At 57.4% G+C, this 56985-nt stretch carries 54 protein-coding genes and 1 tRNA gene (2 of these 55 only partly in view); 24 read left to right on the plus strand and 31 right to left on the minus strand.

What is annotated here, in order from left to right; genetic code table 11:
• The 5 genes from AC2FJ6_RS11485 to AC2FJ6_RS11505 all read right to left on the minus strand — a co-directional run.
• A protein-coding gene (locus tag AC2FJ6_RS11485) for a recombinase family protein (protein WP_496669248.1) crosses the window boundary here: on the minus strand, window positions 1-1503 show its 5' portion. Its footprint begins 111 nt before the window's first position; only the first 1503 of its 1614 coding nucleotides appear in the window; the start codon lies at window positions 1501-1503; its stop codon lies beyond the left edge, outside the window.
• Between the two features lie 274 nt (window positions 1504-1777).
• A complete protein-coding gene (locus AC2FJ6_RS11490) occupies window positions 1778-2212 on the minus strand; it encodes a hypothetical protein (protein ID WP_170773917.1) in 435 nt (144 codons plus the stop codon).
• A complete protein-coding gene (locus tag AC2FJ6_RS11495) occupies window positions 2205-2744 on the minus strand; it encodes a hypothetical protein (RefSeq protein ID WP_170620593.1) in 540 nt (179 codons plus the stop codon). Before AC2FJ6_RS11495 ends, AC2FJ6_RS11490 begins: the two co-directional genes overlap by 8 nt.
• Window positions 2745-3554: 810 nt before the next feature.
• Window positions 3555-4358 (minus strand): hypothetical protein, encoded by an 804-nt coding sequence (locus tag AC2FJ6_RS11500; protein WP_170773915.1) that lies wholly within the window; start codon window positions 4356-4358, stop codon window positions 3555-3557.
• Window positions 4359-4515: 157 nt separating this feature from the next.
• A complete protein-coding gene (locus tag AC2FJ6_RS11505) occupies window positions 4516-5739 on the minus strand; it encodes a MobA/MobL family protein (protein ID WP_170774161.1) in 1224 nt (407 codons plus the stop codon).
• Between the two features lie 217 nt (window positions 5740-5956).
• Here AC2FJ6_RS11505 and AC2FJ6_RS11510 point away from each other — a divergent pair, with 217 nt between their 5' ends.
• On the plus strand, window positions 5957-6184 hold the full coding sequence (locus tag AC2FJ6_RS11510; RefSeq protein WP_170773913.1) for a hypothetical protein: 228 nt from the start codon (window positions 5957-5959) through the stop codon (window positions 6182-6184).
• Window positions 6185-6287: 103 nt separating this feature from the next.
• Here the strand turns inward: AC2FJ6_RS11510 and AC2FJ6_RS11515 are convergent, their stop codons facing one another.
• From AC2FJ6_RS11515 to AC2FJ6_RS11570, 12 genes are all read right to left on the minus strand, one after another.
• Complete coding sequence (locus AC2FJ6_RS11515) at window positions 6288-8069, minus strand: thiamine pyrophosphate-binding protein (protein WP_170773911.1); 1782 nt, start codon at window positions 8067-8069, stop codon at window positions 6288-6290.
• On the minus strand, window positions 8069-9478 hold the full coding sequence (locus tag AC2FJ6_RS11520; RefSeq protein WP_496669082.1) for an aldehyde dehydrogenase family protein: 1410 nt from the start codon (window positions 9476-9478) through the stop codon (window positions 8069-8071). Before AC2FJ6_RS11520 ends, AC2FJ6_RS11515 begins: the two co-directional genes overlap by 1 nt.
• Entirely contained in the window at window positions 9459-10373 is a 915-nt protein-coding gene (locus tag AC2FJ6_RS11525; protein WP_170773907.1) for a sugar phosphate isomerase/epimerase family protein, read from the minus strand. Before AC2FJ6_RS11525 ends, AC2FJ6_RS11520 begins: the two co-directional genes overlap by 20 nt.
• A gap of 154 nt (window positions 10374-10527) precedes the next feature.
• On the minus strand, window positions 10528-11718 hold the full coding sequence (locus AC2FJ6_RS11530; RefSeq protein ID WP_170773905.1) for a Gfo/Idh/MocA family protein: 1191 nt from the start codon (window positions 11716-11718) through the stop codon (window positions 10528-10530).
• Entirely contained in the window at window positions 11711-12385 is a 675-nt protein-coding gene (locus tag AC2FJ6_RS11535; protein ID WP_170773903.1) for a hypothetical protein, read from the minus strand. The genes AC2FJ6_RS11530 and AC2FJ6_RS11535 overlap by 8 nt, the downstream gene beginning before the upstream one ends.
• Entirely contained in the window at window positions 12375-13562 is a 1188-nt protein-coding gene (locus tag AC2FJ6_RS11540) for a Gfo/Idh/MocA family protein (RefSeq protein WP_237217483.1), read from the minus strand. The genes AC2FJ6_RS11535 and AC2FJ6_RS11540 overlap by 11 nt, the downstream gene beginning before the upstream one ends.
• Window positions 13552-14379 (minus strand): citryl-CoA lyase, encoded by an 828-nt coding sequence (locus tag AC2FJ6_RS11545; protein WP_170773899.1) that lies wholly within the window; start codon window positions 14377-14379, stop codon window positions 13552-13554. Before AC2FJ6_RS11545 ends, AC2FJ6_RS11540 begins: the two co-directional genes overlap by 11 nt.
• A complete protein-coding gene (locus AC2FJ6_RS11550) occupies window positions 14376-16268 on the minus strand; it encodes a bifunctional sugar phosphate isomerase/epimerase/4-hydroxyphenylpyruvate dioxygenase family protein (RefSeq protein WP_170773897.1) in 1893 nt (630 codons plus the stop codon). Before AC2FJ6_RS11550 ends, AC2FJ6_RS11545 begins: the two co-directional genes overlap by 4 nt.
• Window positions 16268-17563 carry a TRAP transporter large permease gene (locus AC2FJ6_RS11555; RefSeq protein WP_170328647.1) on the minus strand — a complete coding sequence of 432 codons (1296 nt, stop codon included), beginning with the start codon at window positions 17561-17563 and terminating at the stop codon, window positions 16268-16270. The genes AC2FJ6_RS11550 and AC2FJ6_RS11555 overlap by 1 nt, the downstream gene beginning before the upstream one ends.
• A complete protein-coding gene (locus tag AC2FJ6_RS11560) occupies window positions 17560-18135 on the minus strand; it encodes a TRAP transporter small permease (protein ID WP_170604457.1) in 576 nt (191 codons plus the stop codon). The genes AC2FJ6_RS11555 and AC2FJ6_RS11560 overlap by 4 nt, the downstream gene beginning before the upstream one ends.
• 30 nt (window positions 18136-18165) lie before the next feature.
• Complete coding sequence (dctP, locus tag AC2FJ6_RS11565) at window positions 18166-19176, minus strand: TRAP transporter substrate-binding protein DctP (protein WP_170773895.1); 1011 nt, start codon at window positions 19174-19176, stop codon at window positions 18166-18168.
• Between the two features lie 101 nt (window positions 19177-19277).
• Entirely contained in the window at window positions 19278-20360 is a 1083-nt protein-coding gene (locus tag AC2FJ6_RS11570; RefSeq protein WP_170773893.1) for a Gfo/Idh/MocA family protein, read from the minus strand.
• Between the two features lie 208 nt (window positions 20361-20568).
• On the opposite strand from AC2FJ6_RS11570, the gene AC2FJ6_RS11575 reads away from it, so the two are divergent.
• Entirely contained in the window at window positions 20569-21222 is a 654-nt protein-coding gene (locus AC2FJ6_RS11575) for a GntR family transcriptional regulator (protein WP_170353340.1), read from the plus strand.
• A 748-nt stretch (window positions 21223-21970) separates the two neighbouring features.
• On the opposite strand, the gene AC2FJ6_RS11580 is transcribed toward AC2FJ6_RS11575, so the two are convergent.
• The 5 genes from AC2FJ6_RS11580 to AC2FJ6_RS11600 form a co-directional block, all read right to left on the minus strand.
• Entirely contained in the window at window positions 21971-22870 is a 900-nt protein-coding gene (locus AC2FJ6_RS11580) for a bile acid:sodium symporter family protein (protein WP_480859900.1), read from the minus strand.
• An 80-nt stretch (window positions 22871-22950) separates the two neighbouring features.
• Window positions 22951-24873: an acyl-CoA synthetase gene (locus AC2FJ6_RS11585; protein ID WP_496669084.1), complete on the minus strand. Its 1923-nt coding sequence runs from the start codon at window positions 24871-24873 to the stop codon at window positions 22951-22953.
• 48 nt (window positions 24874-24921) lie between these two features.
• The gene (locus AC2FJ6_RS11590) at window positions 24922-26544 is read right to left on the minus strand and encodes a GMC family oxidoreductase (protein WP_496669086.1); all 1623 of its coding nucleotides are present in this window, start codon (window positions 26542-26544) and stop codon (window positions 24922-24924) included.
• 124 nt (window positions 26545-26668) lie between these two features.
• A complete protein-coding gene (locus AC2FJ6_RS11595; RefSeq protein WP_496669088.1) occupies window positions 26669-27613 on the minus strand; it encodes an alpha/beta hydrolase in 945 nt (314 codons plus the stop codon).
• An 80-nt stretch (window positions 27614-27693) separates the two neighbouring features.
• Window positions 27694-28410, minus strand: a complete 717-nt coding sequence (locus AC2FJ6_RS11600) for a sterol desaturase family protein (RefSeq protein ID WP_170786853.1) — start codon at window positions 28408-28410, stop codon at window positions 27694-27696.
• Between the two features lie 108 nt (window positions 28411-28518).
• Between AC2FJ6_RS11600 and AC2FJ6_RS11605 the strand changes: the two genes are divergently transcribed.
• A complete protein-coding gene (locus tag AC2FJ6_RS11605; protein WP_496669090.1) occupies window positions 28519-29457 on the plus strand; it encodes a LysR substrate-binding domain-containing protein in 939 nt (312 codons plus the stop codon).
• An 11-nt stretch (window positions 29458-29468) separates the two neighbouring features.
• Here AC2FJ6_RS11605 and AC2FJ6_RS11610 read toward each other — a convergent pair whose 3' ends face one another.
• Complete coding sequence (locus AC2FJ6_RS11610) at window positions 29469-30512, minus strand: AraC family transcriptional regulator (protein ID WP_496669092.1); 1044 nt, start codon at window positions 30510-30512, stop codon at window positions 29469-29471.
• Window positions 30513-30614: 102 nt separating this feature from the next.
• Here AC2FJ6_RS11610 and AC2FJ6_RS11615 point away from each other — a divergent pair, with 102 nt between their 5' ends.
• From AC2FJ6_RS11615 to speB, 19 genes are all read left to right on the plus strand, one after another.
• Window positions 30615-31064 (plus strand): hypothetical protein, encoded by a 450-nt coding sequence (locus AC2FJ6_RS11615; RefSeq protein ID WP_170786859.1) that lies wholly within the window; start codon window positions 30615-30617, stop codon window positions 31062-31064.
• A 13-nt stretch (window positions 31065-31077) separates the two neighbouring features.
• Window positions 31078-31506: a hypothetical protein gene (locus tag AC2FJ6_RS11620; protein ID WP_496669094.1), complete on the plus strand. Its 429-nt coding sequence runs from the start codon at window positions 31078-31080 to the stop codon at window positions 31504-31506.
• 18 nt (window positions 31507-31524) lie between these two features.
• Window positions 31525-32988, plus strand: a complete 1464-nt coding sequence (locus tag AC2FJ6_RS11625) for a coniferyl aldehyde dehydrogenase (protein WP_496669096.1) — start codon at window positions 31525-31527, stop codon at window positions 32986-32988.
• Between the two features lie 54 nt (window positions 32989-33042).
• Window positions 33043-34272, plus strand: coding sequence for an NADH:flavin oxidoreductase/NADH oxidase family protein (locus AC2FJ6_RS11630; protein ID WP_496669098.1), 1230 nt, complete (start codon window positions 33043-33045; stop codon window positions 34270-34272).
• A 36-nt stretch (window positions 34273-34308) separates the two neighbouring features.
• Complete coding sequence (locus tag AC2FJ6_RS11635) at window positions 34309-34773, plus strand: GFA family protein (protein WP_170790750.1); 465 nt, start codon at window positions 34309-34311, stop codon at window positions 34771-34773.
• Window positions 34774-34802: 29 nt separating this feature from the next.
• Window positions 34803-35540: an SDR family oxidoreductase gene (locus AC2FJ6_RS11640; protein ID WP_496669100.1), complete on the plus strand. Its 738-nt coding sequence runs from the start codon at window positions 34803-34805 to the stop codon at window positions 35538-35540.
• A 12-nt stretch (window positions 35541-35552) separates the two neighbouring features.
• A complete protein-coding gene (locus AC2FJ6_RS11645) occupies window positions 35553-36167 on the plus strand; it encodes a 2-hydroxychromene-2-carboxylate isomerase (protein WP_496669102.1) in 615 nt (204 codons plus the stop codon).
• Between the two features lie 159 nt (window positions 36168-36326).
• Entirely contained in the window at window positions 36327-36908 is a 582-nt protein-coding gene (locus AC2FJ6_RS11650; RefSeq protein ID WP_496669104.1) for an antibiotic biosynthesis monooxygenase, read from the plus strand.
• Window positions 36909-37031: 123 nt separating this feature from the next.
• Complete coding sequence (locus tag AC2FJ6_RS11655) at window positions 37032-37487, plus strand: acyl-CoA thioesterase (protein ID WP_170786875.1); 456 nt, start codon at window positions 37032-37034, stop codon at window positions 37485-37487.
• 487 nt (window positions 37488-37974) lie between these two features.
• Window positions 37975-39246, plus strand: coding sequence for an imelysin family protein (locus AC2FJ6_RS11660; RefSeq protein ID WP_496669106.1), 1272 nt, complete (start codon window positions 37975-37977; stop codon window positions 39244-39246).
• Between the two features lie 130 nt (window positions 39247-39376).
• On the plus strand, window positions 39377-39670 hold the full coding sequence (locus tag AC2FJ6_RS11665; protein WP_170773887.1) for a (2Fe-2S)-binding protein: 294 nt from the start codon (window positions 39377-39379) through the stop codon (window positions 39668-39670).
• Window positions 39618-40103 carry a bacterioferritin gene (gene bfr / locus AC2FJ6_RS11670; protein WP_170773884.1) on the plus strand — a complete coding sequence of 162 codons (486 nt, stop codon included), beginning with the start codon at window positions 39618-39620 and terminating at the stop codon, window positions 40101-40103. Before AC2FJ6_RS11665 ends, bfr begins: the two co-directional genes overlap by 53 nt.
• Window positions 40075-41604: a di-heme oxidoreductase family protein gene (locus AC2FJ6_RS11675; protein ID WP_170773882.1), complete on the plus strand. Its 1530-nt coding sequence runs from the start codon at window positions 40075-40077 to the stop codon at window positions 41602-41604. Before bfr ends, AC2FJ6_RS11675 begins: the two co-directional genes overlap by 29 nt.
• A complete protein-coding gene (locus AC2FJ6_RS11680; protein WP_170773880.1) occupies window positions 41604-42614 on the plus strand; it encodes an imelysin family protein in 1011 nt (336 codons plus the stop codon). Before AC2FJ6_RS11675 ends, AC2FJ6_RS11680 begins: the two co-directional genes overlap by 1 nt.
• A gap of 2 nt (window positions 42615-42616) precedes the next feature.
• The gene (locus tag AC2FJ6_RS11685) at window positions 42617-43699 is read left to right on the plus strand and encodes a DUF1513 domain-containing protein (protein ID WP_170773878.1); all 1083 of its coding nucleotides are present in this window, start codon (window positions 42617-42619) and stop codon (window positions 43697-43699) included.
• Between the two features lie 99 nt (window positions 43700-43798).
• Window positions 43799-45688, plus strand: coding sequence for a biosynthetic arginine decarboxylase (speA, locus tag AC2FJ6_RS11690; RefSeq protein WP_170773876.1), 1890 nt, complete (start codon window positions 43799-43801; stop codon window positions 45686-45688).
• Between the two features lie 14 nt (window positions 45689-45702).
• Window positions 45703-46914 (plus strand): saccharopine dehydrogenase family protein, encoded by a 1212-nt coding sequence (locus AC2FJ6_RS11695; protein ID WP_496669108.1) that lies wholly within the window; start codon window positions 45703-45705, stop codon window positions 46912-46914.
• 118 nt (window positions 46915-47032) lie between these two features.
• A complete protein-coding gene (gene nspC, locus AC2FJ6_RS11700) occupies window positions 47033-48202 on the plus strand; it encodes a carboxynorspermidine decarboxylase (RefSeq protein ID WP_170773872.1) in 1170 nt (389 codons plus the stop codon).
• On the plus strand, window positions 48199-49041 hold the full coding sequence (gene speB / locus AC2FJ6_RS11705) for an agmatinase (RefSeq protein ID WP_170773870.1): 843 nt from the start codon (window positions 48199-48201) through the stop codon (window positions 49039-49041). The genes nspC and speB overlap by 4 nt, the downstream gene beginning before the upstream one ends.
• On the opposite strand, the gene AC2FJ6_RS11710 is transcribed toward speB, so the two are convergent.
• Window positions 49038-49628 carry an HD domain-containing protein gene (locus AC2FJ6_RS11710; RefSeq protein WP_170773868.1) on the minus strand — a complete coding sequence of 197 codons (591 nt, stop codon included), beginning with the start codon at window positions 49626-49628 and terminating at the stop codon, window positions 49038-49040. The two genes, speB and AC2FJ6_RS11710, sit on opposite strands and share 4 nt — an antisense overlap.
• Before the next feature lie 102 nt (window positions 49629-49730).
• Between AC2FJ6_RS11710 and AC2FJ6_RS11715 the strand changes: the two genes are divergently transcribed.
• A complete protein-coding gene (locus AC2FJ6_RS11715) occupies window positions 49731-50558 on the plus strand; it encodes a LysR family transcriptional regulator (RefSeq protein ID WP_496669110.1) in 828 nt (275 codons plus the stop codon).
• Here the strand turns inward: AC2FJ6_RS11715 and lptF are convergent.
• A complete protein-coding gene (gene lptF, locus AC2FJ6_RS11720; RefSeq protein WP_170773864.1) occupies window positions 50555-51694 on the minus strand; it encodes an LPS export ABC transporter permease LptF in 1140 nt (379 codons plus the stop codon). The two genes, AC2FJ6_RS11715 and lptF, sit on opposite strands and share 4 nt — an antisense overlap.
• 118 nt (window positions 51695-51812) lie before the next feature.
• Window positions 51813-51888, minus strand: a tRNA-Trp gene (locus tag AC2FJ6_RS11725).
• 143 nt (window positions 51889-52031) lie between these two features.
• Here AC2FJ6_RS11725 and AC2FJ6_RS11730 point away from each other — a divergent pair.
• Window positions 52032-52736 carry a lysophospholipid acyltransferase family protein gene (locus AC2FJ6_RS11730; RefSeq protein ID WP_170773862.1) on the plus strand — a complete coding sequence of 235 codons (705 nt, stop codon included), beginning with the start codon at window positions 52032-52034 and terminating at the stop codon, window positions 52734-52736.
• Here the strand turns inward: AC2FJ6_RS11730 and AC2FJ6_RS11735 are convergent.
• From AC2FJ6_RS11735 to AC2FJ6_RS11755, 5 genes are all read right to left on the minus strand, one after another.
• Complete coding sequence (locus AC2FJ6_RS11735) at window positions 52733-52978, minus strand: MoaD/ThiS family protein (RefSeq protein WP_170353360.1); 246 nt, start codon at window positions 52976-52978, stop codon at window positions 52733-52735. The two genes, AC2FJ6_RS11730 and AC2FJ6_RS11735, sit on opposite strands and share 4 nt — an antisense overlap.
• A complete protein-coding gene (locus AC2FJ6_RS11740; protein WP_170773860.1) occupies window positions 52971-55226 on the minus strand; it encodes a xanthine dehydrogenase family protein molybdopterin-binding subunit in 2256 nt (751 codons plus the stop codon). The genes AC2FJ6_RS11735 and AC2FJ6_RS11740 overlap by 8 nt, the downstream gene beginning before the upstream one ends.
• Window positions 55226-55705, minus strand: a complete 480-nt coding sequence (locus AC2FJ6_RS11745; protein WP_170353362.1) for a (2Fe-2S)-binding protein — start codon at window positions 55703-55705, stop codon at window positions 55226-55228. Before AC2FJ6_RS11745 ends, AC2FJ6_RS11740 begins: the two co-directional genes overlap by 1 nt.
• Window positions 55702-56568 (minus strand): FAD binding domain-containing protein, encoded by an 867-nt coding sequence (locus AC2FJ6_RS11750; RefSeq protein ID WP_170773858.1) that lies wholly within the window; start codon window positions 56566-56568, stop codon window positions 55702-55704. Before AC2FJ6_RS11750 ends, AC2FJ6_RS11745 begins: the two co-directional genes overlap by 4 nt.
• Before the next feature lie 129 nt (window positions 56569-56697).
• Window positions 56698-56985: the final stretch of a reductive dehalogenase gene (locus AC2FJ6_RS11755; RefSeq protein ID WP_170773856.1), read on the minus strand. The gene runs 2925 nt beyond the window's last position; the window shows 288 of its 3213 coding nt (coding positions 2926-3213); its start codon lies off the right edge, out of view; it ends in the stop codon at window positions 56698-56700.

Raw genomic sequence — 56985 nt, forward strand, 5'->3', positions numbered from 1 at the left:
CACGCCGTCTTTCTCGGTTGGAGACACAACGATCTCCGAAATCAAGCCGCGCACCGCGTCACGCGCTTTTGGGTTCGGATTGCCGTCATGTGCCTGCATGGAAGAGATCATTTCATCCAGTGCAGTGACATACCTGGATGCTGTCGCTGGATTGAATTCGAGCGCCTTCTCCTTCTCGTCAAAGCTGGCCAATACGTCCGTGACAACCGAAACGCGTTGTTTGGCCTCAGTCAACTTTGCCTCTCCTTCAACTCCTTCAAGAATTCCCATCTCGAAAAGTTCAATACGGCGCGATAACAGCTTGTTAGCTTCTGCTACCGCGCGTTCGAGCTTCTTCCTGTCCGGTTTGTCCGCTGCGTTGAGTTTGCGACTTTCTTCATTGTAGGTGCGGATGAACTCATCGATGTAGGTTGGCTCAGACAACTCCTTTCGCAGTTCGGTCAGCAGAGCGCTCTCGATCTTGTCGAGGCGAACCTTCCCGTTATTGTTGCAGGAGCCACTCTCTTTGGCCGTTGAGCAACGGATGCGGATGGTATTGCCGTTTCTGTCTTGAATCGACATGCCGCCACCGCAGCACCCGCATTTGATCAGCCCCGAGAACGGGCGCACAGGGTTTCGGGTCGATTTTCCCGATCGCTTGGCCGCAGACTGCGTGGCCAAACGCCGCTGAACTGCGTCCCAAAGTTCCTCTTCGACAATACGAAGGTGCGGAACTTCCGCAATTTTCCAGTCCTTGACCGGCTTTTCACGGCTGACCCTTTTGCCTGTTGTCGGGTTTCGTACCATTTTGACGCGATCCCAAACGAGTATGCCAGCATAAAGGGAATTTCTGAGAATACCGTAGCCGCGCTTGCCGTTTCCACTCAGCGTTGACGCGTTCCACTTCGTCCCACGAGGCGGCAACTCACCGCGAGCGTTGAGATCATGAGCAATATCTCGCGGGGAAGCTCCTTCTGCGTAGGCCTTATAGATTTGGCAAATAACTTCCGCTTCGTGTGCCTTGACCTGGAGCTCCCCGGGTTTTCCCGCAATAGGTGAGTAACCATAAGCCTTACCGCCGGCACTCAAACCTTTGGCTATGTTGCCTGACATTCCGCGATGCACTTTTTCACGCAGATCTTTGAGGAAAACCGTACCGACGAAGCCGCGAAGGCCAATCTGGAGTTCTGACTGTACCCCCTCGCTGGCTGAAATGATTTCGACGCCAGCGTAGCTAAGCAGTTTATGCACCGTGTGAAGATCACCTGCGTCCCGGCTGATCCGATCAACACACTCCACGACCAGTGCATCAATTTCCCCCGCACTCGCCGCTTCGAGAAGATTAGCAAAACCAACTCGCCCAATCAGAGTCTCAGAGGTTTTGGCCCTGTCTTCGAATGTCCGGACCTCCCTATAGCCTTCACTTGTCAGGTAGCGTCGGCAGAGCTCCACCTGATCTTCAATGGAGCGCTCCGACTGGAGCGTGGTCGAATAGCGGGCGTAGATCGCAGCGCGGCGTTGCATTCTCTCGAGTTCCTCGCGTCTTGTTGTGCTGCCGCCCGGGCCAATTCCCGGACGAGCTCAAGCAAACCAACATCTGGCGTCGGGTTTTGCTTTGCTGCTGGGGACTTGGTGATCTCTTCACAAATCGAAAAATCGGTTTGGATCGGTTTTTGAACTGTCATGGTGCTCGCCTTATGTTTCAACGAGCGTGAGATCGGTCTCCTTTGGAAAATTTAGAAACGCAGTTTAATCCGAACGGTTCGGAGAGCGAGAAACGCTCTCCGAAGGCTGCAGGCTAAGTCTGCGTTTCAGCGATCACTCGACGTGTTATTCGGTCGGCTCGACGCAGGTTCTGGATGAGTTGAAGACATCTTTGAAGCGCCACCAAAGGTTCAACGGTCCGGTTCAATTCGGCTGCTCGATTTGTCAGCCGCTTGTTGATCCAAGCACCGCCCGGGCAATGCTCGTCTGCAATCACCTCGCTCACCCATCCGGCTTCTATCTCAGCCAAGACAGGTTGGAGCAGGGATTCGAGATCATTGAGATCGCGATCACCGAACATTTCACCCGCACGGAGGCGTGAGCCAAAACGATAAGCAATGCGCGCGCCAGTGGGCTCCAGATTGTCGATTAGCGTGTCGAGTGCCTTCGACGCTGAGGGCACCATGTTGAGCGCATCGAGGATCGCTGCCTCGATGGGCAATAGCTGCTGTGCGATGCTATCATACATAGCGCACCTCCCGCGTATCCGGCCGTCCCTTGCGCCGCGTTTCAACCGTGACGGCGCGTATCTTTCGACCCGAGCCTCTGCTGCCGAACCTACGGGAGCGCCGGATATCGCGTTCTGCATGTATTCGTGCGCGAACGCGATGAAGTCGATCCAGCGCTGCGTCGGCGAGTTCACCCAATACGGGCGTTCCATCGGAGTTTCTGTCGAAGCCGCTGTTGTTGACAGATACGGAAACACGTCGAGCCGCATTGAAGCGTGTTGGCGCCCTCAAAGAAGCCTGTTCCCGCTCCTCTTCCGAACGCACATCGACGCAATAGGCCTGCTTGCGTGGACAGGGGTTCGTCGTACCGTAAGCCAGAACCGCAAAGCGCTCACCGGCCATTTCCTCGACATCAATAACCAGCGACGGCCGAACTTTTGGATCATCCTCTCCCATCGTTTCATGGGGGAAGCGAAACGCGACGACATCGCCAACTTTCAAACGGGATTTCCAGTTCTCGGAGGGCAGCGCGATTTCAGTTTGAAGTGTCATGAGACATCCTTCATCGAAGTTGAAAAGAGCCGCGTCTTCCACCGTGTTTGGGCTGGTTCCCACTTTCGGCTGCGCGACATCCGGACTGCGCAGTCGAAGGTGGGAGGCCTGCCCTTTCCGCCGTTTCGGTCCTTGCCCGTGCGCTTTCGTCTGGTCTGTTGCAGCTTTCCGATCTGTTGCCAGCGTGTTCGAAGTGTTTCCAATGGGTCGGTTGACGAGTGTTTCTGACCGCTGTGCCTCTGTTGCAGCGCCACAGAGTTCTCTGTGTCCAGAATGGTTCCCCTGTAGTGGGCATGGACCTGTCCGATCCGGAGCTTCGGGCAGCTCTGGGAGTGTTCCTGCCTTCTTGCGCGCGTAATACTGAGATCTACCCAGGCCATAGCTCGTCCAAGGCTTGTTTCTCGTCGCGCTGTTTTCCATTAGGTACTGGTCTCGAGGGACACTCCCCTGCGAAGAACGTCGCTGTCGCTCTCGTTCCGCCTTTCTGCGGCGGCGTTCTTCGGTTGGCATGACCTGGCGCATACTCAATCTGCGCGCCATGTCGGCTGATACGCCGAGACGCTCCGCGACGGTCGCGCCCCGGTAACAGTATCTCTCGCTTTCGCGTGCATTGTCGGATACTGGCAGCTTTGACTTCGCAAGAGCCTGCTTGATGATTGCGTTCGTTTCGTTCTGGCATAGCCCGGGCGTTGCCATGGCTGCCGCTCGTTGAATGTGACCTTCGATGCCTTTGGTGTCTGACTGATGGGTCAGGCAGGTGGCATAGAAGTGCAGCCAAGTGTTTCGGTGCCCCACCGGGATCACCCCATCTTAGTAAATCCGGTAAGCCTCGAGATCTTTCAGGATCTGTTCAAATCGCTCAGCTTGGGTCAATCCCCGCGGCATTGTCTGACTACCCGGCTCCCGATCCTGACGCTGCTTGCGGCGCTCCGTAAGCTCGGAACGGGTGGGCCGCCCGACGGCGGCAAAAATCTGATCGGCAAGGACATCGAAATCCTGGCGTTGGCAATTCCCACCAGACACCCGAACGACCCGGCCCGATTTCTCGTTTCGAGTGCCGGGAATGCGAAAGACGCGAGATGGGTCGTTGCAAGTACGATCCGAACCAAAGGGAGCAAACAGATCCATCAATGCCCGGATTGCCGCCTGCCAGCGGGATAGTGCAGCAGGTGGCATCGAATGGATCAACCAGATTGCGGCCAGTCCTCGTCCCGTCCGCAAATAGAATGATGGCTCAGAGACACCGCGCATCAGAAGATGGTCTGCGACGGCTGCCTGAACGTCTTCTTCACCCTCAGCGCGCCAGCTGGGATCCTTGTGATAGTCCAGATCGACATAAAGCGAATTCAGGCTGACCAATCCTGAATTGCAGCGTGTGCCCTTAAACCGGTTCAGCGAGATAAACGATGTCCGATCCAGCAGCGCATGAAGACACGCTACAATCCCATCCGGACAACGTGTAAATTGTTGGCTTGGCTTCTCGGAATTCTTGATCAGAACGGCAGGATTCCCAATCACTCCTTGCGGATGGAGGAGTTGAACGTATTCCTCTGGCGAAACGGTGTGGATATCATCTGAATGCGGGGCAAAGTCGCGCGGATCGGTGTGCTTCATCCGCGGGAATTGGCTCTGCGGTTGTTGGCACAGAAAAATCCAAGCAAAGAAAGGCAAGGCCCGGGTGACGCCCCATGCCCGTCAACCGATCAACGGCTCGAGTCCAAACATTGTAGATCGCATCAAGTGTTGCGCCCTGCAAAAACTGGCATCGGTGTCATCGCGTACGCTGACGCGGCTTGCGTGTTCTTACACGCGGTATGTTGGAAACCCGATCATTCCGCTGGAGCTGAGGTGGGCGATACGCCTCAAGGTCGACATCAGAGGAGAATTCCTCATCGAGGATATCTGATGGATCGGCGTCTATGCCTTCTGTCGCCCATCGCACCGCTTGCTGGTATGTTGTCTCAGTTCTGAGACATTCTATTTGCGACGAAGCTTCCAGCGCTGCTTTCACTTCGCGCTCGGATCTCGCCTCCAGCATTCGACGTTTCTCATCGCTGGCCGTTTTCTTGCGGGCAGCCTCTCTCACCCGCGCGATACGCTCCGCTTCGAGGTCGTCTCTCTGACGCTCCAGGGCGCGCAGCTGCAACCACGAGTGCCAGAGTGTTGAATTGTGTTCTTGGACAGCCTGGCGCCGCACTCCGGCAACTGTGTCGTCGTTTCCGCTTTCTTGCAGTCTGCGGCGCGACCTGGCGGATCTGCGTGGCCCGACATGATCTTGTCTTGCCAGGCCTTGCGGTGCATCGCCTGTCTCGACCATCTCGGCATACGAACGAAGATCAACCCGCGCGTGGGAGCCAATCTTGCGCAGGGCCGCGTTGGTCCGCTTTTCCCATTCTCCGCGGATACGCTTGATTTCTCCGGGGCCTGAGGTTCTGTCGTCAAGAACACGCGTTTTCTCACCAAAATCGCCAGTGATCCTATCAACCTTCCGCGTCGTCATCAGGATGTGGGCGTGGAAATTCAGGTTGGTCTTCGATGGATTGAAGAGCCTCTGCACGTAGTCTTCTCGCGTCAGTTCGAGTTTGCCCGCGCTGTGCCGTTTCTCTTCCACAGGGCACAAGAAACGCGGCGCGTGAATGTCGGCTTGAACGGCAACGCCGTATTTATCGCGAAGCCAGAGGCAGAAGCTGCGGACAAGCCGGACCTGCTCGGGAAGCGGTAGCTCGCGCGGCAGGGATGGGCGCAGTTCGCGGATGACTCTTGCATTCGTTCGGCGTTCCGAACGCTCGGCAGCGTTCCAGAGCTCCTCGGCGTTTCCTGTCCAGTTGATCAATTCATGAGACAGGAGGCCACCCTTTCTGCCCGGCGAAAACCGTCGTCCAACCCGCGCATCCCGGAAGGTGGTGCGCGCGGTGTAAGCGGCGGATTTGACGGCGGAGCGACCGTCGGCACGAGAATGCAGGATGACTTCGAGTCTGCTGGCGGGGTGTATCATGTAAAGGACATCGGGCCCCAACCCGATCTCCGCACAAAAAAGCCCGCGGCAGGCGCGCAGGCAAACCCCAAGTTTGCGTAACTGCGCGCATTGCCCAACGGGCATGCGGACGGCCGCTCACAAGCGGCCTGGCGAAGCCACATTTTCGCGCCCGAGTGGCGATGCCGGGATCCGGGCCGCATTTCCTGTTCGACCACTTCAAGTAAGGGAGGACGAAATGGCGGATCTGGATCAACAAATCGAGCAGGCGCGCGTGAGGCTCAGAGACCTTCAGGCCCGGGCGAGCAAACAACGGCGTCGCGATGAAACGCGCAAAAAGATTATCTATGGCGCTGCTGTTTTGAAGCTTCTCGAGGAAATTGAGAGAGACAAAGCTGATCGGTTGCTCAAGCTTCTGCACGAACGTATCTCACGCGACTCAGATCGAGAGCTGTTAAGGCTGTAAACCCAGTTAGATCTTCTTAAGGCACTGCACGCTCTCAGAAGGTTTGGCTGACTTGGGCCTATTGAAAGAAAAAAACTGGCGCGGCTTACCGCGCTCAGTATCGTCAGGTCGCGACGTGAGAAACATCCTTGTCCGGCGAATAAATGTCCAGGATGTTCCAATGACCGGTCGTTGGTGTCGGGTTGTTGATCATTGGCACATCCAGCACGGTTGGTTTGCCGCTGGCGATTGCCGCTTCCAATGCAGGCAACAACTCGTCAGCAGCGCTGAGTCTGTGCCCTTCCGCGCCGTAGGCTCGTGCTATGTCGGCATAGCCCGGTCCGTTTGCGGGTGCGGCGGCTGATCCGGGGAACGTCGTTCCATAGGTCAGACCGTAGTGCGCTTTTTGAAGGCCGGCGATAGTTCCGAAGGCGTTGTTGTTCATAACCAGCCAGATGATGCCCAGATCGAGTTCGACGGCAGTCGCGAGCATCGACGGGTTTTGACCGAAGCCACCATCGCCCACCAGACTGAGGACAATGCGATCAGGTGCCGCCAGTTTCGCGCCGATCGCGCCCGGAGGACCGAAACCCATCGTCGCGAACCCGCCGGGGGTCAGGATTGAACCCGGCGTCAAAATGTCGAACTGTTGCCCGACACCGTTCTTGTTCCACCCAACGTCCGTTGTGATGATGGCATCCTCGGGCAGTGCCTTGCGGGTATCTGCCAGAATACGCTCGGGCATCATTGGAAAGGCCGATGAAGTCGCCATTTCCTCGTTGCGCGCTTTGAAGTCCGTCCGGAAGCCAGCGATTTTCTGCTCCAGCGTGGGGCGCTTGAAGCCGTCCGGATACATCTCGCGGGCGACCCGGTTGAGGACGCACAAAGCGGCCTTGGCGTCAGCAAAGACTCCGATCTCGGTGGGATAGTTCCGACCGATCTCCTGCGGCTCAATGTCGATATGAATGACCTTCGATCCGGGAATGTTGAACGTGTAGCCAGGGTACCAACTTGAACAATCAGCCTCTTTGAACCGTGTTCCCACTGCAAAGATGTAGTCCGCATTCAAGCAGGACTGGTTAACCAATTCGGTGCCCCAAAACCCGGTCATTCCCAGCACAAGCGGGTGGTCGTCACGCAATGCACCCTTGCCCATCAAGGAGTGCGCGACGGGCAGGCCCATATGGTCAACAAATTCTCGCAACTCCTCGCTGGCCTGTGCCAGAAGAATACCACCTCCGACATAAGCGACTGGGTTTTCGGCCTTCGCAAGTGCCTCGACAATCTCACGCGCGGTTTCGTCGTCGATCGATGGTTTCTTGAGCGCGCTCGTGTTACCGAGAATACGATCAAAGCTGTCCGACGGGATGACTTCCGAGAAGATGTCCATCGGCACATTGACCAACACGGGGCCAGGCTGACCGCTTTCCGCGAGGTGAAACGCCTTCTCCAGAATCTCGGCCATCAGGTCGGCGCGATCCACGCGCCAAGCGCGCTTCACGAAGGGTCGGTAAATCTCCCATTGGGCTGCGTCTGCATGCAGGTTCACTTCCTGATGCGGATGTTTACCGTAGTAATGCGTGGGAATGTCACCCGCGATCACGACCATCGGGATACAGTCCAGTGCGGCGTTGGCGACCCCAGTGGCGCAATTGGTCAGCCCCGGGGAGAGATGGGACAGCACCACCGAGGCCTTGCCCGTCACGCGGGCATATGCATCCGCCGCGTGGCTGGCGATTTGTTCGTGTCGTACTGTGACGAAATCGATGGGACTTTTCGCCAGCGCAGCCAGAACCGCAATGTTCGTGTGCCCGCACAGGCCGAAAACGTGCTTGACCTCACGGCGTTCGAGAAAGTCAACGATATGTTCGGCAACGGTTTTGCCGTCCAGTTTCGCTCCGTCCATCACGCGACCTCCTGTCCGTAGAACTCACCGAACAAGTCCGGCTCCGAGGGTCGATCCTCAGGGATCGGACGACTGACCCAGGTGTAGTTCATCATGTGTTTCATGGTGACGTTTTCGTTGGTTATGTTGCCGCCCCAGATGCCGCAGCCCAGGCTGCTGGTCATAGGCATGCCATTGGTCCAGGCACCCGCATTGGCCTTGGATTGCGGTTGCCGCACCATCATGCGGCTGACCGGAGCCAGACGAGCCAACCGGTCGATGTGATCGTCATTGTGGCTGTAGATGCCGCAGGAATGGCCCTTACCTCCGGTGTTGTAGATCTGGCTAACCGTTTCCAGCGCGTCATCGAATGTGTCGAAGTGATATAGCGCCATCAACGTGGTCAGTTTTTCCTTGGAGAACTTGTGCTGCGGCCCGATTTGCCCCTGATTTTCAACCATCAGAAACTTGCGATCTTCGGGGATGCTAAAACCGGCGACCTTGGCCGTTTGCTGCGGCGGACAGGCGATGGTCGGAAACGTACGGTTTCCCTTTTCGTCCCACATGGCCGCTTCGAGCATAGCCTTCTCTTCATCCGAACACAGGTAACCGCCCTCGGCTTGAAGCGCCTTGACCATATCGTCGTAAACTGAGCGCTGGATGATGATGTTGCCGTCGGCCGAGCAGCCCGACCCAAAGTCGGAGGTCTTTGAAATGCGAGTGTTCTGTGCGGCGATGTCCAGATCGGCGGTTTCATCGATGACGATGGACGAATTGCCCGCGCCAACGCCATAGGCCGGGCGCCCAGAACTATAGGCCGCTTTGACCATCGGCTTGCCACCCGTTGCCAGAGTCAGGTCACAAATCTCCATGAGGTGCTGTGTTAACGGGATCGATGGTTTGCGGATCGACTGGAATAGGTCTTCGGGGGCACCGGCGGCACGGCAGGCTGCGCGCATGACTTCGACCATCTCAAAGGTGGTATGGGCGGTTCGCGGGTGCGGGCTGAAGATGACCGCATTCCGGGCGTTCGCGGCGGACACGCCGGTCACCGGTGGCGTCATCGCAGGGTTGGTCATGGGAATCAAGGATGCGATCACACCAGCAGGTTTGGCGTATTTCACGAGCCCCTTTTCTTCGTCGACTTCGACGATCCCCGTCGAGGGCGAGCGCAGAACATCACGCAGCACCATGTGAATCTTAAATCGCTTCGCAGGGCGCCCTTCGCGATCTCCGATACCGCTTTCGTCTACGCCTTGCTGGGCCAGACGCGTGAAGGTCTTCTCGTTCCCAGCATACCACGCAATTGCCTGAGACAGGCGGTCCAGCCTGTCCTGATCCCAATCCTCGATCTCGGCCATAGCAGCGCGGGCGCGTGCCAGCATATCGGCCGCCATGTTGCGGTCGTTTTCAGTGAGCTCTTTGCCCATGATGATCCTCTTGGTGTTTTAGAATTGCAGCATCGGGCACACGACGCTGTGACCGCGCCTCGCCGAATGTTCGCTTGGCGTGGCTGAGACAGCGACGCGCGTGTTCTTCATATCCCAACTCGGCAACGCGGCTTTGGTTGGGTAATTCAATGGAGTAGTCGACGGGCGGCATCCGTTCGATGATGCCGGTGAAGTCAATCCAGCCTTCGCCGGGATAGAGCCGCGCATCACGGGCCAGTTGGATCATGCCCTCTCGCGTATCGGCGATCCCGGGTAGGCAATCGGAGATATGCAGGAAGTGAAACAACTCCGAGGGGACGTGCAGAAGCTCTCCGAGATCAACGCGACTGAGGTGCAAATAAAGCGTATCGACCAGAATACCGCCATTCGGTTGATCAGAGGCGCGGACAATATCCAGGGCCTCATCCAGAGTGCGCAAGCGAGAGAAGCTTGGGAATTCCAAGTCCACTGTTAGCCCGTAGGGCGCCGCCAGTTCGCAGGTTTCAGAATAGACGTCGATCAGGAAGTCACGATCATCGCGGGTATTGGTCCACGCGCTCATGATCATGCGTTTAGCACCCAATTCCCCACCGATCTCAAGAGAAGGTTCAAAACTGCGCGGATCGACATCTTCCGTGATGCGCGCAAGTTCGACATCGAGGACTTTCAAGCCAGTGGTAGAGAGAGCAGTTTTGGTGGCTTGCACCTGTGCCTTGTCGATTGGAGATTGAGTGAATTCACCGGGCACATGCATCGGAATGAATCGGGGGCTGACGGCATCGTAACCGGCCCGCGCGGCGATATAGACCAACTCGGGCGGCGTACAGCCAATCAGCGTCAGATGCGCCAAGGAATACAGAGAGGGGCTTGCGCCAGCCTCTTCGGGTTTCACCATGAACGGCAGCTCCACGTGTCTGCGAATCTCAAATTCATCACACGTAGTAAAAAATATCTGATATTTTTTAAAATATCAACTTTAAATACTGAGCAGGAAATGAAAGCGCCCGGGCAACTGCCCGGGCGTGTTTTTCATTCTTGTTGGCAGCGCCTTAGAGAGTAACCCAGTCGCCTCCGGACTGGTGAGAGCGCACAGTGGCATCTATGAATCGGACGCCGTCTGCGCCTTGATTGACGCTGGGATATGTCAGCCAATCGGTCGGAACGGAAACGCCATCCCGGCGCGCGGCTACGGCCATGGCAAATTCCGTATAGAGGTTGGCCCAAGCTTCGATAATCCCTTCGGGGAAGCCGCGCGCGGTACGGATCAGACGTTCTGCGCCGGGGCCGATACCATGCCCGTGACCTCGGCTGATGATACGATCCGGCTCGCCGAACCGATTGAACTTCAGCTGCTCCGAATTCTCCAAATCCCACTCGAGGCCTCCTTCGCTCCCGAATATGCGCAACCGCAACCCACCCCGATTTCCGGGGGCAAGGCGTGTTGCCATCAAGGTTCCGGGTACTTCATTTTGGTAACGGGTGAACATGAACACCGTGTCTTCCAAAGGCTTTGGCGCGCCGCAGACATGAAACTCGGCCCGTAGGTCGGTTAAGGGCAGGCCCGAGACAAAACTGGCCAGATGCGCGGCATGGGTGCCGATATCGCCGACGCAACTGGTCGGGCCAGAAATCTTTGGGTCCAGCCGCCATTTGACATGGGGCGCATCAGCCACATCATCGGGCGTCATCCAGTCTTGCATGAACTCGACGTGGATTTGGTTGATTTTACCGATGCCGCCTTCCGCTACGATTTGTTTGGCCTGACGGATGACCGGAAAGCACGACATCGCATATCCGACGGCAAAGACCTGTCCCGTGCGCGTGGCGATCCCCTTAAGCCCCTCGGCCTCGGCAACTTCGTTGGTCAGGGGCTTGTCGCACAGCACGTCAATGCCCGCCTCAAGAAAGGCTTTGGCCGCTTCGAAATGAACGTGGTTCGGGGTCGTGATCATGACGGCATCTACGCCATCCGGGTGCGCCGCCTCGGCCTGCGCCATCTCATTGAATGACGCATAGCACCGGTCGGCCGGCAGGAACCACTCGGCCCCGCGCGCCTTGCTTCGCATGGCGTCAGAACTGAGCGCTCCTGCGACGACCTCCCACCGGTCGGTCATCCGCGCGGCCGTTGCCTGCGTGACAGAGATACGTCCGCCGCCAACAACACCCAGCCGCAAACGGCGAGACAATCGGGGGAAAGGTCCGTCAAAGTTCAGGTCTTCGGAAAACAGTCTCTCAGCCATTCTGAATCTCCATTTCCGGGACCCGTACGCCTTCCGGCAGCATTTCCACCGCCATGAAAATGCTGGGGGTAATCGTCTCGTACTGATGCCAGGGATAGTTGCCTTCGGCGTCATACATCGGTTTGTGCGTCGTGCCGGGGGCCATGAATTCTTCGAGGTAAAGGGATTCAACATCCCGCTCACGGCATTGCTGCATTTTCCCAAAGCCTACGATTTGTGTATGCACTTCGCGAAACCCCGGTACCGGGCAGAACGGATGATCCTTGTGCAATCCGACATTCAGCGGCACCGAGCCGGAATGGTACATGGTCAGCCCAACGTTACCCACAAAGACCTTTGGCGACATGTAGTGGCTGACACCGCGTAAACGCTCCTCTTGGCGAACATCAAAAGCAGATGGCCATGTATCTTTCACCCATGCGAACAACTCGTTGTCATCGGCATGGGCGTCGAAATCGAGGACAATGACTGCACGTTCCACGCCGCTAAGCGTGCTGTCTTGCACGATCACAGAGGAAAGCGGTGCAATGGTCTGATCCTCGACAGAGAGATTTCGCCCCCCAAGGTTAAGGACGATGGCGCGACCCTCGATAGAAATTCTGCGCTCGTCAGTTATGTGCTGGACGCGAAAGAATGGCTGAGCAAAGTCGAGTGTCTCAATCGGCATGAACCAATTCCTTCCTCTCATCGTTAAGGAAATCGACCGGCAAAGGCTCCGGAGCCGCGCAACGGCTTTCTATCGTCTGATAGGCGCCAAATTTTGGTGCCCGTTCGATCGCGTCCATGACCTCGAAAACGTGGTAGGCGAGCGCTCCACTTGCACGGGGTTGGCGTCCTTCTTGCGCCGCCAGAGCCAGATCCAAAAGGCCGAGACCACGGCTGTCCTCATTGAACCCGTGTTTGTTGACGACCACCTGCCAGCCTTCGCGACCGGATGGGCGCGGCTGATGAGACCAGCGCGAGGTCTCCCGCGTTTTCAGCCAGACATCCCCCTGAAAGATGTTGGCACCATGTACCGGGTCAGGGTCTGGGATGCTGATGGTGCCTTTTTCACCGTAGATCTCGAACCGCGGCGTTTCGCTATCCCAGACGTCAAAGCTCATGGTCATCGACCCTATAGCCCCGGAAGAGAACTGCAGTAGGCTTAGGGAATGCGTGTCGACCTCGACATCCATCCATTCACCGTTGCGAGGGCCGTTTTCGATCATCCTTTTGTCGAACGTGCGCCGAGCCATTCCGGCGACCCGGTCAACCGGACCAACGCAGCAAACCATGGCGGTCAGGTAATATGGCCCAAGGTCCAGCAAGGGCCCGCCACCGGCCTGGTAGTAGAAATCCGGGTTGGGATGGTGGCGTTCCGTCCCGTGGGTACCGACATGGGCAAAAACCCCTGTCGGTTTGCCAATGGCACCCTCATCGATCAAGCGCCGAACGGTTTGCCAACGACCGCCCAGAAATGTGTCGGGTGCGCAACCGACCAGTAGCCCCTTTTCAGAGGCCATGTGCAGAATCGTCTTACCATCCGTTCGATCCATAACCAGCGGCTTCTCGGAATAGACGTGCTTGCCCGCCTCCAACGCACGCAGGCTGATTTCGGCATGCGCCGCCGGAATTGTCAGATTCAGAACGCAGTCAATCGTCGGATCGTCAAACACCCCATCTGGCGCACAGGCCTTGGCGATACCGTATTGATCTGCCTTGGTGCGGCTTTCCGAAGGGTCAAGGCTTGCGCAAGCCACGACCTCAACGTTTGAGAATTTGGATAGTGTTTTTAGATAAATATCGCTGATACGACCACAGCCGATAAGGCCGACCCGGAAGGATTTCGATGTCTCACGTTTCATCATTCCTGTCTTCGTAGAGGGGTAAGTAATTAGGGGGAATCGGCCCTTTGTTGCGGCCACCCTGGTTCATCTGTTCCCAAGCGTGGGCGAGTATTCCGACCGAGCGGGACAGGCAGAACAGCCCTCGCGACAAGGGCGCAGGAAAGCCAAGTTCGCAGAAGATCACAGCTGTCGCGCCGTCAATATTCATGGCAATTGGCCGACCGCCTCGTTGACGACCGAGTTCGGCTTGAACCTCTTCTCCGATATCGGCAAACCGGCCAGAAACTGTGCCTTCTGCCGCCGCATCTCGAACAAGTTGCATCAATCGGGGTGCGCGTGGATCGACAGGTTTGTGAAACCTGTGACCAAAGCCCGAGACGATCTTGCCATAGGTCTCGCGCCAGCTGTCCAGACCGTCCTTCACTGCGTCATTCAACGATGCTCCGCAATCCATGCCAGCTGCGATATCATAGTACAGCTCTGCACACTGCTCTCCTGCCCCGCCGTGCACGTCGCCCAGCATGTTCACCGCAGTCGCCATCGCGTTATTGAGACCTACCCCGCAGGTGGCGGCCATACGCGCAGCCGCGATTGAGGGAGCCTGTGGGCCGTGATCCACGCCTGCGACCAAAGCGGCTTCGAACAGGCGCGCTTGCGCGTCGCTGGGTAGATCGCCCCGCACCATAAGCCAGATCATCTGCGGGAAAGATACGTTTCCGATCAGTTCCTCTATGGCGTTGCCACGAAAAGAGATCTGTCCAGGTTTCATGTCGATGATGGAGGTACGCCACCATTGGCGAACGGCGCGCTCATCGTCTGTCGTCTGCGCGGTCATTGCGTCTGCACCTCTTTCACCGGCTGGGTTTTGCTTTGCGCGGCAAGGCGAATGGGTGCATTGCGCGCGCCATAACCGGCATAGCCCATACGGCGTTCAACAATTTCGAAGAAGAAGCCGTTAAAGATGGGGCGGCTGTATATCTGAAAATACTCAGCACCCGCCGCCCGATCGTAGAGAATACTCCCCCTGCGCAATTGGGCGACCAAATCGTCATCCAATCCGAATGTCGCTTGCAGATCAGCGTAGTAGTTCTCCGGGATGGACAGGCTGGGAAAGCCAGACTTGAGCAACTGGGCTGAAGTTTCAAAAATATCATCCGACTGGAAGGCAATGTGCTGAACACCAGCCCCAAAGCCATCTTCAAGGAATGACGCCGCCAGTGTTCGACGCCCAACTGCCCCATTCAGGTTTAAGCGCACTTCGCCTTCGGGACTTTCGATAGCCTGGCTTTGCACGACACCAGACGGGTCGGCGACGTTCACGATAGGGGATTTTGCCATCTCGAAAGTCGAAATGTAGTAGAGTAGCCAGCTTTGCATCTCATCGTGACGCATCGTCTGGGCCAGATGGTCGATACGACGCAGACCGGCAGGTTGGGTGGCTTTGGTTTTCGCAACCGGCTCGAACTCAATGTCCCATACCCGATGGAGATCGGATTTCTCATCGATGAAATGAACGACGTTGCCACCAACGCCCCGAATGGCCGGGATATCCAGTTCCCCTGTTCCCACCGGTTGTGAGAAATTCGGCGCGCCCAACGCGGTCGCCCGCTGAACCGTCTGATCCGCATCTTTGACACGCAACCCCATGTCACAAACGGAGGGGCCGTGACCCAGGAACGCCGAATGGGCAAATCCTTCCTTTTCGGTATTCACAACGATGTTTATCGCGCCCTGCCGCCACAGCTCGACGGACTTGGATACGTGTTTTCGCTCCATTCGAAAACACATTGCTGACAACATATCTGCCAGCTGCGCGCCGCTTGTTTCGTCGGCTGTAAATTCGACAAATTCGAAGCCTGACGCATAGACGCGTTCCGGCAGGTCCGGGATGCCGAAATCGGTTCCCGGCTCGGTCCGGGATACCTCATCCAGGAGGTTCACCAGCGACCTGTAGCTGTCTCGGGCCAGTGTTCGGCCACCGGGTTGAGGAGCTGCTTCGTTGACGCGTGCAACCGACCAAGGCCCTTTGTATCCGGCGCGAGACAACACGCGAACGAAGCCCGCAAGGTTCAGCGACCCAAGCCCCGGCAGAAGCCCAAAGTGCCGCTTGAGCCGACGTATATCCATCTCAAGCCGGGGTGCATCGGACAGTTGCACATGGAACAGCCGCTCTCCGGGAATGTCCCGAAGGCGGGCTGGTTTGGATCCGTCGGCAAGCGAGAAGAAGGAATTCAAAGCCAACCCCAGATTAGGGCTGTCGACAGCATCAACGACGCCTAACGCCTGTTCATCCGAGTGAATAAGATCCGACCATGGCAAGCCCATATAGGCCAGACGCATCCCCATTTCTTTAGCGATTTGGGCCGCCTCGCCAAGATCTGCGATTACCTGTTCTTCGGTCGCAGCGACATCGACCTCGAAAGCAGACCCGATAAGCAGCAATTCCGTTCCCAGCTCGCTCATCAGGTCGAGTTTGCGCTTCAGTCGATCAAAGGCGCGCTCACGTCCGGCTTCGGGCTGGCCTTCAAGATTATGGAAGGGTTGTAACAGGCATATCTTCAGGCCGAGGTCCGATGCAATCTTGCGGACTTGCGATGGCGGTCCGTCAAAAGCGGTCAAATCCGGTTCGTGTAATTCGACACCCCCGAATCCCGCGTCAGCGATAGCACTCAGCTTTTCAGCCAGATCACCGGGGATCGACGTTGTCGAAACCGACAGGCACATTATCCCTGATATCCAAACATACGCGGCAACCACAGGACCAGATCCGGCATCAGCATCATTATCACCAAGGCGAAGATGAGAACCGCGAGGAAGGCCCAGATTTCGGAGATGATTTCGCGCAGCGGAATGTCCGTCACGGCGTTGATCACAAAGAGTAGAATGCCATAGGGCGGCGTGATCAAACCGATCATTGAGTTCACGACGACCAGCACTCCGAAATGCACCAGATCAATCCCGAGCGCTTCGCAGGTTGGAATAAACAGGGGCACGATCACCAGGATGATCGTTGTTGCGTCTAACACGCATCCCAGCGCGAGGATCAGCAGGTTTACGAGGATCAGGAATACAATCGGGCTAACATCCGAACCCTCCAGCAGTGCCGAGATCGACTGTGGAATCTGTTCCTGAATGACGATGAAGTTCAGAATGAACGCGCCACCAATGACGACCCCGACGGCGGCGGAGGAGCGCGCGCTGTCGACGAACACTTGATAAAGGCCACGGAAGGTCAGCGCGCGGTAGAACAACGCTGCCAGTAGCAGAGCGTAGAATGCAGCAACTGCGGCGGCTTCGGTCGGAGTGGTGACGCCGCCATATATACCGTACAGCAGGATTGCGGGCATCAGCAGTGCCGGAAACGCGTTGGCGGTTTTAGCCGGCAATTCGCGCAGAGGAACAGGTTCTTCCAATGCAAAGTTCCGCTTTCCGGCCAGGTAATAGTTCATTGCCATGAGGACGACGCCCATGATCAGGCCCGGCAGAATACCGGCTAAGAACAGAGATCCGATGGAGGCCTTGGAAACGAGCGCGTACAAAACCATTGGGATCGAGGGCGGAATGATCGGGCCAATCGTCGCCGACGCCGCGGTAATAGCAGCAGCATAACCTCGGCTGTAGCGGCCATCCTTGGTCATCATCTCAATGATGATCTTGCCGATCCCCGCAGCATCCGCGACAGCCGAGCCGGACATACCGGAAAAGATCAGGGACGCTACCACGTTGACGTGCCCGAGGCCGCCCTTGAAACGACCGACAGCGGCTACGCAGAAGTTCAGCAAGCGGTCGGTGATCGACCCCGCGTTCATGATATTGGCGGCGACGATGAACAAAGGCACGGCAAGCAGGATCGTGCTTTTGTAGAAGCCTTGCAGGATTTTCTCGCCCGCGAGTGCGACGTCCAATCCGGCCGTGCCCAGATAAACCAATGAGGCCAAAAGGATGGAATAGCCGATAGGTGTCCCGATGCCTGCCAGAAGAAAGAGCGCGAGCAGGCAGGAAAGAAGTTCAAAGCTCATTTGCCTGCTTCCTCGTCGTCTTCACCGTCGACACGGGGATGATCGTCAACCACGTTGTACCCAACGACCAGTTCCAGCTCGGTTTTTGGTGGGCCATTTCGCAGGATGTCAAAGAACAACCACCCATACCGCGCAGCTACGACCAGCATGAACACCGCGTAGATTGAGAACACGGTGCGCAGTGGTATCTTCTCACCCGAGAACGGATTGCGCACAGTCGAGGTTTTGCGGATTTTCATCCAGTCGATGTAGTCCCACGTCGGCAGGAAACTGTAGAGCATCCCGACTACAATCGCCGCGGCCGCCAGCATCGCAAAGACCTGACGAACGCGCATCGGCACCGAAAGGTAGATGATGTCGAACTTCACGTGATCTCTCTCGCGCACGATGAACGCGCAGCTAAAAAAGATCACCCAGACCCAGAGGATGCCGATCAGTTCAAGCGTCCAACCGGCGGGGGTAAAGAAATACCGCAAGAGAATTTGCAGAAGGAAGATTAGGAAGATTGCCGCCAGCATCCCGCCGGCAATCGCTTCGGTCAGTCGGGAGAACCCCTTTGTGAAGCCTTTCATTGTGGTTCTCCCTCCCTTGTGTAGATGGGCTTAGTTGCCCAGAGCGTTGATCTGCTCGAGAACACCGTCCGGCCATGATCCGGCGAATTCGCTTTCGAGATACATCGACTGCACCTGATCACGGAACGCCGCGAGGTCGGGCTCGTAGACCTCCATGCCCTGCTCCTTGAGGAAGCTGACAAGGTCCTCTTCTTTCTGAAGCTGCTTCTGGCGACCGGATTCAGCCGCTGCATCCGCAGCTTCCTGAACCTTGGCTTGCTGTTCCGGTGTCAGCCCGTCCCAAACCTCTTTGCCGATGGCGATATAGTTCAGGTCGACCAGATGCGATGTCAGGATGATCTGATTGGTCACTTCGTAGAATTTGGCATCAACCACAGTCGGCAATGGGTTATCCTGACCGTCAACGGCACCGGTCGACAGCGCGGTATAGACTTCGGAGAAGGCCATTGGTGTCGGGGCGGCACCCAGCGCTTTGCCAAGGAACTGCCACGCATCCGTGCCCGGCATCCGCAGGTTCACACCTTCCAAATCTGCTGGCGTCGTGACCGTCAATTCATCCTTGGGCTGGCGCAGGTTCACCTGGCGACGGCCCAGATACATGACCGACAACAGTTTGACGCCCAGCTCCTCTTCGGCCTTTTGTTTGAACGCGTCCATCAAGGGATCGTTGAAGACGGCAACCTGATGCGCGGCGTCCTGATGGACATAGCCGGCGGTAAAGATCGAAAACTCGGGGAAGAACTGTGCCAGTTCCTGCGCCGAGGTGATCGACATTTCCAGGTTGCCCCGGCTGATGGCGTCCAGCTCGGTGCCTTGGGCGAAGATCGTGCCATTATAGCTGGGCTCATAGCTTGCGAAATCAGCGACCATAGGCGCGAAAACCTCGGCCATAGCGACCGAGCGCTGGTCGGTCTCCGATCCTGATGTTGCGAGGCGAAGTTGCACTTTGTCTTCCGCCAGCACACCACTTGTTGCGCTAAACAGAACACCGGTTGCAACCAGGGCTGATACAGCAGCCCGGCGGGTAAGTTTGGTAATCACTTTGCTCCTCCCTGAGACATCATGATGCTTCTTCTTTGCGATTCAGAGTTTTGACCTATTTTTGTCGTTTTGCAAGATTTTTTATAAAATATCAGATATTTTTATGCAGCCGTCATATCTACCTTTGGTGTTTTTTGTAGGTTTTTGATCCTGACCGCCTCACCTGTTCTGCAGGAATTCTGAATAGCTTCAATAACTTGAAGCGTTCTGAAACCTTCCCATCCAGACACAATCGGCTCTGCTTTGTGCAAAGCTACTTCAACAAAATGCCTAAGCTGATCGACCAGAGGATCAGACGCACCCTTCTTCAGCGCGGTTGATGAGATAGGCGTCCACCAGTCCCTTTGCTCACTCTGGTAACTCCACAATCGAAGATCAGGAACGGACAACGAACCATGAGATCCACCTATCATGTAGCTACTCTCAGTGGTTGAAGGATAGATTGGATATTCCTGAGACGTCATCTCCCAGCTCCATGGAGCTACGATGCTGTCGGACACACTTATCGTCCCTATCGCCCCGCTTTCGAACGTCAACAGAGCACCGGCAACATCTTCGTTGTCGTATCCCCGCTGCGATGCAGCCGACTGAGCCTGTACGGTCATGACTTCTCCGGCCAGGTACCGCAGCAGATCCACATCGTGGACAAGATTGACCGAGATGGGCCCTGCACCGGGTTTCTTTCTCCAGGGCGCAGCATCAAAATACTCGTCAGGCTTATAGAACCAGCAATTCGCATGGACAGCGCGCACATCTCCAATCTGCCCATCGACAATGGCTTCCTTAGCCGACCGGATCAGAGGATTGTGCCGACGATGATGTCCGACCATCAGAGGCACATTGGCCTTCTCCGCTGCTTGAACAAGCTCAAGTGCAGCGGTGGCTTCTACGGCGATCGGTTTTTCGACAAGAACGGGACAGCCATGTCGAACACAGGTTAGGCCTTGATCAACATGAAGCGTAGTGGGCGTCGCAAGCACAGCTCCGTCCGGCGTCTGGTTTGCAAACATTTCCTCCAACGTCTCGTAACACGCGACCCCGTGCTCAACGGCGTAGGCACGACCTCCGTCACTGGGGTCGACCACCGCTACAAGATCAACATGGCGCAACGCTCGGATAGCGTCCGCATGGCGGCGCCCAACAAGACCAATGCCGACAATGGCAATGCGAAAGTTCTTAGACACTTTGCTTCCTTCCGGAGGGTCCGGAAAATCCCGAAACCGATGATAGCGATCGAGCTGCTTTGCCCAACTTGGCCACGACCGTATTGGGGTTTTCGCGATTCCGCAATAATGTATGATATTTTTATTTTTACCATATATCAGTTTGGATTGTTGATGTCTCCGAAAAATGCTAAGTGAACGAGGAAACTGATAATATCGGGTGAAACGCATGGCGAAACAGCCGTCTACGATAGGTGCAAGCACCTATCAGCGCATCAAGCGGGATATCATCTTCGGGGAGCTGCAACCCGGCTCCAAACTGAAGCTGGACGCCTTGAAGGAACGCTACTCGGCAAGCCTTTCGACACTTCGTGAAACGCTGAACAGGCTCGCCAGCGACGGATTTGTCGAAGCTCCCGAGCAACGGGGTTTCCTGGTCACACCAGTTTCACGAGAAGACCTGACCGAGATTTCAGAGCTACGGGTCCTGTTGGAATGCCACGCGTTGGAATTGTCCATTGCGAATGGCGACACGGATTGGGAAGGCAACCTCGTTGCCGCACACCACAAACTGCACCTGATGGAACAGCAGCTTCTCAAGGGCGACGAGTCGGAGAAAGAAACCTGGAAACGATATGATTGGGAGTTTCACCAAGCGATGATCGCGGCCTGCAACTCCAAAAACCTTCTGTCTCTGCACTCCATCATCTACGACAAGTACTTGCGGTATCAGATGCTTGTACTGACTTATCGCGGCGAAGAGGCGGTCAAGGAGCACAAGGGCATGTTCGATGCCGCGCTGGCCAGAGACGCCGACACGGCGAAGAGGCTGTTGGAAGATCACATTCGAAATGGCCTCCAGCATACCTTGGAGGCTATGTAAGACGTTCCCCTTGCCGCAATAGCGACAGCCTTCAACGCAGAGCACCCCGGTGAAGGCCAATTTCTTTTGATCGCATTCGCCAGTCAGGGCACCGCTACGACAATTGACCTTTCGGCTTACCCCTTGAAGGTCACGGCACCCATATTTTACAGAGTGTTAATGTGTGGGGTTTGTGTCCAAGACGGACCTCCGCTACCACACCCCCCACTCTAGATTCTCTGTTTGGAATGAAGGCGCTTACACGCCAATGACAGCATCGATGATGTTGGCGAACTGGACCGCGTTTCTTTTCTCTGTGACCAGGACCCGCGAAACCATTGCGTCAGGCGGAACGCGTTCTGTATTTCGCAGCGAGCGCTTTTTTGGCGTTAACCGCGATTTGTTTGCCAGTCATGTCCTTGCACCTTGCGAGTTCATTGGCGCGGTCGGCGGGCACCTGCTAGGCTAGACCAGTGATCGTGCCCACCGACTCGCGTTCGACACAGCAGCAATCAATTCAGCCAACCCTACATGGTGCAATCCGCCCTGAATGACGGGACGTCCGCTGCCTAACATTTCAGTGTTTGCTGTTCTCATATCAGAACTCCCGGGCACCTCAGCCTGGCAATTACTTCTCGATCCAAGCCGCAGAAAACACTCGTTGAAAGCTCGCCCATTGGAAAGGCAGCGTCAAAAAAAACCTGCCCAAAAAGGGCAGGTTTTCGTGATCAGAATTTGCGTGTGCATACTCTGATATTTGGTCAGAGGCTTACTCTGCAGCCACGCTTTGACGTACATCTCCGCGACTTCTCCAGCGGAAGTAGAACATGAACGGCAAAACTACGAGGTACATTGTGATCGAATACAGCGCGGATGGCAGCGCCATCGGCACGTCACTCAGCGATGTGCTGGTGCCGGTGATCACAATCGCCAGCGTAATGCCCAAGGGCGAGTTCTGAACGCTGGTTTCAATGCCAACCGTTTTGCCTTCGGTCTTGCTGAGGCCAAGGATTTTACCAAAGGCCAGACCAAGCAACATCAGCACCAGCGGCAGCGTCATTGTCGAATAGCCCAGCGTCGGCATGTAGGTGATGATCAGCTCGCGGTTGGCTGCGAACAGCGCCAGAATTAGAACGGCCCAAAAGATGACGGCGACGTTCTGCAGAGGGTTTTCAAGGCGACGGGCCAAACCGTTGAAGAAGTGGCGCACGACAATACCGGTCAGAACAGGCAGCGTTGTCACCAGGAAGGTAAAGATCGCGATCTCGAAGAACGAGAAGTCAGGCGCGCTTTCCCCCATGAAATACAGCACCGACCAGGTGGCCAGCGGCGGTACGGTAAGGAAGGCCATAACGCTGGTGACAGCGGTCATCGACACCGACAGGGCCAGATCGCCGCGTGAAAGCTTGGTGATCACGTTGCTGCTGACGCCGCCGGGGCAGAAGCTGAGCAACATCAGACCAGCGGCCATGACAGGCGGCAGGCTGAACGCCATGATGACGCAAAACGCCGCGATTGGCAGCAGGACGATTTGTGAAATGGCACCGATGGCGAAGGCGGTGCGGCGACGGAACACACGGCGGAAGTCGTCGATCTCAAGACCAAGCCCCAGTGAGAACATGATGAAAGCCTGCGCCGCAGGCACCACCACGTTGATTGCGAAATCCATTGTTTTCCTCCCTCTTTAGGAAAACGGGCCCGCCTGTTTCGCCTCCCACGACGCTAAAACGGACCCGTTGGGTGAGTGGTTTACATGTCCACGGTGAAAGTGAACTGCCCCAAAGCGTGACGCATGGCGTCTTCACCGCTGGAAAGGGCCAGTTTTGCAACAATGCCGCGGCTCGAATCCTGCACCACCTCAAGTGATCCGATTTCGGCTGCGTGTTGACCCGCCAGTTCACGGATGGTGCGTTCGATTTCCATCATGTTCAGCGTGACCTTGTGGATTTTACCAACAGCAGTCACTGGCAGGGCGTCGAGGCTGATAAAGTCTTTCGGCACCGCCGCACGTTCCGAGACATGCTCTTGCGCAAAGGCGGCAAGATCGGACACATCCACATCGATACCCGCGGACTTCTGGAAGTACATCACTGGAACCTCTCCCACCTTGGCGTCGGGACGGCCGATTACGGCAGCCATGGCCACTGCAGGGTGCTTGTGCATCGTCTCTTCGACGATCTTGGGGTCGATATTGTGGCCGCCGCGGATGATCAGCTCTTTCTTGCGGCCGGTCATCCAGAAATACCCTTCGGCATCGCAGCGGGCCAGATCGCCGGTGTTGAACCAACGTTTGCCGTCCTGCTCCAGCCAGATGCCTTTGTTCTGGCTTTCGATCAGATAGCCGTCAAACACGTTCGGTCCGGTGATAAAGATCACCCCGGCCTCATCCACATCGGCCCAGCGAACGAATTCGTCATTGTCGTTCAGGATGCCGATCTGCATGTCCTGATAAGGGAAGCGCAGACCGATCGAGCCGATACGCGGATTGTCCGTGATGATCGGGTTCATGGACGAGGCCAGAACGCCCTCGGTCATGCCATAGGCTTCAATGATCTTGACGCCGGTTTCATTGACGAAGGTGTTGAACAATTCGACCGGCATCGGTGCGGCACCACAGGCCCCAAAGCGCAACGAACTGAGGTCTTTGTCCTTATGTGGCACTTGCAGCAGAGCGCCATAGATGGTCGGCACGCCAGAATAGGAGCTGATGCCGTAATGTTCGACCATGTCCCAGAACCCGGCGATCACACCATCGCCGCGATAGCCTGAGGGAGAGGCCAGAACGACGTGGCCGCCATGCATCCAGGGCAACAGACCTGTCACCAGCATAGCGTTTGTGTGAAACAGCGGCAAACCACACAGCGCAGCGGTGCCGGGGCCAACATTCTCGGCACCAACGTACAGGCTGGGGCACCACGAGTTATAAACCTCGCCGAAATGGGTCCGGCGCACGATCTTGGGCAGGCCGGTGGTGCCACCGGTACACAGCATGGTCGAGGTGTCATCGGGTCCGGGTCCTTCGAAATCCAGACCATCGGCATTTTCACCTGCGATCTCGTCCAGCAGACGGGTCAGGGTGACATCGTCGCGGCCTTCGATGGTGGCCGAGACGGGCGGCAGCGGCAGTATATCGGGCCACACGCCATCGCCTTTCATATAGGTGGCGAAGTTGACCAGCAGGATATGCTCCAGCGAGGGCACATCCTTGGCCGCAGCGCTGGCTTTTTCCCAGATATCGACGCCCAGTGTTTGCTCCAGCGTGATCAGAATCTTGACGCCCGCGCCTTTCAGCAGATCGGCCATCTGATCGGCTTCCATCAACGGGTTGATTGCCAGAATGCCACCAGCCGCACTGCCACCCCAGATGGCGAAATGCGTCTCGGGCATGTTGGGCAGGATAAAGGCCGCCACATCGTCACGACCCAAACCCATCCGACGCAGCGCGTTGGCGGTTTGAGTGATACGCGCCAGCAGCTGCCCGTGGGTCAGCGTATAGGGCGTGCGCATCGCGGCCGCGCTCAGGAAAAAACTGAGCGCAGGCGCGTCAGGGTTGATGGCCGCCCCTTTTTGCAGCGCCTCATAGGTGGTCTGCGGCAGAGTGCGATCCTGCAGAGGTGTCTGTTCGAACGCCAGAATCTCATCCATGTTTTTCAGAACAACGTTGGTGCTCATCTTCTTTCCTCTTGTTCCTGCGCACCGCGATCGGCGCGCAGTTTTGCGTTAGCTTGCAGCCTTAATCATGTCGGCGGCTTTTTCGGCGATCATCATGGTTGGCGCATTGGTATTGCCCGAGATCAGGTTCGGCATGATCGACGCATCGACTACGCGCAGCCCCTCAAGCCCACGTACCCGCAGCTGCGGATCAACCACGGCCATGTCATCGGTGCCCATTTTGCAGGTGCCAACCGGGTGATAGATCGTGTCTGCGCGCGATCGGATGTGCTGTTCCCAATCCGCGTCTGTCTTTGCGTTTTCGGTGCCGAACATCTCTTTCTTGCGGTATTTCGCCAGCGCCGGAGTCTCAAGAATCTCGCGCGTCAGTTTCGCGCCTTTGATCATCGTTTCGAGATCACGGTCATCGGCCAAAAAGGCCGGATCAATGGCGGGCATGGCGAAAGGATCGGCGCTGTTCAGCGTGACCGAGCCCCGGCTTTCGGGGCGCAGTTTGCAGACATGGCAGCTGAAGCCGTAGCCATAGTGCAGCTTGCGCGAGTGATCATCGACCAGCGCAATTGTGAAATGAAGCTGCACGTCGGGGCGATCCAGATCAGGCGAGGTTTTCAGAAAAGCCGCGCCTTCTGCAAAGCAGGTGGCTGCCATCGACACGCCGGTTTTGCGCCAGCGGTTTATGTGACCCATCAGCTTCATGCCGCCCAAAAGGCCAATGCCGAAATTGTCGGTATCAGCCGATTTGTAGGCCAGCGTGAAGTCCATGTGATCCTGCAGGTTTTTGCCCACACCGGGAAGGTTGTGTCGCACCTCGATCCCGTGCTTTTCAAGATCTGCCGGGTCACCAATGCCGGACAGTTGCAGCAACTGAGGTGTCTTCAGCGCACCGCTGCACAGCAAGACCTCGCGCGTGGCTTTGACCTCGATATCGCGGCCCTTGCCATTTTCCTTGTAAACCACACCTGTCGCGCGTTTGCCGTCAAAGGTCAGACCTTTGGCATGCGCCTTGGTGATCACAGTCAGGTTCGGCCTGTCCATGCTCGGGAACAGATAGGCCGCCGCGGCCGAGCACCGCTCGCCATTCTTGGCTTTGTCGTGGAACTGCGTGACCTGATAATAGCCAACGCCCTCATTGTCGCCGGTGTTGAAGTCCTCGCGCTCGCGAATCTGCAATTGCTTAGCGGCTTCGATAAAGTCCCGCGTCACCGGACGGGACTCTTTCTGGTCCGAAACCTGCAGCGGACCAGCCCCACCATGCATATCGTCGCCGCCACGCTCGTTATTTTCTGATCGTTTGAAATAGGGAAGAACACTGTCCCAATCCCAGCCTTCGCAGCCCAGATTCGCCCATTCGTCATAATCCTCGCGCTGACCGCGCACGTACAACATGGCGTTGATCGCGCTGGACCCGCCCAGAACCTTACCGCGCGGCTGATACCCCTTACGGCCATTCAGCCCCGGCTGCTCGACGGTTTCAAAAGTCCAGTTGTTGATCTTGAATGGCTTACCCGGAAGCATGGCCACAACAGCGGCCGGCATGCGAACCAATATGCTGTCTCCGTTGCCGCCGCCCGCCTCAAGCAGGCACACACTTACATTCGGATCTTCCGACAGACGGTTGGCCAGCACACACCCTGCTGATCCTCCACCAACAATCACGTAGTCAAACTGCATCGCATTCCTCCCTGTCACCAAAATGGCCAAAGGGCTCGCTTCGCAATAGCGTCGCATCGGTCAAATGTTTGACACTTTCGGCCAAAGACGCGCCCTGACGAACAATCGACGTTTGATTTGCTGGCTATTCCGAGCAGTAGCTATCCACCATGCGAGCGAATTCAGTGGAAACCCAATCGTTGAGTTCGAGAGCTTGGGGCGTTTGCGGAGCGCTGTCTTCCATGGCGTGAAAAACACCGTGGAATGTGCGGAAAGTTACGCTGCAAGCCGCTCGCTTCATGCGATCGGCCATCTCCTCGGCTTCGGCCTGCAAGATGTCCAGATCACCCACGTAACCAAGGCTAGGTGGCAGACCGGACACATCTTTGGCGCGCGCCGGAACAGCGTAGGGCGAGATATCGTACCGCTTCTGCGTTCGTAGTTCTCGTAGCAACAAATGCCAGGCGAGCACCCCGTGTTCGCGCGTCCATGTGATCTTGTTCTTTGGCAGCTTTGTCCAGTTGGATGCGCGGTCATCGATCATTGGATAAAAAGGCATCATGAACGCGATCTTTGCGTCTCCGGAATCCCGCGCGCGCAATGCCGTCGACAGAACCAGCCCACCGCCCGAACTGTTCCCGGCCAGGATGAGGTTGCCCGCATCGCCGCCCAATTGCTTGGCATGATCACGCACCCAGAGCAGCGTATCATAGCAATCGTCATGCCCTGCTGGGTAGGGTGCCTCAATCGATAGCCGGAATGCTGGTGCTACGATGATGCAGGGGCGCGACGCCATCAGGCGTTGAAATAGTGCATGATGGCGTTCCGGCCAGCCTGTCGCGTATCCACCACCATGGAAGAACACCACAATGGGCAGCGGACCCTTGCAATTGGTGGGCTTGTAGATACGTACACGAACTTCACCGGTTCCATCCCGGCGCGGAATCATGACCGTTTCGTTGACCGCGTTTTCAAGCTGTTTTTCCGCTGCTTTCTTTCTGCCGCGGGCTGAGATTTTGAGCCCCGTTGGACTTTTGATGAGCCACATGGCCACCCGTTGACCAAAAGGGCGCGGGTCTGATTTAGGCATAGGAGATCCTGAATTTTCAAACGCTCAGCAATACTTAGGCGACGGGCAATTCCCCGCCGCCTTAAACTGCGACTGCTCGGTTACTGAGGCTGCGGGTTCGCACCACTATCCGATGGTTTCTGCTGGTCATTTGCGTCGAAATAGAGCGTGCCGAAAATCCAATCGAACAAAGGCAGAGTGATGTTGAAGTTGCCCTCAACCATCACGTCGCGATTGTGATGCACAGTGTGAAACAAACGCAGGTACGTCCAGCCGGGGATAAGTCGGAAAATGCGTTCGGTGACCGAACCACGCTGCAGGTGGTAGCTAAAATGCAGGACTTCATACAGCAGATAGCAAGAGGTCATCGTGATGAAGAACAGATAGCCGTAGTTACCCCCAAAGAGGAAGTAGGACACCAGACCTCCGGGGATTGAAATTGCCACCGTGGTCAGAACGAGCAGATAGATCGGGAAGATCACGACGCGCCAATCCAGGACCATCTGATATTCCATGTCCGTATCCACGAAAAAGGTGTGATGGTCGCCTGTGTGACGCTGATAAAACAGCTTGAAAAGCTTTGTTTTGTGATGCCCCCAATAGTTATGAGATGCCCACTCACCCAGATTATAGGCGACATAGGTCGCGACAACGAACCAAAGTTGGTAGAGCTTAAAATCCACTAGTTTGGTCGTACCCCACCAGATCAAAGATCCTGCGCCGATCACAACGACAGACAGGTGCAGCAGACCGCTGTAGTTTGGGCTTACGCCTGCGCGGTACTTGGCTCGAAACTTCTCTCTTGCTTCATCATTCATAACTGGGTCCTCCCTAACCAAAAGTTGCCAGTCAGAATATGCAGATTTGATATAGCTTCTAATTTATATTACTTAAGGATATTATCACTCTGGGAAATAACTAAGCTAATGCTAAGAAATCACGACCTGAATCTGCTTCCAGTCTTCGATATTTTGATGCGAGAACAGCACCTGTCCAAGGCAGCAGAGCGTCTGAACATGAGTCAACCTGCTGTCAGCAACGCGCTCAAACGACTGAGACAGGGATTCGATGACGAGTTGTTTGTACGCACCGGTCGAGGTCTAAAGCCGACGCAACGCGCACTTGATCTGCATGCCAAGGTTGCCCCTGCTCTCGTACAGATCAGAAGCAGTTTCGAAGACCAGGAGTTTTCTGCAGAGACGTTTTCCCGAACCATCGATGTCTCGGTGAATCATGCAGTCGAACACATCTGGGGGCCCGTATTGATGAGGGAAGCCCGAAAGCAGGCGCCAAATCTAAAGTGGAGGGTACATCCAGATTACCTGGATGAAATTCCTGTGCGTCTCAAGGATGGAAGATTGGGATACGCGGTTGACTACACGCCTATGCCGGAAGACCACTTTGACTCGCTGCTGATATTGCGTGAGTCGCTTACGCTTATCAGTGCCGCCGATCATCCATGCGCAAAAACAGGAGTTACGCTGGAAGAGTTTCAAACACTGGCACATGTTTCGCTGGTGCGAAGGTTTGGTATTGTTCGCAGCCAGAACAGTCGACGAACTACCCCTTTGGAGTTTTTGTTGGGAAACTCGCTTCCGGCTCGCAATATCGCTCTGCAAATGTCGAGTTTTGTTTCCATCCCTGAAGTCGTTGCCGCAACCGACCTTATTGCTGTAGTCCCCACCCGTTTGGCCCGACCCTTGGTCGACGCCGGTTCGCTGGTTTCGCACAACCTTCCGTTCGACTATCCAGAAATCGAGGTGCGCCTATACTGGCACAAAAGCCGAAACACTGATCCGGGTCACGGGTGGCTTGTAGACTTACTGGCGCGATCAGCGGCAACGCTTGCCGAAACCAACAATTGACGTTGCCACTGTTAGCACGTCAGTTTGTTGTCTCCATATCGGGATGAATGTTTCAAACTGCCGGGCGAGTAGCCGTATTTTTTGGTAAAGGCTCTTACGAAGCTGGATGGCTCCGAATAGCCGGTTCTCCAAGCGACGGTTGATACATCCAGGCCGGCCGTGCTCAGCAACTCATGCCCAATTGCCAGTTTCGCCTCTGTCTGGATCTTTCTGAAACTTGTCCCCTCCTTGGCAAGACGACGGCGCAGCGTGCGTTCGCTTGTCCCCAGCTTTGAAGCGATTGAAACGATTGTTGGATCGTTGTTGATTTCCAACAAAGTGGCTTCGCGGACTTGCGCCGTCATTTCTGGAATATCGGAGTTTTCCAGGTTTAGTAGGCTTCGGCATTGCCTCAGGCAATTCTCCATCGTTGCTGGGTTGTGCTGCGGCAAGGGCATATCAAGAAGCTTTTGGGGGAGGATGATCGAGTTTCTCTGACAGTTCAGCGTGACGCTGATTCCGAGTTCAGTTTTTATTGCGGACGCGACCGCCGGATTATCCAGCGTGGTTTCAAAGACCACGCGCGACATAGAAAACCTGGGCAGAAACTGCGAGGTGAAGTTGCTAACAACCGTCAGGTGCCTTTCCAGCACAAAACTCTCGACTGCCTTTGGCAGACCGCTGATATCCAAATTTAGGGCAGGTGGATCTTCGAGCTCGTTTAGACGCAATCGGGCGATCACGAATGACAGGTTCGCGAAATCTATAGCCGTTTTTAGTCCAGCACGAAGAGTTGGGCTGCTCAAAATAGCATATCCCCAAATGCCAAAGACTTCGGGTCTGTAGCGGCGACCAATTTCAATTCCCATTCCAGGGCGGTCAGGCGCGTACTTGATGAAATTTTCTATCGCCGCAACTTCTTGCCCAAGCGTCACAGTCGCCTCGTTCTGGTAGAGATCGAAAGTGACCAGCCCGGTATCCTCCAGGCATTGTTCGGGAGTCACACCATATTTTGCTGCTTCCTCGCACAGGATGCGGATGCTGCCCGGTGATCGTTTCAGGGACGCGTTTTGCATGATTTGAACCTAAACACTGTGGCCGATAATGTCAAAAAGATGTCCGCTGTCATCATCGAAAATTGATCCCCAAAAACCGAAATTACCGGGCAGGAGGATGTTATGCGATCACTCATTGCCATTCAGGAAGGTCAGATCTCACTCGAGCAGATCAAAGCGCTCGAGGAAGTCGTGCGCAAGCTTTATGTCGAGCACGTATGCGACGACAAACTGACGATCATCTGGAACGTCGCTGCCAAACAGCACACGATCACAGATCGCCGTTGGTCACGCTCGTCGACTGTCTCGATGGAAGTGCCGGACGGGTTTGAAACGCAACGCCGCGAAGCCTTCATGCTGGAGGTCGATAGATGCTGGCGCAAAATCACCGGTCAGCACCCGGATCAGGTGTCTGTGGGTGCATTCGACCAGTCCCGTTATGGCGACATTCTGAAAGGCAACCTGACACGCTTGTCGCCTTGGGGGCGCTTTACCTATCTGTTCAAGCTGTTTTCGCGCGCGATGATCTCAAAAATGCGCCACGGCGTGCTGATCACGCAGTTCAATCAATAGGAGAGGAATTGATATGCCGCTCTATACTCTTGCATCCAAGAAACCTTTCCCCGAGCAGATCCGATTTGACATCGCGCAGGTCATCACCGATGTGCATTGCGGCCTAACTGGCGCGCCGTCCGAGTTCGTGAACGTCGTTTTCATGACCGGCTACAGCATGCGACGCGGAACTGTTTTGGGCGTGAACGGCAACGTCCGCATGGGCGGAGACCGGACCGCTGGTCTCTATGAAAAACTGAACGAGCAGATGCACACGCGTATCTCCGAGGCGGCCCAGCTGGAAAAAAGCAAGGTGCTGGTCACGCTGATCGGCATCGAAGCTAACTGGGTGGTCGAAGGCGGTATGGTTCTGCCCTTCCCGGGCGACGAAGCCGACTGGCTTGAGCGCAAGAACGCCACCCATGCCGCAATGGGGATCGGCCCCGTAACTGATTACATTTAAATCCAGGAGGGTTTAACAATGTCCGCACCGCACCTGACACCCGTTAAATCGGAAACGCCTGATCTCGAGGCTCTGCTTCTGGCTCAGAAAAAGGCCTATCTGGCCGATCCCATGCCCGACCGGGCGGCTCGGGTGCGGCGTCTGGACAAGCTGCACAACGCGCTGATCGACAACAAGGCGCGCATCATCGCGGCGGTCAGCAAGGATTTCTCGAACCGCTCGGCGGCTGAAACCGAACTGGCCGAGATCATGCCGCTGCTGGACGGTATCGCCTTTTACCGCAAGCGCCTGCGCAAGTTCATGAAACCGCAGCGCCGCCACACGCCGCTGACCCTGATGCCTGCCAGCATTCAGGTGCAATATCAGCCCGTGGGCGTGGTTGGCATCGTGGTGCCGTGGAACTTCCCGATCTTCCTGGCCCTGTCGCCGCTGGTAGGCGCCCTGGCCGCGGGCAACCGCGCGATGCTGAAATCGTCGGAATTCGCACCGGCCTCGGGCGATCTGCTGAAAGAAATCATCGCCGATATCTTCTCTGAGGACGAAGTAACCGTTGTCACCGGTGGTGTCGAGGTCGCGACTGAGTTCACCAAGTTGCCGTTCGACCATCTGGTGTTCACCGGTTCGACTCAGGTCGGCAAGATCGTGATGAAGGCCGCTGCCGACAACTTGACGCCGGTTACGCTGGAGCTGGGTGGCAAATCGCCGGTCATCATCCACAAGGACTTCCCGATTGATGAAGCCGCCAGCCGGATTGCATTCGGCAAAGGCATCAATGCCGGCCAGGTCTGCGTGTCGCCCGATTACATCCTGTGCCCGCGCGACACGGTGAACGCCTTTTGCACAGCCTTTGCGGATTCGATGAGCAAAGCCTACCCGACCCTGCGCGACAATCAGGACTATACGGCGATCATCACCGACCGTCAGAAAACCCGCCTTGAAGGCTATCTGAAAGACGCCGAGGCAAAAGGTGCCGAGCTGATCACCATCAACCCCAAGGGTGAGCATTTCAACGACACCCGCAAGATGCCGATGACGCTGATACTGGGCGCTACCGACGAGATGCTGGTGCTGCGCGAAGAGATATTTGGCCCAATCCTGCCGGTGATCCCCTACGACTCGATCGACGAGGCTGTGGCCTACGTCAACGATCGCCCGCGTCCACTGGCCTTCTACTACTTTGATTGGGACAAGGGCCGCGCCAACGACATTCTGGCCCGCACCCATGCGGGTGGTGCCTGCATCAACGACACCATGTCTCATGTGATGGCCGATGACATCCCGTTCGGCGGCATCGGTCCGTCGGGCATGGGTCACTATCACGGTGAAGAAGGCTTCCGCAATTTCTCGAAGGCCAAAGGCGTGGTCCGCAAGGGCCGCATCAATGCCACCGCATTTGTTGCCCCGCCCTGGGACAACTTCATGTTCAACAGCCTGAAAAAGCTTCAGGCGATGCGCTTCCGGCGCCGCAATATTCAGGAGTAAAGACCAATGGTTGCTGCTCAGAAAATCGAAACGACGAATCAAGGAAACACAGAAATGGCAACGCTTGGGGATTCCCTGACGCTGAAATCGGGAACGGTTCTGCGCAACCGGATCTGCAAAGCTTCGATGAACGAAGCTCTGGCCACTCCGGACGGTAAAGTCACACCTGCTCACGTCTCGCTGTACGAGGCATGGGCCCATAGCGGCGCGAGCCTGCTGATCACCGGCAACATGATGGTTGACGGCAAGCACATGAACGAACCGCTGGTCGTGGATGCGCTGCTGGACAGCAACATGGACCTGCTGCGCAAATGGGCGGCCACCGGCAAGGCGACCAACACCCATATCTGGCCGCAGCTGAACCACCCGGGCAAGCAGTCGCCCAAAATGGTCAACGACGCACCGGTTGCACCTTCGGTCGTGCCAATCCCGAATGAGATGTTCGCCCCCCCGCGCGAGCTGTCCGATTCCGAGATCGAGGACATCATCGACCGGTTCGCCGAAGCCGCCGCCCGTCTGGAAGAGGCAGGTTTCACCGGCGTTCAGCTGCACGGCGCGCATGGCTATCTGATCGGCCAGTTCCTGTCGCCGCATCACAACCGCCGCGAAGACAAATGGGGCGGCAGTTTTGACAACCGCTTCCGCTTTGTCGAAGAGGTCTACAAACGCGTCCGCGCTCGTACCGGCCCCGGTTTCAACGTTGGCATCAAGATCAACTCGTCCGACTTCCAAAAGGGCGGTTTCACCGAGGAAGACTCGATCGAAGTGGCCAAGCGTCTGGACGGTCTGGGCATCGACCTGATCGAAATCTCGGGAGGCAGTTGGGAAAACCCCGTCAACCGCAAGGGCAAGCAGGAAGTCAAAAAGGAGAGCACCCTCAAGCGCGAGGCATATTTCCTGGAATATGCCGAAAAGGTCAAAAACCAGATATCGACCCCTCTGGTCGTGACCGGCGGTTTCCGCTCGTCCGAGGGCATGAGCGAAGCTCTGGCAACCGGCGCTCTGGATATGGCCGGTGTGGCCCGTCCCTTCGCCGTCGATCCCAAGTTCGGCACTCATGTTCTGCAGAACCCCAAGCACGTATCGCATGTTGCGCCCATCCGTTCGGGTCTGAAGAAGATCGACGCAATGGCGATCATGGAGATCAGCTGGTACACCATGCAGATCGAACGCATCTCGCAAGGTAAGAAGGTGCAGACCAAAGCGGACGGTGTCTGGCCGGCGCTGCGCGTGATGTACCGGTTCTGGAAAAACGGCAAAGCGGTCAAAAAGGTCCGCGCCTGATCTCGCGGAACCCTGCCCGCAACAAGGAAAAGTTAGATGACGCATTCCAACGGCACCTGTAGCTGCGGGCAGGTTCACTTCAAAACACAAGGTCGCCCGCTGTTTAGGGCGATCTGTCACTGCACCATCTGCCAGCGGTTCAACGATGCCGAATATGGCGATATCCTGCTGTTTCGTGCTGCGGACGTGGACCAGGCCGGGTGTGGTGAAATTGTATACGAAAGCTTGAAGCAGCCGCCTTTGCTGGCGCGTGGCAGATGCACAGCATGCGGCAACCCGGCACTGGAAAAATTGAACGTGCCGCTGTTTCCAAAACTGATTTTGGTGCCCTCGGCCCGGATCGTCGAACAGGCAGACCTACCTTCACCCGATTTCCACATCTTTTACAATCACCGGGTCCGTGAAGCGCAGGACGATCTGCCGAAATCCAGCGGCTATCTGCCCAGCCAGGCTCGATTTACGATCCATCTGCTGCGCGGTTTGTTTCGCGGTCACGGCTGACCGGATGTTGAGCTACTGAGGAGAACGAGATGCAGAACCCCAATGGTACATGTTTGATAATCGGAGCTGGCGATGACACAGGCTCTGCTATCGCCCGGGCATTTGCCCGCGAGGGGTTAACCGCTTGTGTCGTCCGCCGCGACCGCCATGCCCATGCTCTTGAGGCGCTGGCGGAATCAATCCGCGACGAGGGTCATCAGGCCCGCGCCTATCCCGCTGATGCACGGGATGAGACCGAGATGCGCAATCTGATCGGTAAGATCGAGGAGGAGGTTGGCCCAATCGAGGTCGCCGTTTTCAACATCGGGGCCAATGTGCGTTTTGGCATCACCGAGACCACCCCGCGCGTCTATCGCAAGGTCTGGGAGATGGCCGCTTTCGCCGGGTTCTTGATGGGTCACGAGGTCGCCGCCCGGATGCTACCGCGCGAACGCGGGACGATCATTTTCACCGGAGCATCGGCCAGTATGCGTGGCAATGCCGGGTTCTCGGCCTTTTCGGGCGCGAAACACGCGCTGAGGGCGCTGGCGCAGTCCATGGCGCGCGAGTTGGGGCCAAAAAACATCCACGTCGCCCATACGGTGATCGACGGGGCCATCGACAGCAATTTTATCCGCGAACATTTCCCGGATGTGGACCAGATGCGCGAGGAAGACCGTATTCTGAACCCCGAGCATATCGCGCAGAATTATGTGATGCTGCACAAACAACCCCGTACGGCCTGGACGCATGAGATGGACCTGCGTCCCTGGAAAGAAACCTGGTAACTGGAGCGAACCATGACAGCTCAGGTAGACTTCATCTACGATTTCGGCAGCCCCAACGCCTATCTGGCCCATTGCCAGGTCAATGACATCGAGACCCGAACCGGCGCGTCGTTCAACTACATTCCTTGTCTTTTGGGCGGGATATTCAAAGCGACAGGCAATCAGTCTCCGTTTCTCATGTTCCGGGACGTCAAAGGTAGGCTGGATTACGACCGCGTGGAGTTCGAACGGTTTATTCGCCGGCATAAGCTGTCGAAGTTCCGAATGAACCCCCATTTCCCGGTTAACACGTTGCTTATGATGCGGGCGGCGGCAGCCGCTGAGGTTGACGGATTCCAAGGCAACTACATCACGGCAGGGATGGCCGCAATGTGGGAAAAGGAGCTCAAAATGGATGATCCGGACGTGTTTGTCTCTGCGATGAACGATGCAGGACTCGAAGGTCAAAATCTGTTGGAGCGTGCCAATGAAGATGCGGTCAAAGAGCGCTTGAAAAACAACACCAGCGCTGCTGTCGAGCGTGGTGTCTTCGGCATCCCCACCTTCTTTGTCGGAGAAGAAATGTTTTTCGGCAAGGACCGATTGGATCTCGTGGAACGAGAGCTTGAAAGCATCTCGAGCTCTTGAAAACCAAGACATCAGGGATCTTCAGCGATGCGAGGGTCCACTTTGCAATTACACAGATTGATGTTGGTTTAGGAAAACCGCAGAGGCGCTGCGTTTCGGCTGATCAAAGGTCGTTCACGCGCCTCATAGCAGGAAACTTGGCTCACAATGACTGATCACATGACACATCACCGAGACACGGACAACAACCCCGTAACGATCTCTGTTTCACGTCGCGTCGTACCGGGGCGCGAGGCCGAATTCGAGGATTGGATCCGAGGCATAGCCGAGGCTGCATCGCATTTCGAGGGGCAACAAGGTTTAAGCATTTTGCGCCCCTCCGAAAAGACTGGCGGGCGCTACGTCATGATTTATCGTTTCGATAATTACGAACATGCTGCCGCCTGGGAAACCTCGCCCGAGCGATCCGAGTGGATTGCCAAGCTGGAAGGGATATCCGATGGCGATGCAGATCGCAAAAGCGAGACCGGTCTCGAAGTGTGGTTCGATGTGCCCGAGATCCCTGCAGCCGTTCCAGCACCACGCCATAAAATGGCTGTTGTATTGATCGTTGTGATCTTTGCCCTTGTCTTTGCGCTTCAGGTTTTCCTCGTTCCTTTCATGACTGGTTGGCCACGTTGGGCACAGACGCTCAGCATCGTCACAATTCAGGTTGTGTCGATGACATATCTGATAATGCCAATCATAACTCTGCTGCTAAAGCCGTGGTTGTTTCGCAACCAAACTCAGGCAATCAAATAGATGTCTTGCCGTTCTTTGAAGGGATCAATGGACAATAGGACGTTCCTTATGGTTGTCAGAGTAGGCTCGTCAAAGGCCTCTTCACGTTCTCCATTTTAGACTCACAATGGTGTATTTCGCGCAATGAACGAAGACATTTCCTCACTTGCAGATTATCCAAACTCCTTCTGGAAACGGTTCAAGGTCACGGCGGGCGATCTGGACGGCTTCCACCACGTAAACAACGCTGTCTATTTGAAATGGATGGATGCTACCGTTTGGGAACATACGCGGCATGTCGGTTTGACCGAGCAAGCCTGCCTCGACCTGAATCGCGGTATGGCCGCAGTGCGCCACGAGATCGATTATCTGTCCTCCGCTTTTTTGGATGATGAGATCGTCGTGTACAACTGGCTCTCGGTGAATGATGAGCGTTTGCGTTGCAGTCGCCTGTTTCAGATGATCCGATTGGGTGACAGCAGAACGATATTGCGCGCCAGATCAGACTATGTGTGTACCAATCTGACAACTGGACGTCCGACACGTATGCCGAATGAATTCAAGACCGGATATAAAGTCACAATCCCTCGAAGCGGCTGACAGCGATCCGCTGCAAACATTGCGCAGTATCACCCAAAACCCCTTGAAAGTTTGATTTCGCAATGCGGAATATAGTTGTCCGCTTTTGGGGATTGGGTAGCGTTTGGGTGACAAATCCCGTGTGGTTGGGTGTGGCGCTTTGTGGTGGTTTGCCCGCCAGAAACTCACCGTCGCCAATAAGTTTACGATGTCGGATGTAGCGGCCTGCGAACTCTCGGACCGTACCAGAACTCGGTCATGATCCGCGCAACGGGGTTCAAGCCCCTCCTCAGCTTTCTCGTTCCCCAAACAGTTTTGGACCACAGACTCGCTGCGTTCGGTTCGACCGACCAGTATCTGTGCATCATCTGTCTTGGGTATTTGCGCGGAGTTTATACCTGATTAAAAAACTCAGGTTGACAAAGGAGACTAATTCACTCAGTTATTTGTCAGCCAGCACCAATCAGGTGCGCCGACCACTCTGAATTAACAAAAAAGACCTGATCCCATGACCAGATTCCATGCTGCTGCCAGCGCGCTGGCGCTGTGCGTTGCAACCAATGCGTCCGCGGCCGAGACCCCCTCGAAAGCCGACATCCTCGCCACCTACGCCAATATCGCCCAAGCGAAATACGATGACAGCCTGATCGCCGCCAAAATGCTACAGACGGCGGTGCATGCCCTGATCGCGAACCCTTCGGACGCGACGTTGGCGGCGGCCAAGGCGGCGTGGATTTCCGCGCGCGTGCCCTATCAGCAGACCGAGGTCTACCGGTTCGGAAACCCAATTGTCGACGAGTGGGAAGGCAAAGTGAACGCGTGGCCGTTGGATGAAGGGCTGATCGACTATGTGGATGCCACTTATGGCGGCCCATCGGACGAGAACGAGTTCGCCGCGCTGAACATCATCGCGAACCCCAACTTTACCCTGTCGGGCCAAACCATCGATGCTAGCCAGATCACCCCCGAACTGCTGGCCGAAACCCTGCACGAGGCTGATGGGATCGAAGCGAACGTAGCCACCGGTTATCATGCAATCGAGTTTCTTCTTTGGGGGCAGGACCTGAACGGCCACGGTGTCGGGGCCGGAAACCGCCCGTGGACGGACTATGCCTCCGGCGCCGATTGCACCGGCGGGAATTGTGACCGTCGCGGAGAATATCTGCGCGCTGTGACCGATTTGTTGGTCAGCGATCTAGACTGGATGGTTGCACAATGGGTTGAAGGCGGTGATGCGCGCTTGGCACTGACCGAGAACGAGGCCACAGGCGTCAGCGCAATTCTGACCGGCATGGGCTCGCTGTCATATGGAGAACAGGCCGGTGAGCGGATGCGCCTCGGCCTGATGCTGAATGATCCGGAAGAGGAACATGATTGCTTCTCGGACAACACCCATAACAGCCACTACTATGACGGTCTGGGCATCCAGAATGTCTATCTGGGCAGCTACACCCGGATCGACGGTACTCCGATCTCGGGCGCGTCACTGTCCGACCTTATCACCGCGACCGACCCGGCGTTGGATGCCGAGATGAAGGTGAAGCTGGCCAACACGATGCAAGCGCTAGGCCGGATCAAATCGACGGCCGAGGCTGGGTTCGCCTATGACCAGATGCTGGAACGCGGCAATGCAGGTGGCGAAGCCTTGATCATGGGCGGCGTGAACGGCCTGATCGATCAGACCAAGACCATCGAACGAATCGTCACCAAGCTGGAGCTGGATCAGATTGATTTTGAAGGCTCGGACAGTTTGGACAACCCCAACGCAGTCTTCCAGTGATCCCGCACCTGTGAGGCGGCATCTCATAGTCGCCTCGCAGGTTTTTGAGGGCTGGTAGACGGTTTGCCGCAGGACATTCAGCAATTAACCGACTATTATAGTCAGAATAAGCAGCTAAAGGCGTTCTGCCATGATCGTTTGCCATTGCACCAACATCTCGGACGCAGACATCCGCGCCGCGATCGACTGGATGCGCGCATCAGATTCCCATGCGGTGATCACCCCCGGCAAGATCTATCATGCCCTTGGAAAATCAGCGGATTGTGGCGGATGCATGCCACTTTTCCTAGACACGATGCGGTCCAACGATAAGCTGGAAATCCCCATGCAGCTTCGGACATTGCGGTCCGCAGCATCACAGGAGAAAGCACATGAAGGGCGATCCCAAAGTCATAGAATACCTCAACAAATCCCTGCGGCATGAGCTGACGGCGGTCAGCCAGTATTGGCTTCACTACCGCTTGCAGGAGGATTGGGGCCTTGGTCACATGGCCAAGAAAAGTCGCGAGGAAAGCATCGAGGAGATGGGCCACGCGGACAAGCTGATCGAACGGATCATCTTTCTGGAAGGCCATCCCAACCTGCAAAAGCTGGACCCACTTCGCATCGGGCAGACACCCAAGGAAACTCTGGAATGTGATCTGGCAGCCGAACACGACGCGCGCGCCCTGTATGTGGAGGCCCGCGAATACTGCCGCGAGGCGGGGGACTATGTGACCATGTCCCTGTTTGAAGGCTTGATCAGCGATGAAGAGGGTCACATCGACTTCCTCGAAACGCAGCTTGATCTGTATGAAAGGATTGGCGAAGCCAATTATGCGCATCTCAATGCATCGAAAATGGACGAAGGCGAGTAAGCTTTCGATCGTGGCGGTGGCGGCTTTGGCGGCCACCCCCTCTTTCCCGACCGAGTTGCAGGACCTGCACCTCAACTTCCAGCCCAGAACCGAAGACGAGGCCGCCCGGATCGCGGATGTCACCGCCGCGCCTGAGGATTTCAGCGTGCCACAACGGTTCGAGGACCTGCCCGCAGGGGCGGCCACCGTGCGGTTGCGCGCGGATGCGGATGCGTTCTCGCAACCATCGGGCAATCTGGAGTTTGAGCAGGAGTTGTATTTCAAAGTCGGCAACGGGCTGTTCAAGAAGATTTGGGTTTCGTCGCCGTCATCGACACTGGCCTCGGACGGGTTGGGGCCGCTTTACAACGCGCGGTCGTGCCAGCGGTGCCACATCAAGGACGGGCGCGGCCATACGCCGAATGGCCCACAGGACAGCGCGGTGTCGATGTTCCTGCGCGTCTCAATCCCTGGCGGGGCGGGCCAGTCCGAGATCGCGGACTATGTCGCCACGCAGCCAGAGCCAAACTACGGCGGTCAGATGCAGGACCTCGCCCTGCCCGGCCACCCGGCAGAATACCGGCTGGACATCACCTACACGGACGTCCCTGTCGAACTGTTGGATGGTGAGACGGTCACGTTGCGCGCACCGACCTATACCGCCGCTGATCTGGGCTATGGGCCGCTGCACCCGCAGGCGATGCTCAGCCCACGCGTGGCACCGCAGATGATCGGGCTGGGTCTGCTCGAAGCGATCCCGGTCGGGGATATACTGGCCAAGGCCGACCCAGAAGACGGTGATGGGGACGGCATCTCAGGCCGCCCCAACATTGTGTGGTCGACCGAATTCGATGCGCCGATGATGGGGCGGTTCGGCTACAAGGCTGGGATGCCGACTATCTTGGAGCAATCGGCAGGTGCCTTTGCCGGAGACATCGGGATATCCAGCCCTCTGTTCCCTGCGGCCCATGGTGACTGCACGGAGTTGCAGGAGAACTGCGTGAATGCCCCGCATGGCGATGGCGACGACCGTGTGTTCGAGATTGATCAGCAGGGTATGGACCTTGTGGCCTTCTACAGCCGCAATCTTGGGGTGCCAGAACGTCGAGATGCAGACGACCCGCAAGTGCTGCGCGGAAAGCAGGTCTTCCACCAGACCGGCTGTGCGTTGTGCCACACCCCTGCCTACGTCACGCACCGTATGGAGGACCGGCCTGAACACAGTTTCCAACTGATCTGGCCCTATACCGACTTGCTGCTGCACGACATGGGCGAAGGTCTGGCCGATCATCGCCCCGAGGCGCGCGCAACGGGCCGGGAATGGCGCACGCCGCCGCTGTGGGGTATTGGCCTGACCCAGCAGGTTTCGGGTCATACCCAATTCCTGCATGACGGGCGGGCGCGATCCCTGCTGGAGGCGGTCCTGTGGCACGGGGGCGAGGCGCAAGCGGCGCGCGATACGGTTGTGTCGATGCCCAAGCTTGACCGAGACGCCCTGATCCGCTTTCTGGAGAGCCTCTGATGCGCCCGCTGTTTCTTGCCCTTGCTTTGGCTTTGCCCCTGCCCGCCACAGCGCAGGACAGTGCTGCGATTCTGACGGACGTGGTCGAAGCACACGTTCTGCCCGGTTATGCGAGACTGACCGAGACGACCGCCACTTTGGCCGCGACCGCGCAGGCCGGATGCGATCCTGCATCACCTGACCTGCGGGCCGCATTCCATGGCGCATTCGACGATTGGATCTTGGTCAGTCACCTTCGGTTCGGACCGTCTGAACGGGACGACCGCGCCTTTGCGCTGGCCTTTTGGCCCGACACCAAGGGATTCACGCCCAAGGCCCTGAGCGGTTTGATCTCGACCAGCGACCCCGTTGTAGAAAGCCCCAAGGCCTTTGCCGAAACCTCCATCGCCGGGCGCGGGTTTTTCGCGCTGGAGATGATGCTCTTTGATCCCGCCTTTGCTGATCAGGGCCAAGCCCCCTATCGCTGCGCCCTGATCCGCGCGATCACAACTGACATCGACCGCAACGCAAAGGCCATCGCCGAGGACTGGCAGCCCTTTGCCGAACACGTGACACACTCCGGCGGCAACAGCCCCTATCGGTCTGAAAACGAAGCCCTGCAAGAGCTATACAAGGCACTGTCCACCGGCCTTCAATTCACGTCCGAGACCCGCCTTGGACGCCCGCTGGGCACATTCGACCGCCCCCGTCCAAAGCGGGCCGAGGCGCGCCGGTCAGCGCGGTCCGTGCGCCATGTGGAACTGTCGCTGATCACCCTGCGTGATCTGGCCATGCGCCTATCTGCGGATCATCCTGCCATTGCGGCAGACATGGACAGCGCGTTCGACAATGCGATTGCCCGCGTGCAAGCCTTGGACGACCCTGCATTTGCGGGCGTGGCCAACCCGCAAGGCCGTTTACGCATCGAGGCGCTGCAACAGTCGATCAACGATATCCGCCAGATTGCCGCCACTGAACTGGGCCCAACCCTGGGCATCAGCGCCGGGTTCAACGCACTGGACGGTGACTGACCATGACCAGCCGTCGCCATTTTCTTGTCGGGCTTGCCGCCACCAGCATGACACCCATAGGCGGTTGGGCGGAAGTTGGCGCGCCCGACTACTTGGCCGCAGCGCTGTTTCCCGATGGCTCTTACCGGCTGGCGGGGCTGAGTGCCGGGGGAGATATCCTGTTCACGTTACCCTTGCCCGCAAGGGGTCACGCGGCAGCCGCGCACCCTCAGCGCGCGCAGGCGGTGGCATTTGCCCGCCGACCGGGCACTTTTGCGCTGGTGATCGATTGCGCAACCGGAGCCCAAACCGCCCGGCTGGACGCTCCAAAAGACCGCCATTTCTATGGCCACGGCGTGTTTTCGGCAGATGGGGCAACGCTCTACACCACCGAAAACGACTATGAGGCAGGCGAAGGCGTGATCGGCGTTTGGAATACAGAAGATTTAGCGCGATTGGGTGAGTTCCCCTCGGGCGGGATCGGCCCTCATGACATGCGCCTGATGCCCGACGGCCAAACACTTGTTGTGGCCAATGGCGGCATCGAAACCCACCCCGAAACAGGTCGCACCAAGCTGAACCTGCCCGTCATGCGCCCCAACCTGACATATCTGAACCACTCTGGCGCGGTTATAGAACAGATGGAACTGCCGCGCGCGCTGCACAGAAACTCGATCCGCCATCTGGCTGTCCGGCCCGACGGCCTGGTGGCCTTTGCGCTGCAATGGCAAGGGGACAAAACACAGCACCCGCCGCTGCTGGGCCTGCACCGGCGCGGCACGGCCCCGCGCCTGTTGACCGCTCCCGAGACAGAACAGAGCACCCTTCAGGGTTACGCGGGCAGCATCGCTTTCGCCAGTGATGGCAAAACCGTCGCCATCACCTGCCCCCGAGGCAACGCGCTGCATCAATTCGATGTCGAAACCGGCAATTTGACGGCGGCCTATTCCCTGACGGATGTCTGCGGCATCGGCCCAGCCGAGCAGGGATTTGTCTTCACCACAGGCACTGGCGCGGTCGGAGAAATCATCGAAAGCGCCCACATCATGGCGCGCGCCAAATGCCAATGGGACAACCACTTGATCCCAATCCGCACCTTGGCCTAAATTCGGCAATTCGCGATACATAGATTACACTTGGACGAATCAAATTGCTGCCGTATTGGCGGGCGCTAAACCGGCACCCTACGTTAAGGACTGACTTGATTGAAACAGACGCCCGACGCACCGCATTCCATCTACGGGGTTGAAAAATGGGGCAAGGGCCTCATCGAGGTGACAGAGCAGGGCGAGATCGGTTTGCGCAACCCTATACACCCCGAAGCCGCCGCAATCAGCCTGCCCGGTATCTTGTCCGATCTGGACGACCGGGGGATCAAGGCCCCGATGGTGCTGCGCGTAACCTCGTATCTGGAACACGAGATTGCGCATCTGAACGAAAGCTTCCGCGATGCCATCGCCCGCGTTAACTACAAGGGCGCCTATCGTGGTGTTTTCCCCATCAAGGTGAACCAGCAGGCACAGGTCGTCGACCGGATCGTCGAGTTCGGGAAGAAATACAATTATGGGCTGGAAGCGGGCTCCAAGCCCGAACTGGTTGTGGCGCTGGCCCATCGTCTGGCCCCCGAGGCACTGATCGTCTGCAATGGCGTCAAGGATGCCGAATTCATCCAATTGGCCATTCTTTCCCGCAAGATCGGCTTCAACACCGTCATCGTTCTGGAAAGCCCGAAAGAGGCCGACACGGTGATCGAGGTCTATAACGAGCTAGGCATCGAACCGCTGATCGGCGTGCGGGTAAAACTGACCAACCAGATCAGCGGAAAATGGGAAGAAAGCTCGGGCGACCGATCAGCCTTTGGCATGAACACGGACCAACTTGTCGCCACGGTGGACAAGCTGAAGGCGGCAGGGCTGCTGCACTGCCTGAAGCTGCAGCACTCGCATCTGGGATCGCAGGTGCAGGACGTCAACGATGTGCGCCGCGCCGTCGGCGAAGCTTGCCGCTATTACACTGAACTTACCCGCGAGGGCGTACCGCTGACCCATCTGGACCTCGGCGGCGGCATGGGTGTGGACTATACCGGTGAGAAGAAAGCGGCTGAGAACTCGATCAACTACACGGTCGAGGAATACTGCGCCAACGTCGTCGAGACCGTCGCCTACGCGATGGATGAGGCCAAAATCGCCCACCCAACGCTGGTCACCGAAAGCGGCCGTGCGGTGGTGGCGACATCCTCGATGCTGGTGTTCAACGTGCTGGAAAGCACGCTTTACGATGCACCGACTGCACCGGATGTGGAACCTGACGACAACCATCTGGTTTCGGACCTTGCTGCCGTTCACGGATACCTCAGCCAAGATCGTCTGCAAGAATGCTGGAACGACGCCACCTTTTACCGCAACGAACTGCGCGCCCTGTTCCGTCGCGGCTATGTCGACCTGCGCCAGATGGCCCGCGCCGAGCGTATCTATCTGTCGCTGATGGCCCGCCTCAAGGCGCTGGCCGCAAGCGATGATCTGGACACGGATGTAGACGATCAGCTTGAGAAAGTGGCCGATATCTACCACTGCAACTTCTCGCTGTTCCAATCCCTGCCCGATGTCTGGGCGATCGACCAGCTACACCCGATCGTGCCGCTCCAAGGGCTGAACGAAACCCCCGACCGCCGCGCCGTCTTGTCAGACATCACCTGCGACAGCGACGGTAAGATCGACCGATTCATTCTGGCCGACGGTGTCTCACCCAGCCTGCCTGTGCATTCCCTGCCCAAGGACGGCGAGTACTTCATGGGCGTCTTCTTCGTCGGTGCCTATCAGGAAACGCTCGGCGATCTGCACAACCTGTTCGGCGATACCAACGTCGTCACCATCGATCTGCGCGCCGATGGCGGGTTCGACCTGCTGCACGAACAAGAGGGCGACACGATCAGTCAGGTCCTGTCCTATGTCGAGTTCGACCCGCAAGACTGCGTCGCCGCCTTCCGGAAAATGGTGGACGAGGCGATCTCGACCGGTACTCTGATGGCCAAGGACCGAAAAACCCTGATGAGCGCCTATCGCGACTCCATCAACGGCTACACCTATTACGAATAAGAAGGAGACAGACCATGGGCAAAACACTGGTTGTCGGCGCCGGCGGCGTATCCCACGCAGCCGTGCACAAGATGGCGATGAACTCGGACATCTTCACCGAGATCACTCTGGCCAGCCGCACGAAATCGAAATGCGACGCCATCGCCGCAGCCGTAAAAGACCGCGTTGGTGTAGATATCGCTACTGCCGAACTGGACGCCTACAAGGTCGAAGACACGGTCAAGCTGATCAAAGAAACCGGCGCGGAAATCCTTGTGAACCTCGCCTTGCCCTATCAGGATCTGGTGTTGATGGATGCGTGTCTTGAGGCCGGTATCCACTACATCGACACCGCGAATTATGAGCCCGAGGATGAGGCCAAGTTCGAATACCACTGGCAATGGGCCTATCAGGAGCGCTTCAAAGAGGCCGGCTTGACCGCCATTCTCGGATCTGGCTTCGATCCGGGCGTGACCAGCGTGTTCGCCAAATGGCTCAAGAAACACAAGCTGGACACAATCCGTCAGATCGACGTGCTAGACGCCAATGGCGGCAGCAACGATCAGGAATTCGCCACCAACTTCAACCCGGAAATCAACCTGCGCGAAGTGCTGGCCGAAGTGCGTCACTGGGAAAACGGCGCGTGGCAACACTCCCCCGCCATGACCCACAAGGTCGAGTTCGACTTCCCCGCCATCGGTCCCAAGAACATGTACTTGATGTATCACGAGGAACTGGAGAGCCTCAGCACCCACTTCCCCGAGATCGAACGCGCCCGCTTTTGGATGACCTTCGGCGACGCCTACATCATGCACGCCAAAGTGCTGGAAAACGTCGGCATGACCCGCATCGATCCGGTGATGCATGACGGCAAAGAGATAATCCCGATCCAGTTCCTGAAAACCTTGCTGCCCGATCCCGGCGATCTGGGCGCGGAAACCAAGGGCAAAGCCTGCATCGGCGACATCGCCACAGGTCAGGCCAAGGACGGCTCGGGCGAAAAAACCTACTATATCTACAACATCTGCGACCATGAGGAATGCTACGCTGAGGTCGGCTCTCAGGCCGTCAGCTACACCACCGGCGTTCCCGCGATGATCGGCGCGGCACAGGTCCTGAAAGGCAACTGGCGCGAGCCGGGCGTTTGGAACATGGAACAACTCGACCCCGATGACTTCATGGATATGCTGAACAATCACGGCCTGCCATGGCAAGTTCATGAACTTGACGGTCCCGTCGAATTCTAATCCGCAGAACTTCTTCTGTTCAAAAGTACCTCGGGGGTCGCCATTGATGCGCCATTGGTTCAAGCACCAATGGCGACGGGCAGAGCCCCCGGCCTAACCACAATCGGAGACGCCGGACATGTCCGACATGATGACGACCCAAGCCGGAGACGCCGGCGCCTTCCGCAATTTCGACCTCAGCCGCGTCCCCACACCTTGCTTTGTGGTCGACGAAAAAGCGGTCGAGCGGAACCTGACCATCCTCTCCGAGATCGGCACCCGGTCCGGCGCACATGTCCTCAGCGCGCTCAAGGCGTTCTCGATGTTCTCACTGGCCCCTCTGATCCGTCACCACCTCGGCGGTACCTGCGCCAGTGGCATCTACGAAGCACGACTGGGTCGCGAAGAATATGGCGGCGAGGTCGCCACCTTCTGCGCCGGTTACAAGGACGCTGATATCGACGAAATCCTATCGCTGTCGGATCACATCATCTTCAACTCACCCGCGCAAAAGGACCGCTTCCTGGCAGCAGCCCAAGCCGCGAACGTTCAGGTCGGCCTGCGCATCAACCCAGAACATTCCGAAGGCGAGATACCCAAATACGATCCCTGCGCGCCCTGCTCGCGCCTCGGGACACCCGTCAGCCAATTGTCCGAAGACACACTGATCGGAGTCGACGGGCTACACATGCACACGCTCTGCGAACAGGGGTTCGAGCCGTTGCAACGCACATGGGCCGCCGTTGAGCCGAAGCTCAAACCCTTCCTCGGCCAGCTCAAATGGCTGAATTTCGGCGGCGGTCACCACATCACGCGCGATGACTATGACCGGGATGGGCTAGTGACTTGCATCAAATCCATCCGGGCGAAATACGATGTCGCCATCTACCTCGAACCCGGCGAGGCCGTTGCGCTGGACGCGGGTATTCTGGTCGGCGAAATCCTCGACCTGCCCACCAATGGTATGAACCTCGCCATCACCGATATCTCGGCCACCTGCCACATGCCCGACGTGATCGAGGCCCCCTATCGCCCCGCCTTGATGGACGAGGCCGAAGCAGGTCATACCTACCGTCTGGGTGGCCCCTCCTGTCTGGCTGGTGACGTGATCGGCGACTACACGTGGAACCAGCCGCTTGAGATCGGCCAGCGCTTTGCCTTCCTAGATCAGGCGCATTACTCGATGGTCAAAACCAACACGTTCAATGGGGTGCCCCTGCCGACCATCGCCCTGTGGAACAGCGAAACGGATGCGCTGAATATCATCAAACAGTTCGGCTATGACGACTTTAAGGACCGCCTCTCATGAGCATTTTCCTCGATAGTGAACTGACCGCGTCTGAACGCACCAAAGACGCGCGGTTCCGCGTGATCCCCGTACCGCTGGAGCGCACCGTGTCCTACGGCGCGGGCACCGCCAAAGGCCCCGAAGCCATCATCGAGGCCAGTAATGAACTGGAACGCATCACAGGCCACGCGGAACCCTGCGTCGAAGGCATCGTCACCGAAGACCCGCTGGATTGCGACGGCCCCTTGCCCGAAGTGATGGAACGCCTTGCGCAACGCACCGAGGCTGCGGTGCGCGCTGGCAAGGTGCCGGTCACACTGGGCGGGGAACATTCGCTCAGCTATGGTGCGGTGATGGGCGTGGCGCGGGCGTTGAACCAGCCCGTCGGGATCGTGCAAATCGACGCCCATGCGGACCTGCGCAACGCCTATCAGGGTAAGAAACACTCGCACGCCTCAGTCATGCATCTGCTGACCGAAGAGGGCATCAAACTGGCCCAATTCGGCGTCCGCGCCTTTTCCACCGAAGAGGCCAAAAGCCGTCTGAAAAACCACGTATTCCACGTCGACGCCGAGGAACTGGTCACAGGCAATATCCACGCCGTCGACCTGCCCGAGGATTTCCCCGAGCTGGTCTATGTCAGCTTTGACGTGGACGGTCTGGACCCTTCGTTGATGCCTGCCACCGGCACCCCGGTTCCGGGCGGGCTCGGTTACTACCAAGCCCTGCGGTTGGTCGAACATGCCCTTAAAGGCCGCAAATGCGTGGGGTTCGACGTGGTCGAATTGGCCCCCGATGGCAACGCGGCGTGGGATTTCACCGCCGCGCAGATCGTCTATCGGCTGATGGCGTCCTGTTAACCTTCGGAAGTCTCGTTCAATTCCATGTGCCCCTCGCCCTTGTTCAATACGCGACGCAGCATGGGCTCGAAAAACTCCAACGGTTTGGTCGGGTAGTCCGGGTCGAACGCCTTCTGATCGTATTCATGGCAGAAATAGCGGCAGTCCTCCCAATAAGGACTGTCGCGGTACTTGTCGCGGGCGTTGCGATCGCCGCCAAGGTGGTGGTTATAGTAGTAGCCCTGAAACACACAGTGATGTTTCAAAATCCAATAGGTCTTCTCGCTGACATAGGGCTTCATCATCGCCGCTGACAGCTCACCGTGATTGTAGGGCGACAGGATATCGCCGGTGTCATGGATCAGAGCAGCGACCACCAGTTCCTCATCAGCCCCATCTTCGTAAGCGCGGGTCGCGGCCTGCAAACTATGCTGATAGCGGTTGACCGGGTATGGCGTCCACTCCTCGTCCAGCGACCGGATAGCGTCCAGAATACGGTCGGGCAAAGCGGCGTTGTACGCCTCTTCATACTCCATCACGGCATCCCAATCGGCCTTTGTCGCCTCTTCAAAACTGGTCCAAGTGGGTTTGTGGCTTTTGTCCAGCATGGAAGCGGTCCTTTCATCGATCCGTTTACGAAAGCTTACTCCACTCCAGCTGAGCGAAAAAATGAATTGATTTTATCACCTCGATCAAAAATTACTTTCAACATGCAAATCAAAGCCCTTGAGACCTTTCTGTGCGTCGCCGAGACCGGAGGCTTCCACGCTGCCGCCCGCAAGCTGAACGTGACGCAAACCGCTGTAAGCGCCCGCATTCGTCTGATCGAGGATGAAACCGGCAAAGCCCTGTTCACCCGTGGGGCAGGCGGGACCGGCCTGACCGAATTCGGGCGGCAGTTCCGGCCCTATGCTGAACAGATGCTGTCGCTCTGGTCCTTTGCCTCACGCGATCTGCCCGCGCAGTCGCAGAACCGGGTCGCCCTGCGCCTGGGCGCGCAACTGAGCATCTGGGACCCGCTGCTGGTCGATCTGGCAATCCGCTATGAGGACGACCTGGGGCAGCTGCTGTTGACGCTCAACTATGATCATGACCTGAATATGGTTGATGCGGTAGCCACCCATGTTCTTGACGCGGCCTTGACCCATGAGAAACCGTCGGACAGACGGGTCATGTTTCACGAATTGCCACCCGAGCGACTGGTGCTGGTCCAGACCCCTGATGCCGGAACTGACCCGATTTTCGTCAATTTGGAACTGGGGGAGGTCTATCAGAATCACATTCGATCCACCGCGCATCGGGCTTCGGGCCAGACGGTGTTTCTGGGCAATTGCATGATGGCCCTACGCTATGTCCTGCGGCGCGGTGGGTTAGGGTATTTCCCACGCTATGTCATCGCTGAATACCTTCATTCTGGGCAGGTTACGCCCGTTGCAAATGCCTATGACCTGATGTTGCCGCTCTATCTGGTCACGAGCCGCGACAGCCCAGCATTTGGCGATGTTCTAGATTGCCTGCAGGAATTGCGGACGGCTTAGGCCTGCGGCCAGGCGAGATCGCTCTCTCGTGGCTTTTTCCGCAAAAGTGGTCGCCCCGCAATCAGCAAGAACAGGCAGGATATGAGGATGCCGATCACGGCGGGCAGGTAGAGAACCGCCCACAGCGCGGGATCGTCGATTACAATAGGCGACACGAACCCCCGAACACCTTCCAGCAAAACGAGAATAGTAAACGCCCCAAAAATCTGCGGCCACAAACCGAAACGGGAAAAGCTGCCCAGCATCAGGGTGGCATATCCCGCCATGGCCACCGCTACGCAGATGGCAATCCATGAGAACCGCTGGTGCAGTTCATCCACCAGCTCTCCTTCGCTGAACCCTTCGTTTGCGGTCAACGCCTGACGGTTTTCCAACAATTCAAAGGTCGGGATCGCCTCAAGACTTCGTTGGCTCATATCGTTGCCATGAGCCAGTTCGGATATGTCGTATGAAGCATCCTCGAACAGGGTCGATGATAAGGTCCTGCCCTGCTGATCCAAGCGCAACGCCACCCCGTCCACCATAACCAGATGAATGCCGCTGCCATTGTTGACCAGATAAGCGGTTTTACTGGAATAGGTGACTGTACTGGCCCGATCCCGGCGGTCCGAGACGAAGACTTCGTACAGTGTACCATCCAGGTCAATCCGTCCGATATAAACCGTTACGCCGCTGGCAGGATGTAGAAACTCACCCTCGTTCAGAAGCTGCGCGGTGACATCGCTTGCGACCTCGGCCTGTCGTTGTTCAAGCTGCTCGACCGAGGCCGGGCGCAGAAACACGCTGATCGCGGCCATCATCAAACCTGTTACTAGCCCGAACAGAAATACTGCCCGCGCCAGACGCCATGGGCTGGAGCCCGTCGCCAACATAACCGTCAGCTCGCTTTCGCGGCTCAGGCGGTTGGTGGCATAAACGGCGGCGGCAAACACAGCCATGGGCATCACCGTTCGAATCAGGGTCGGCAGGGTCAGCGCGGTGAATTCCAGAAACACCATCGCCGATTGACCGCCGCTGATCACACGATCAAACAGGCTGACCGAACGGGTGATCCAGAAGACCCCCACCAGAACCAGCGTGAAAAAGCCGAACAGAATCAGCAATTGCCGCAGGAAATATCCATCGAAACGCGACATGTATCCTCATCCGGTCCTTGGGTGTTTCGCCGGACATTATGCCAATCGCTGGCCCGAGGAAACCGGAATGCAAAGGAATGGCCCAAATTGGCGCGTGGATGTCAGCGATATTGGGAAATGGCAGGGGCAGCAGGGTTCGAACCCGCGACCTACGGTTTTGGAGACCGTCGCTCTACCAACTGAGCTATACCCCTAAGGTGGGCATCAGATATGCCAGCCGCGCGGCGGACTCAAGAGGCTTTTTCAGATTCCGCCGCTCTAAACCCATGCGACAAACAAGTTGCGCATGGCGTTGAGTTCTATAAGACACAATTTGCTTGGCAGAAGGACCCCGCTCGTGAGTATCCGCAAGAAGATCGCTGATAGTGAAGCCCTGTTGAACTGGGCTGCGCGGCGCATTGCGTGGTATATCCGGCTGGTCAATCGCAACACCGAATGGCAGCGTATTGGCTATGAGGAACTGGACCAGTTGGCCGAGCAGGGCGAACCGGTCATTGTGGTGCTGTGGCACCAAAGGCTGGCGCAATCGCCCTATTTCTACCCGCTGGACAAGGGGCCCATCTGCTCCATCACCTCGTCTGCTCGAGCCGGCAGCATGGTTGGTCGCGTGCAAAAGCTGTTCGGCATGGACACGATCGCCATGACCAGCAAGAAATCGAATAACATTGCCGTGTCGCGCGAAGTGATCGGCAAAATGAAGCAAGGCATTTCCATCGGCATCGCCGCAGACGGTCCACGCGGGCCGGAAAGGGTGTTGTCCACGGTGCCTTTAGTCTGGGCGAGGACCTCAGGCAAGCGGGTGTTCGGGATTACTTTTTCCGCGGAACATGGTCGCGAGGCAGGCACATGGGACCGGTTGCTGATGCCGCGCCCCTGGCGCAACAAGGGCGTGTTTCTGTGCCGAGAATGGACGGAAACCGTGCCGCGCAAAGCGTCTGACGAGCAGATAGAAGATCTGCGCCTCAGCCTTGAGCAACATATGAATGACATCACGGCCGAGGCCGACCGCATGGTTGGCCGCGAGCCTTGGTCGCCGTCCTAACCGCCGCGCAGACGCTGCATTAGGTAAACTTCACTGCCTTCGGGGATCGGTTCCGTCAAACCGGTTGCGATGACGCGTCCGTCGATGGCGATGGACACGCCCGCCTCAATTGGGCCTTCCAGTTGCGGATGCGTCCTGACCAGTTCCCGTAGCAGATCGCCGGTGGTTTTGGCCTCGACCTCCACCACCTGCTGACCCCCGGTCAAAGACCGGAGGCCGGACCAGAGGTGGACCTCAACCATTGTCCTTGAGCGCCGCCAGAATGCGCGGCGGGGACATCGGCAGTTGCTTCATCCGCACGCCAGCTGCGTTGGACACAGCATTGGCGATGGCGGCCAAGGGCGGCACGATGCCCGTCTCACCCACGCCGCGCACACCGAAGGGGTGGCCGGGGTTGGGCACTTCGACGATCACCGTGTCGATCATGGGCAGGTCGCTGGCGACCGGAATGCGATAGTCAAGGAAGATCGAGTTCTGCAACCGTCCATCCTCGCCATAGATATATTCCTCATTCAGCGCCCAGCCGATACCTTGCGCGGCACCGCCCTGGAACTGGCCCTCGACATAGGTCGGATGGATCGCCTTACCAGCGTCCTGAATGACCGTATAGCGGGTGATCGTGGTCTTGCCGGTTTCCGGGTCGACCTCGGCGTCAACAATGTGGGTGCCAAAGGACACGCCTGCGCCTTCGGGCGTCGCCTCAAAATGGCCCGAGATCGGACCCCCGGTGCGTCCCATTTTGGCAGTGATATCTGCCAGCGGCATCGGGTCAAAGTCGCCCGCGTTCGGGCCCGAAGGCACGGCGCAACCGTTTTCCCACTTCACGGCTTCAACCGGGATATCCCATTTGGCCGCTGCACGTTCGCACAGTTTTTCGACAGCATGGCGCGCCGCCTTGATCGTCGCCAGACCCGAAGCATAGGTTACCCGGCTACCGTGGCTGACGTCATTATACCCCAGCGTTGCGGTGTCTGCGACGGTGACACGGATGTTCTCATATGGAATGCCCAGCACCTCAGCCGCCATCAGTGCCATCGACGCGCGCGAGCCGCCAATGTCGGGCGTGCCCACCATCAACTGGGCTGATCCGTCTTCGGACAATGCCAGGGTTACCGACGTTTCACCCCCGTGGTTGAACCAGAAGCCGCAGGAGACGCCGCGTCCCTGCCCCGGCTTCAACGGCGCCGAATAATGCGGATGCGCCTTGGCGGCCTCGAGCGTTTCCACCAGACCGATGCGTTCATAGCGCGGGCCATAGCTGGCCTTGGTGCCCTCATGCGCAGCGTTCTTCAGGCGCACTTCAATGGGGTCGAGGCCCAGCTTGTTGCACATCTCATCAATGACCGACTCGACCGCAAACGCGCCCATCGGCGCGCCGGGCGCGCGATAAGCGGCTTGCTTGGGACGGTTGGCCATCACGTCATAGCCGATCTGTTTGACGTTGGTCAGGTTATAGGCCGCAAAGGCACACATGGCGGTCATGTCGCCCGGCGCACCGGGGAACGCGCCGCCTTGCAGACGGAACTCACCACGCGCGGCGGTGATCGTGCCGTCCTTCTTCATGCCGATCTTGATATCCATCGAAGCCGAGGCCGTCGGCCCCGTCGCGCGGAACACTTCGGATCGGGTCATGACCAGCTTGACCGGGCGGTTCGCCTTGCGGCTCAGCGCCAGCGCGACCGGTTCGATGAAGACCGTGGTCTTGCCGCCAAAGCCGCCGCCAATCTCGGACGCGGTAACGCGCAGCTGCGAGGTTTCGATGCCCAGCAATGCCGCACATGTCTTTTGCGCAATCCAATGGCCTTGGGTGGTGCACCAAAGTTCACCTTTGCCGTCATTGCCCAGCAGGCCAAGACAGGCGTGTGGCTCGATATAGCCCTGATGGGTCGCCTCGGTGACAAAGCTGTCTTCGAGGACCAGATCGGCCTCGGCAAAGCCTGCGTCGACATCGCCATGACCGCTTTCGTGATACCGCACGACGTTGGGGTGCATCCCTTCGGGCACGGAATAATCTGCCGCACCTTCGCGGATGACCGGCGCATCCGGGGCCATCGCTTTGTCTACGTCGGTCACATGAGGCAATACCTCGTACTCAACCTCAATCAGCTTCAGCGCATCCCGCGCGGCCAGTGCCGAGGTCGCCGCCACAGCAGCCACCGCATGACCATCATAGAGAGCTTTCTCACCGGCCATGACGTTTTCCAGCACGTTCCAGAATTCGCCCGCCAAACCGGGTTTGAACGGCACGTCGGCGAAATCAGCGCGTGTCACGACGGCTTTGACGTCTTTCAGCGCCTCGGCCTTCGATGTGTCGATTTTCACGATCCGGGCATGGGCGTGGGGCGAGCGCAGGATCGCACCATGCAGCATGCCGGGTGCAGACATATCCGCGCCGAATTTGGCGCGGCCCGTCACCTTGTCCAAGCCGTCAGGGCGGTTCGGACGGGTGCCAACAAAAGTGAATTCCGTTTTACGATCGTCCAGAGCCATTACGAAGCCTCCCGCAATTCTTCTGCCGTTTCCATGACGGCGCGAATGATCTTGTCATAGCCGGTGCAGCGGCACAGGTTGCCTGCCAGCCAGTACCGGGTTTCTTCCTCGGTCGGGTTGGGGTTTTTCTCCAGCAGCGATTTGGCCGCCACCAGAATGCCCGGCGTGCAGATGCCGCATTGCAGGGCGGCATGTTCGATGAATTTCTGTTGCAGAGGGTGCAGCACGTCACCATCCGCGATACCTTCGACGGTTTCGATGGTCTTACCCTCGGCCTCAGCGCCCAGCATCAGGCAGGAACAGACCAGACGGCCATCCACAGTGACCGAACAGGCACCGCAATCGCCGGTGCCGCAGCCCTCTTTAGCGCCGGTCAGGTTCAGCTTGTCGCGCAGGCAGTCCAGCAGGGTTTCGCGCGGGTCGCACAGAAAATCGACCTCATCGCCGTTCACGGTGGTCGTTACGTGGAGCTTGCTCATGCTTTCTCTCCCTTCGCGCGGGCATAGGCGATTTTCGCGGCGCGCTTGGCCAGAACGCCAGAGACCTCGGTGCGGAATGCGATCGTGCCGCGTTTGTCGTCGATTGGGTTACAGGCAGCCGATGCCGCAGCCGCCAGCGCGTCCAGCGCAGCATCGTCCAGAGTGCTGCCGATGATGGCCTTGGCACAGTCTTCAACCAGCAGGACAGTCGGCGCAACCGCGCCCAGCGAGACGCGGGCCTCAGTCACGGTATCACCGTCCAGACGCAGGCTGACACCCACGCCAACAACGGCGATGTCCATCTCAGTGCGCGGGATGAACCGCAGATAGGCGTCGCCAGCGTTGTCTCCGCGTGCGGGGATTTTCACAGCCGAGATCACCTCACCCTTGGCCAGCGATGTCTTTCCGGGTCCGGTGGGAATGTCTTCAACGGCCACCTCGCGGTTGCCATCGGGGCCAGTGACCGTAACGGTCACACCAGCGGCAACCATCGCAGGCACCGAATCCGCCGCCGGAGAGCCATTGCACAGGTTTCCGGTCAGCGTTGCGCGACCCTGAACCTGGGTCGATCCGATCAGGTCCATCGCTTCGACCACGCCAGGCCAGTCGCTGCCCAGCTCAGGGTGCTCGCTCATCTCGGCACCTGTGGCAGCAACACCCAGTGTCCAACTGCCGTCCGCGTTGCGGGTTATATCGCTGACGCCGTCGATCTTTTTGATGTCGATCAGCGTATCGGGCGTGACCAGTTCCGAGCGCAACTGCACCAGAACGTCCGTGCCTCCGGCCAAAAAGCGGGTGACCCCCGTTGCGTTTGCAGCCAGAGCCGACGCCTCGGCAAAACTGGCGGGGCTGTGATAATCCATGAAAATACCTCGCACCTGTTGATCAGGATTCACTAGGGTTCGCTGGGGACGTTAGTGCAGCCGTGCCGTAACGTCCATGGCCAGAGCGACCAATTTTTGCGTTTCAGAATTTCGTTTCCCAACCTTGGCTCAGAGGTCGATCTCGATCACACCATCCGGCTGTGCCGCCCGGCTTTGACATAGGATGATAGCGCTCTCACGTTGTTTTTTGGACAAAACGAAATCGCGGTGTTCGACCTCACCCGAAATCACGCCGCATTTACAAACTCCACAGATGCCATCGGCGCATTTCACATCGACGTGAATGCCAGCCTCGTTCATCACCTGCGCGGCGTCTTTGTCGGCGGGTACAGTCAGATCGCGGCCCGATTTTGCCAGCCGTAGGGTGAAGGCGTGATTCTCATAGTCCGGCTGTTC

It is taken from the genome of Ruegeria sp. CDSA089, from assembly GCF_059612205.1.

Bases quoted from the DNA above. Each gene is read 5' to 3' on its own strand.
- bfr (WP_170773884.1), top strand. From the start codon at position 39,618: ATGAAGGGCGATCCCAAAGTCATAGAATACCTCAACAAATCCCTGCGG.
- AC2FJ6_RS11525 (WP_170773907.1), bottom strand. From the start codon at position 10,373: ATGGTGAAACCCGAAGAGGCTGGCGCAAGCCCCTCTCTGTATTCCTTG.
- nspC (WP_170773872.1), top strand. From the start codon at position 47,033: ATGTCCGACATGATGACGACCCAAGCCGGAGACGCCGGCGCCTTCCGC.
- AC2FJ6_RS11585 (WP_496669084.1), bottom strand. From the start codon at position 24,873: ATGAGCACCAACGTTGTTCTGAAAAACATGGATGAGATTCTGGCGTTC.
- AC2FJ6_RS11595 (WP_496669088.1), bottom strand. From the start codon at position 27,613: ATGCCTAAATCAGACCCGCGCCCTTTTGGTCAACGGGTGGCCATGTGG.
- AC2FJ6_RS11655 (WP_170786875.1), top strand. From the start codon at position 37,032: ATGAACGAAGACATTTCCTCACTTGCAGATTATCCAAACTCCTTCTGG.
- AC2FJ6_RS11530 (WP_170773905.1), bottom strand. From the start codon at position 11,718: ATGGCTGAGAGACTGTTTTCCGAAGACCTGAACTTTGACGGACCTTTC.
- AC2FJ6_RS11680 (WP_170773880.1), top strand. From the start codon at position 41,604: ATGCGCCCGCTGTTTCTTGCCCTTGCTTTGGCTTTGCCCCTGCCCGCC.
- AC2FJ6_RS11630 (WP_496669098.1), top strand. From the start codon at position 33,043: ATGGCAACGCTTGGGGATTCCCTGACGCTGAAATCGGGAACGGTTCTG.
- AC2FJ6_RS11545 (WP_170773899.1), bottom strand. From the start codon at position 14,379: ATGACCGCGCAGACGACAGACGATGAGCGCGCCGTTCGCCAATGGTGG.
- AC2FJ6_RS11625 (WP_496669096.1), top strand. From the start codon at position 31,525: ATGTCCGCACCGCACCTGACACCCGTTAAATCGGAAACGCCTGATCTC.
- AC2FJ6_RS11560 (WP_170604457.1), bottom strand. From the start codon at position 18,135: ATGAAAGGCTTCACAAAGGGGTTCTCCCGACTGACCGAAGCGATTGCC.
- AC2FJ6_RS11715 (WP_496669110.1), top strand. From the start codon at position 49,731: ATGCAAATCAAAGCCCTTGAGACCTTTCTGTGCGTCGCCGAGACCGGA.
- AC2FJ6_RS11735 (WP_170353360.1), bottom strand. From the start codon at position 52,978: ATGGTTGAGGTCCACCTCTGGTCCGGCCTCCGGTCTTTGACCGGGGGT.
- AC2FJ6_RS11635 (WP_170790750.1), top strand. From the start codon at position 34,309: ATGACGCATTCCAACGGCACCTGTAGCTGCGGGCAGGTTCACTTCAAA.
- AC2FJ6_RS11685 (WP_170773878.1), top strand. From the start codon at position 42,617: ATGACCAGCCGTCGCCATTTTCTTGTCGGGCTTGCCGCCACCAGCATG.
- AC2FJ6_RS11580 (WP_480859900.1), bottom strand. From the start codon at position 22,870: ATGGATTTCGCAATCAACGTGGTGGTGCCTGCGGCGCAGGCTTTCATC.
- AC2FJ6_RS11660 (WP_496669106.1), top strand. From the start codon at position 37,975: ATGACCAGATTCCATGCTGCTGCCAGCGCGCTGGCGCTGTGCGTTGCA.
- AC2FJ6_RS11535 (WP_170773903.1), bottom strand. From the start codon at position 12,385: ATGCCGATTGAGACACTCGACTTTGCTCAGCCATTCTTTCGCGTCCAG.
- AC2FJ6_RS11750 (WP_170773858.1), bottom strand. From the start codon at position 56,568: ATGGATTATCACAGCCCCGCCAGTTTTGCCGAGGCGTCGGCTCTGGCT.
- AC2FJ6_RS11610 (WP_496669092.1), bottom strand. From the start codon at position 30,512: ATGCAAAACGCGTCCCTGAAACGATCACCGGGCAGCATCCGCATCCTG.
- AC2FJ6_RS11740 (WP_170773860.1), bottom strand. From the start codon at position 55,226: ATGGCTCTGGACGATCGTAAAACGGAATTCACTTTTGTTGGCACCCGT.
- AC2FJ6_RS11675 (WP_170773882.1), top strand. From the start codon at position 40,075: ATGCATCGAAAATGGACGAAGGCGAGTAAGCTTTCGATCGTGGCGGTG.
- AC2FJ6_RS11510 (WP_170773913.1), top strand. From the start codon at position 5,957: ATGGCGGATCTGGATCAACAAATCGAGCAGGCGCGCGTGAGGCTCAGA.
- AC2FJ6_RS11495 (WP_170620593.1), bottom strand. From the start codon at position 2,744: ATGACACTTCAAACTGAAATCGCGCTGCCCTCCGAGAACTGGAAATCC.
- AC2FJ6_RS11500 (WP_170773915.1), bottom strand. From the start codon at position 4,358: ATGAAGCACACCGATCCGCGCGACTTTGCCCCGCATTCAGATGATATC.
- speB (WP_170773870.1), top strand. From the start codon at position 48,199: ATGAGCATTTTCCTCGATAGTGAACTGACCGCGTCTGAACGCACCAAA.
- AC2FJ6_RS11555 (WP_170328647.1), bottom strand. From the start codon at position 17,563: ATGAGCTTTGAACTTCTTTCCTGCCTGCTCGCGCTCTTTCTTCTGGCA.
- AC2FJ6_RS11640 (WP_496669100.1), top strand. From the start codon at position 34,803: ATGCAGAACCCCAATGGTACATGTTTGATAATCGGAGCTGGCGATGAC.
- AC2FJ6_RS11695 (WP_496669108.1), top strand. From the start codon at position 45,703: ATGGGCAAAACACTGGTTGTCGGCGCCGGCGGCGTATCCCACGCAGCC.
- AC2FJ6_RS11615 (WP_170786859.1), top strand. From the start codon at position 30,615: ATGCGATCACTCATTGCCATTCAGGAAGGTCAGATCTCACTCGAGCAG.
- AC2FJ6_RS11490 (WP_170773917.1), bottom strand. From the start codon at position 2,212: ATGTATGATAGCATCGCACAGCAGCTATTGCCCATCGAGGCAGCGATC.
- lptF (WP_170773864.1), bottom strand. From the start codon at position 51,694: ATGTCGCGTTTCGATGGATATTTCCTGCGGCAATTGCTGATTCTGTTC.
- AC2FJ6_RS11710 (WP_170773868.1), bottom strand. From the start codon at position 49,628: ATGCTGGACAAAAGCCACAAACCCACTTGGACCAGTTTTGAAGAGGCG.
- AC2FJ6_RS11600 (WP_170786853.1), bottom strand. From the start codon at position 28,410: ATGAATGATGAAGCAAGAGAGAAGTTTCGAGCCAAGTACCGCGCAGGC.
- AC2FJ6_RS11665 (WP_170773887.1), top strand. From the start codon at position 39,377: ATGATCGTTTGCCATTGCACCAACATCTCGGACGCAGACATCCGCGCC.
- AC2FJ6_RS11540 (WP_237217483.1), bottom strand. From the start codon at position 13,562: ATGAAACGTGAGACATCGAAATCCTTCCGGGTCGGCCTTATCGGCTGT.
- AC2FJ6_RS11505 (WP_170774161.1), bottom strand. From the start codon at position 5,739: ATGATACACCCCGCCAGCAGACTCGAAGTCATCCTGCATTCTCGTGCC.
- AC2FJ6_RS11745 (WP_170353362.1), bottom strand. From the start codon at position 55,705: ATGAGCAAGCTCCACGTAACGACCACCGTGAACGGCGATGAGGTCGAT.
- AC2FJ6_RS11620 (WP_496669094.1), top strand. From the start codon at position 31,078: ATGCCGCTCTATACTCTTGCATCCAAGAAACCTTTCCCCGAGCAGATC.
- AC2FJ6_RS11575 (WP_170353340.1), top strand. From the start codon at position 20,569: ATGGCGAAACAGCCGTCTACGATAGGTGCAAGCACCTATCAGCGCATC.
- AC2FJ6_RS11645 (WP_496669102.1), top strand. From the start codon at position 35,553: ATGACAGCTCAGGTAGACTTCATCTACGATTTCGGCAGCCCCAACGCC.
- AC2FJ6_RS11550 (WP_170773897.1), bottom strand. From the start codon at position 16,268: ATGTGCCTGTCGGTTTCGACAACGTCGATCCCCGGTGATCTGGCTGAA.
- AC2FJ6_RS11605 (WP_496669090.1), top strand. From the start codon at position 28,519: ATGCTAAGAAATCACGACCTGAATCTGCTTCCAGTCTTCGATATTTTG.
- AC2FJ6_RS11515 (WP_170773911.1), bottom strand. From the start codon at position 8,069: ATGGACGGAGCGAAACTGGACGGCAAAACCGTTGCCGAACATATCGTT.
- AC2FJ6_RS11590 (WP_496669086.1), bottom strand. From the start codon at position 26,544: ATGCAGTTTGACTACGTGATTGTTGGTGGAGGATCAGCAGGGTGTGTG.
- AC2FJ6_RS11650 (WP_496669104.1), top strand. From the start codon at position 36,327: ATGACACATCACCGAGACACGGACAACAACCCCGTAACGATCTCTGTT.
- AC2FJ6_RS11520 (WP_496669082.1), bottom strand. From the start codon at position 9,478: ATGGGCAAAGAGCTCACTGAAAACGACCGCAACATGGCGGCCGATATG.